The following is a 57,374-nucleotide window of genomic DNA, read 5'->3' as shown; positions in this document are numbered from 1 at the left end:
TCGAGGGTGCGTACCCCCTCCAGCAGCATGAGCGACCAGGCGCCGAAGGTCTCCCGGGGCGCGCGCAGCCAGCGCACCATCCGGATCTGCGGCAACGGCCGCGGGATCAGGCCCTGTTCGCGCAGTGCCGCCCGGCGGGTCTGCTTGAGGGCTCGGTCGAAGAGCACGGCCGCCGAGAGCGACATCCCCGCGAAGAACTGCGGGGCCCCGTCGTGGCCCATGCCGCGCGGGGCGTGCACCCAGTTGAACCAGGCGGCCGCGCCCGCGAAGAGCCAGACCAGCATGCGCGAACCGAGGGCCGCGTCGCCGTGGCTGGCCTCGCGGACGGCGAGCACCGAGCAGAACATGGCGGCGCCGTCGAGGCCGAAGGGGACCAGGTACTCCCAGCCCCCGGAGAGGTTGAGGTTCTGCCGGCCGAAGCCGACCAGTCCGTGGAAGGACAGCGCGGCGGCGACGGCCGCGCAGCAGAAGAGCAGGACGTAGGAGGCGGTCCCGTAGACGGCCTCCTTGCGCCGCCGCCGTTCCTCGCTGCGCTCCCAGCTGTCGTCGGCCGCGGCCTTCTCGCTCTCGCGCTTGCCACGGGCCAAGACCGCAACTGCCGCAAGTACGCCCAGGATCAGCAGGCTGCCGGGCAGCAGCCAGTCCAGCGATATGTCGGTCAGTCTCATGCGGATGTCCCTTGCCTCGCGTATGCGGCTATGCGGCTGTACGGCTTTCCGGGCGCCATAGTGGCGCAGGCGGTGAGCGGTACACGCGGGTTTCGGGGCAAGTGGACGCCATCGGGGGGTGGGGCCCGCCGGATAGGGTGTTGTGGCTCGAACTGACGCCCGTACAGGCGGAGTTGAGTTCGATTACGGCCACCCCTACGGGTGGGTTAGCGGCGGGATCACGCTCAGTAGTCGGCGGTGGCCGCCGTGAGTCGGGCGACGCGGTCCGCGTCGCAGGTCCGGGGGCAGGTGACGCAGGTGTCCTCGGGCCGGATCGTGTAGAAGAAGCAGCAGCTGGCCCGGTCCCGCGTGGGCAGCGCGCGGCCGTCGGGACCCGTGAGCGTACGGAATCCCGCGCCCCCGGTGTATGGGGCGGTCGAGCCGGGCAGCAGCGCCTCCAGCTCGGCCATGGCCCGGCGTTCCTCGCCGAACAGCTCGCCGACGTACCAGAGGCTTTCGACGACCTCGTCGGTCACCATGCCCCACAGGGCGCGGCGGCCGCGCCGCATGCGCGGGCCGAAACCTTCCAGCACGGACCCGAGGTGCTGGGCCACCGCAGCCCGCACCTCGTCGCGCAGCGCCTCCTCGTCGGGCACGGCACGGGCCCCCGGGAGAGCGGCCGCCGGGTCGTCCGGCAGGCAGGCGAAGCTCTCGACGCGCACGGACATCCGGCCGAGCGTCCGGTGGAAGGCCACCGCGCCGGCCGGGAGCCGGGGCACCCGCCGGTGCAGGAACCACGGCAGCGTGATCAGCAGGCAGGCCGGCCACGCGTACCGGTGCAGCCCGAAGCTCGCGATCACGTCGGGGCGGGCCTGGGTCCCGTAGTCCCGCAGGACCTGGGCCTCGTCCCAGGCGAGGAAGGCGTCCAGGGCCGGTCCGCCGGCCGCGAGCTCGTCCGCGCCGACCCATCCCACACCGCGAGGGACGGGGTCGTGCTCGGCCCGCTCGTCGACCCGCAGGCCGCTGTAGACCTCGGCCAGGCGCGCGTACGCATCCGCCACCGGAGAGCCGTCCGGGGCGGAGGGGGCGTGCAGGGCAGGGGTCACGACAGTGACGGCCATGGGGTGGACCACCGAATCGCACGATCGTTAACAGGTTAGCCTTACCTTACCCGATCTCGGCCAGGCCGTATCCTCAGGTCAGGTCGAGATCCGGAGGAGGACCGAGTGCACGACACGGCCCGAGCCCGGGTACCCGCACAAAAAACCCGGAAGGTGTTGCGCCATTCGGTGCGCGGCCAGATCCTCGACGCCCTGCGCGCGGCCCTGATCGAGGGCGAGCTGGTGCCCGGGGAGATCTACTCCGGCCCCGCCCTCGGGGAGCGCTTCGGGGTCTCCGCGACCCCCGTGCGCGAGGCGATGCAGCAGCTGGCCGTCGAGGGAGCGGTGGAATGCCTGCCGAACCGCGGCTTCCGCGTCCTGTCGCGCACCCCGCGGGAGCGGGCCGAGCTGGCCGAGGTCCGGGCGCTCCTCGAAGTCCCCGTCATGCTCCGGCTGGCCCGTACGGCGGCGGCGGACGCCTGGGAGGCCCTGCGCCCCGAGGCCGCCGCCACGGCGGAGGCGGCCGCGGCGGGCGACCTGCCGGGCTACGCGGAGGCGGACCGGGCCTTCCACCGGGCCGTGCTGCGGCTGGCGGGCAACGCGCAGCTGGTGCAGGTGGCCGAGGAGCTCCACCGGCGGGCGCAGTGGCCCCTGCCGGGCGCTCCGCGGGTTCGGCGGGCGGATCTCGTCGCCGACGCGGCGGAGCACTCGGCGCTGCTGGAAGCGCTGATCGCGCGGGACCTCCCGGTGGTCGAGTCCCTGGTCCGCGAACACTTCGCCGGCTCCTGACCGGGGCTCCGCGCTTTCAGCCCCTCCGGCGTTTGAGGAGCGGGCGCGGAGCGCCGTGTAGGTGGCGGGCTACGCCGCAGGCGAAGGGGCAGGCGAAGGGGCGGGGTGGAGCTGGTCCGCCAGCCAGGTGGGGATGCCGCCCAGGAGGTGGAACAGTCGGCGGGCCTCCGCGCGCAGCCTGGCGGCCTCCGGTTCCGGCTCGGCCTCGGCCAGCGCGGCCAGCGCGGGGGCCGTGCCGATCAGGAAGCCCAGGTCCTCCCGGATGCGGAGGGACTCCGCGAAGCCCTTGCGGGCCTCGGCCACCTCGCCGTCCCGCAGGGAGAGCGCGGCCAGGTGGCGCCACGTGAAGGACAGCAGCAGCGTGTCCCCGTGGGCCTCCGCGCCCGCGTGCGCCCGGTGGTACGCCGGCCGGGCCGACTGCGGGGCGTCCGCCAGGTGCTCGGCGACCAGGCCGCGGCGGAAGTCCAGCAGCGGGCGGGTCCGGGATTCCGGAGACAGCAGGGCCGCCGCCCGCCCCAGCGCGGAGCGGGCCTCGTCGGCCCGGTCGCGTACGCCGAGCACGGTGGCCGCGTAGGCCAGCTGGCCCCGTTCGCACGCGGCCGCGCCCCGGTCGTCGTCGTCCTGCGCCACCGCCTCGGCGACCCGCAGCGCGTCCTCGGCCTCGGCCCAGCCCTGGCCGGTGAACAGGCACCGCTCGACTAGCAGCGCGGTGCGCTGGACCGCGGCACCCGCATCCGCGAGGTGCGGCGTCAGCAGCGCCGCCGCGTCGGTCCAACAGCCGCGCGAGCGCAGCCGCCATATCGCCCGCTGGAGGGGGTCGTCCCCTCCGGTTGTTCCGGCACCCGACATGGCGGTATCCGCCACATTGCCCTCCCCAAAGCAACCAAGCAGCACATCGTTGAGCCCTGGGGCGAAATGAGAGCACGGATCGACGGCATCGGCCAAGGGGTCGGGTGAACTCTTTCACAAAGTCCGGACGGATCATCAGCCGTCCCACGGCCGGACCCCTCCGGCCGCAGGACGGATCTGCTCAGCTCATCCGCAGTGCGAGGAAGAAGTCGAGCTTGTCCTCCAGTCGGGACAGGTCCCGCCCCGTCAACTGCTCGATTCGCCCTACCCGGTAGCGCAACGTGTTGACGTGGAGGTGCAGCCGCGTCGCGCAGCGGGTCCACGAACCGTCGCAGTCCAGGAAGGCCTCCAGCGTCGGGATGAGCTCCGCGCGGTGGCGCCGGTCGTAGTCCCGCAGCGGGTCCAGCAGCCGGGCCGTGAACGCGCGCCGCACGTCGTCCGGCACGAACGGCAGCAGCAGCACGTGCGAGGCCAGCTCGTGGTGGCCGGCCGCGCAGACCCGGCCCGGGCGCGCCGCGGCCACCCGGCGGGCGTGCCGGGCCTCCTCCAGCGCCCCGCGCAGCCCCTCGGCGGAGTGCACGGCCGCGCTGACGCCCAGCGTGATCCGGCCGTCGTCGGCCAGGCCGGCCGCCAGGGGGTCCCGTACGGCCGCGAGGAGCTCGTCGGCGTGCAGGGCGGAGTCCGGGCCCTTGTCCTCGCCGGCGTCCCCGGACAGCGAGGGCAGCGGCACGAGGGCGATGGCCTCGTCACCCGCGTGGGCCACCGCGATCCGGTCCGAGGGCTCCGGCCCCGAGACCGACGGGTCGACGAGGATCTCCTCCAGCAGCGACTGGGCCACCGGACCGCCGGGGATGTCCCCGCCCTCCCAGTCCACCCGGGCCACGACGACCTGCCAGTGCGGGGCCGCGCCCAGTCCGGGCAGCAGCACCGGGGCCGCCACCCGCAGACGGGCGGCGATCTCGGCGGGCGCCGCACCCGTCTGGACCAGTTCCAGGACCTCCTGTGCGAGGCGGCGGCGCACGGTGCGGGCCGCGTCGCGCCGGTCCCGCTCCACGGCGATCAGCTGGGTGACTCCCTGGAGCAGGTCCAGCCGCTCGGCGGGCCAGTCGCCGGCGTCCGCCTCGACGGCCAGCAGCCAGTCCGACAGCACGGTCTCGCGCACGTCCCGGGCCGCCGGACCGGCCGCGCCGCGCCCGTGTCCCCTGATCGGGAAGAGCGAGTAGGTAATACCCTGGATGGAGATCCGGTGCGGTCCCCTGCGGCCCGTCCGGACCGCCGCGAGGTGCTCGCTCGCCAGTGCTGCGCACACGCCCGGCGCCAGCGGCTCGCCCGCTCCGGCGATCTGCCGGCCCGTGGGGGACAGCACCCAGGCCCGGAGATCGAGGTCGGTGGTGAGCAGATCCAGCACCACGTCGGGGCCGCCGCCGGCCGGCCCCGAGGTCATCAGACGGCGATGGCGGTCCACGACGGCCGCGAGATCACCGGCCCGCTCGCCCGAGACCTGCCGTACGACGTACTCGGTGATCGTGGCGAATGCAACGTCCTCGTTCACGGCGAACAGCGGCAGCCGGTTGCGCAGACAGGCCGAGACCAGATCATCCGGGATGTCGCCCAGCTCCGCCTCGCCCGCCGCGAGCCCGGCGACGCCGGCGCTCGCGAGGATTCGTACGAACGGCTCGGAGTCGGCTGAATTTCGTCTCCAGGCCAGGCCAGTGAGGACGAGTTCACCCCCCGAGAGGTACCGGCTGGGATCACGCAGGTCGGTCGTCATGACCCCGCGGACCGTCCGGTCGAGTTCTTCCTCGCCGCCGAGCAGCCGCAGCCCCAGCGCCTCGGTTTCCAGCAGTGCGCGCAGCCGCATGATGTCGCCGCCGATCTGTCTCGAATGTTGCCGTTGGAAATCGGGCAGGTCGTCGCATCCTGCCTTTCATACGAATCTACAAGACGAGGGAGGCCGTCAGCCAACTCCTTCATGGTTTCGGTGACTGCACCCGAAGGACGGGGGGCCGGTGTACTGAGTCCACACCGCGTTAACAGCACGTGAACGACCAGTCGAGGGCCGTAGGCCTCCTGGCTTGAAGTGAACGACACGATGAAGAAGAAGAGAGCCGCACATGGACTTCCTTCGCCCCGCCAGCTGGGAGGAGGCGCTCGCCGCTAAGGCCGAGTTCCCCACAGCTGTGCCGATTGCGGGTGGCACCGATGTGATGGTCGAGATCAACTTCGACCACCGTCGGCCGGAGTACCTCCTGGACCTGAACCGCATCGGTCTCCTGCGGGAGTGGGAGGTCGGCGAGGACGTGGTTCGTCTGGGCGCCTCCGTCCCGTACACGCAGATCATGGAGAACCTCCGGACGGAGCTTCCGGGTCTCGCGCTCGCCTCGCACACGGTCGCGTCCCCGCAGATCCGCAACCGCGGCGGTGTCGGCGGCAACCTCGGTTGCGCCTCGCCGGCAGGCGACTCCCACCCCGCGCTGCTCGCGGCGGGTGCCGAGGTCGAGGTGGAGTCCGTACGCGGCTCTCGCCTGATCCCGATCGACGAGTTCTACACCGGTGTGAAGCGCAACGCGCTCGCCGCCGACGAGCTCATCAAGACCGTCCACGTGAAGAAGGCGGACGGCCCCCAGCAGTACTCCAAGGTCGGCTCCCGCAACGCGATGGTCATCGCGGTCTGCGCGTTCGGTCTGGCGCTGCACCCGGAGACCCGTACGGTCCGCACCGGCATCGGTTCGGCCGCGCCGACCCCGATCCGGGCGAAGGCCGCCGAGGAGTTCCTGAACGCCGCCCTCGAAGAGGGCGGCTTCTGGGAGTCCGGCAAGGTCATCACCCCGTCGATCGCCAAGCAGTTCGGTGACCTCGCCTCCGGCGCGGCCAACCCGATCGACGACGTCCGCGGCACGGCGAAGTACCGCCGTCACGCGGTTGGCATCATGGCTCGCCGCCAGCTCGTCTGGACCTGGGAGCAGTACCGCGGAACCGGCAACGGCCGCTCGCTTGAAGGGGCTGCGTAATCATGCGCGTCAATTTCACTGTCAACGGCCGTCAGCAGGAAGCCGACGACGTGTGGGAGGGCGAGTCCCTTCTCTACGTCCTGCGCGAGCGCCTGGGCCTGCCCGGTTCGAAGAACGCCTGTGAGCAGGGCGAGTGCGGTTCCTGCACCGTCCGCCTCGACGGCGTGCCGGTCTGTTCCTGTCTCGTGGCCGCCGGCCAGGTCGAGGGTCGCGACGTCGTGACCGTCGAGGGCCTGGCGGAATTCTCCAAGCAGCGTGACGAGCACGGCCACGGCGGTGCCTGCGGCACCGGCGGCGGCTGCGGCAGCAAGGGCGTGTCCCTGGACTCGGCCAAGCAGTGGCAGGCCAAGCCGGGCGACTCGCAGACCGGCGAGGGCGTGGAGCTCTCGAACATCCAGCAGGCGTTCATCGACGCCGGCGCCGTGCAGTGCGGTTTCTGCACCCCGGGTCTGCTCATCCAGGCGGACGCGCTCCTGGAGGAGAACTCCTCCCCGTCCGACCAGGACATCCGTGAGGCCCTGTCCGGCAACCTCTGCCGCTGCACGGGCTACGAGAAGATCCTCGACGCGGTCCGCCTCGCGGCCGCCCGTCAGGGAGAGGCGGTCTGACCATGGCTCAGAACACCCGCACCGTGCCCGCCGGTACGCCGACGAACGTCACCCAGAAGCACAACAAGGGCGGCATCGGCGAATCGATTCTTCGCCCGGACGGCACCCTCAAGGTCACCGGTGAGTTCGCGTACTCCTCGGACATGTGGCACGAGGACATGCTCTGGGGCCAGACCCTGCGCAGCACCGTCGCCCACGCCGAGATCGTCTCCATCGACATCTCCGAGGCGCTCGCCATGCCCGGCGTCTACTCGGTGCTGACGTACGACGACCTGCCCGCCGAGATGAAGAACTACGGCCTGGAGATCCAGGACACCCCGGTTCTCGCCCACGGCCGGGTACGTCACCACGGTGAGCCGGTCGCCCTCGTGGCCGCCGACCACCCGGAGACCGCCCGCCGCGCGGCCGCCAAGATCAAGATCGACTACCGCGAGCTGCCGCTCGTCACCGACGAGGCCTCCGCCCTCGCCGAGGGCGCGCCGCTGATCCACGAGGGCCGCGACGACCACCACATCGGTCACGTCCCGCACCCGAACATCGTGCACCGCCAGCCGATCATCCGCGGCAACGTGGAAGAGGCCCGCAAGCGCGCCGACGTCATCGTCGAGGGCGAGTACACCTTCGGCATGCAGGACCAGGCCTTCCTCGGCCCGGAGTCCGGTCTGGCCGTGCCGTCCGAGGACGGCGGTGTCGAGCTGTACGTCGCCACCCAGTGGCTGCACTCGGACCTCCAGCAGATCGCCCCGGTCCTGGGCCTGCCGCCGGAGAAGGTCCGCATGACGCTCTCGGGCGTCGGCGGTGCCTTCGGCGGCCGCGAGGACATCTCGATGCAGATCCACGCCTGCCTCCTGGCCCTGGCCACGAACAAGCCGGTCAAGATCGTCTACAACCGCTTCGAGTCCTTCTTCGGTCACGTGCACCGTCACCCGGCGAAGCTCTACTACGAGCACGGCGCCACCAAGGACGGCAAGCTCACGCACATGAAGTGCAAGATCGTCCTGGACGGCGGCGCCTACGCGTCCGCCTCCCCGGCGGTCGTCGGCAACGCCTCCTCCCTCTCGGTGGGTCCCTACGTCCTGGAGGACGTGGACATCGAGGCGATCGCGCTCTACACGAACAACCCGCCCTGTGGCGCGATGCGCGGCTTCGGCGCCGTCCAGGCCTGCTTCGCGTACGAGGCCCAGATGGACAAGCTCGCGGCGAAGCTGGGCATGGACCCGGTGGAGTTCCGCCAGCTGAACGCCATGGAGATGGGCACGGTCATGCCGACCGGCCAGGTCGTGGACGCCCCGGCGCCCGTGGCCGAGCTGCTGCGCCGGGTCAAGGCCCGCCCGCTGCCGCCGGAGCGCCAGTGGGAGACGGCCGGCGAGAACGCGGACGTCCGCGCGCTGCCCGGTGGCCTCTCCAACACCACCCACGGTGAGGGCGTCGTCCGCGGCGTCGGCTACGCGGTCGGCATCAAGAACGTCGGCTTCTCCGAGGGCTTCGACGACTACTCCACCGCCCGCGTGCGCCTCGAGGTCATCAACGGCGAGCCCGTCGCGATGGTCCACACGGCCATGGCGGAGGTCGGCCAGGGCGGCATCACCGTCCACACGCAGATCGCCCGTACGGAGCTGGGTGTCACGCAGGTGACCATCCACCCGGCCGACACGCAGGTCGGCTCCGCCGGTTCCACGTCCGCCTCGCGGCAGACGTACATGACCGGTGGCGCCGTGAAGAACACCTGTGAGGCGGTCCGCGAGGCCCTGCTGGAGATCGGCCGCCGCAAGAACGGCTCGTACCACCCGGCGTGGGCCACCGCCGAGCTGCTGCTCGAAGGCGGCAAGGTCGTCACCGACGGCGGCGAGGTCCTCGCGGACATCGCCGACATCCTCGGGGACGAGGCGATCGACCTCGAGCTCGAGTTCCGGCACGCGGCCACCGAGCCCTTCGACCTGGTCACCGGCCAGGGCAACGGCCACGTCCAGTACACCTTCGCCGCGCACCGCGCGGTCGTCGAGGTGGACACCGAGCTCGGCCTCGTCAAGGTCGTCGAGCTGGCGACCGCGCAGGACGTCGGCAAGGCGCTCAACATGCTTTCCGTGGTGGGCCAGATCCAGGGTGGAACCACCCAGGGTCTCGGCGTGGCGATCATGGAAGAGATCATCGTGGACCCGAAGACCGCGAAGGTGCGCAACCCCTCCTTCACGGACTACCTGATCCCGACCATCCTCGACACCCCGACCATCCCGGTCGACGTCCTGGAGCTCGCCGACCCGAAGGCGCCGTACGGCCTCCGCGGTATGGGCGAGGCCCCGACCCTCTCGTCCACCCCGGCCGTCATCGCGGCGATCCGGCAGGCGACGGGTCTGGAGATCAACAAGACGCCGATCCGTCCGGAAGCCCTCACCGGGACCCTCTAGACCGGCGTGGTCCGGGGGCCGCGAGGCCCCCGGACCCCCCTCAGACTCTCCGGGCGGTGCGACTTGGGAACGTCACACTTCACAGCGCACCGTCCGGAGTACATACGAAGCACCGCACCGCTCGCGGTCCCTTCAGCCGGCAGTACCCCTGCAAAAACCCCCATGTAGTACCAGCGGTCACCCCCGCACTACCCGCAGTACACGCAGTGCACCTTCGCGTCGCCTCGGGCCGTCACCCCGGGTCGTGCAGCCAAACGCACCATCCCAAATCCCGCAATCTCCAATCCCCAAGCGGGTGCCCCTTTGAACCTTGGGAGTTAGGCACCATGACCCAATCGTCCGTAGAGACCAAGACCACGGCGGAGGATGCCGGAGACGGCTCCCGCAATCCCGCCGGGCGTTCTTGGCTCGACCGCTACTTTCACATCACCCACAGAGGTTCCAACGTCGGCAACGAGGTCCGTGGCGGTATCACGACCTTCATGGCCATGGCGTACATCCTGCTGCTGAACCCCCTGCTCCTCTCGGGCAAGGACGTCGCCGGCACCGTCATGGACGGATCGGCGATCATCACCGCCACCGCCTTCGCCGCGGCCGTCACCACGCTCCTCATGGGCTTCGTCGGCAAGGTGCCGCTCGCCCTCGCCGCCGGCCTCTCCGTGTCCGGCGTGCTCGCCTCGCAGGTCGCCCCGCAGATGACCTGGCCGCAGGCCATGGGCATGTGCGTGGTGTACGGCGTCGTGATCTGTCTCCTGGTCGTCACCGGCCTCCGCGAGATGATCATGAACGCGATCCCCCTCGCGCTCAAGCACGCCATCACCATGGGCATCGGCCTCTTCGTGGCCCTCATCGGCTTCTTCAAGGCCGGTTTCGTCGGCAAGGGTCCGGAGTTCGGTCCCCCCGTCCAGCTCGGTGCGGTCGGTGAGCTCTCCGGCTGGCCGGTCCTGCTCTTCTGCATCACCCTGATCGCGATCTTCATGCTCCAGGCCCGCAAGGTGCCGGGCGCCATCCTGATCGGCATCGTCGGTGGCACCGTCCTGGCCGCGATCCTCAATGCCGTCGTCGACATCGACCCGAAGGCCTGGAAGAACGGTCCGCCGGAGCTCGACGGCTCCGCGGTCTCGATGCCGAACTTCTCGCTCTTCGGTGACGTCTCCTTCGGCGGCTGGGGCGACGTCGGCTACATGACGGTCGGCATGATCGTCTTCACCCTGGTGCTCGCCGGCTTCTTCGACGCGATGGCCACCATCATCGGTGTCGGCACCGAGGCCAAGCTGGCCGACGACAAGGGCCGCATGCCGGGTCTGTCCAAGGCCCTCTTCATCGACGGCGCCGGTGGCGCCATCGGTGGCGTCGCGGGTGGCTCCGGCCAGACCGTGTTCGTCGAGTCCGCGACCGGCGTCGGCGAGGGAGCCCGTACGGGTCTCGCCTCCGTGGTGACCGGCCTGTTCTTCGCCGCCTGCCTCTTCTTCACTCCGATCACGCAGATCGTGCCGGGCGAGGTCGCCTCCGCGGCCCTGGTCGTCATCGGCGCGATGATGATGCAGAACGCCCGCCACGTGGACTGGTCCGACAGCGCGACCTCGATCCCGGTCTTCCTGACCGTCGTGATCATGCCGTTCACCTACTCGATCACCGCCGGTGTCGCCGCAGGCGTCATCTCCTACGTCGCCATCAAGATCGCTCAGGGCAAGGCCCGTGAGATCGGCGGCTTCATGTGGGCGCTGACCGGAATCTTCCTGGTCTTCTTCGCGCTCCACCCGATCGAGGGCTGGCTCGGGGTCGGCTGACCCGGACCGGTCCGAACCGTACGAGGTCCGAACCGTACGAAGTACCGCACGCTCCACGTATCCGATACTGGAACCTAACCTCTCCGAGGAGGCCCCCATGCTGGACATCGCCGAAGAACTGAACCGGTGGGTCGAGCAGGGACGTGACTTCGCCGTCGCCACGGTCGTGGCGGTCGGCGGGAGCGCACCCCGGCAGCCCGGGGCCGCGCTCGCCGTCGACAGCGAGGGCACGGCCATCGGTTCCGTCTCCGGCGGATGCGTGGAGGGTGCGGTGTACGAGCTGTGCCGGCAGGCGCTGGAGGACGGCGAGACCGTCCGAGAGACCTTCGGCTACAGCGACGACGATGCTTTCGCCGTGGGTCTGACCTGCGGCGGGATCATCGACATCCTCGTCACCCCGGTGCCCGTGGGCTCCGCCGTACGGGAGGTGTTCGCGGCCGGCCTGGCCGCCGCGGCCCGCGGTGAGGCCGCGGCCGTGGCCCGGATAGCCGAAGGCCCGGCCGAGCTCATGGGCCGCGCCGTCTTCGTCCGTACGGACGGCGCCCACGAGGGCGGCTTCGGGGGACACCCCGAGCTGGACCGCACCATCGCCGAAGAGGCCCGCGCCATGCTCGACGCCGGCCGGACCGGCGTGCTGGAGATCGGCGCCGACGGCAGGCTCTGCGGAGAGCCGCTGAAGGTGCTCGTCGAGTCCAGCGTCCCGCCCCCGCGGATGATCGTCTTCGGTGCCATCGACTTCGCCTCCGCCCTCGTGCGGATCGGCAAGTTCCTCGGCTACCGGGTGACGGTGTGCGACGCACGGCCCGTCTTCGCGACGAAGACCCGCTTCCCCGAGGCGGACGAGATCGTCGTCGACTGGCCGCACCGCTATCTGGAGAGCACGGAAGTGGACGGCCGGACCGTCCTGTGCGTGCTCACCCACGACGCCAAGTTCGACGTCCCGCTCCTCGAACTGGCCCTCAAGCTCCCCGTCGCCTACGTCGGCGCCATGGGCTCCCGGCGCACCCACGAGGACCGCAACAAGCGGCTCCGCGACGTCGGTGTCACCGAGCTCGAACTGGCCCGGCTGCGCTCCCCGATCGGCCTGGACCTCGGCGCCCGCTCCCCGGAGGAGACCGCGCTGTCCATCGCCGCCGAGATCGTCGCGAACCGCCGCGGCGGCAGCGGCGCGGCCCTCACCGGCGCGCACATCCCGATCCACCCGGACCTCGCGAACACCACCGTCAGCAGGATCGGTTCCGTCGCTTGAAGGGGTGAGTGACGGCCGAAGATGAGAAAAGGGCGCCACCCGTAGGGGTTGCGCCCTTGAGGCGTTCCCCCTATCTTACCGGCCGGTAATAGGGGGCGCCCGCACCGGCAGCGCCCTCTCCATCCCTTGTCCACACCGGAGTTGAGCGGATGTTGCGTACCGTGCGAACCCTGGGCGTGCTGGCGGCGGCCACCCTGCTGACCGCCTTCACACCTGCACCTGCACCGGCACCCGGCGCCGCCGCCCCCGCGGCACCCGCGGCGGGCCTGCGCGAGGTGCTCTTCGTCGGGAACAACTGGGAGGGGACCGCCGACGTCCTCGCCTCCACCGGCGACCTCGCCAAGGTCGGCCGGATCAACGTGATCCCCGACAAGGCGGAGCGGCTCCGGGAGATCCACCTCAACCCCGTGAAGCTCGCCTTCTTCCTCGGCATCCGGGAGAGCGCAGGCGAGGGACACGACCAGTTCGTCGACGACATGTTCACCACCCCGGACGGCTCCGCGGTCGTCGTCTCCCGCCCCAGCTTCGCCGACGTCGTGTCCATCGACGTGACCTCGGGGCGGATCAACTGGCGCTTCCCCGTCTCCGGCTACCGCTCCGACCACATGGCGGTCTCCCCGGACGGCACCCGCATCGCCGTCTCGGCCTCCACCTCCAACACCGTGCACGTCCTGGACATCGCCACCGGACGCCAGGTCGGCTCCTTCGGCACCGGGGACAAGCCGCACGAGAACACCTTCACCCGCGACGGCCGCTTCCTGTGGAACAGCTCCATCGGCGAGGTGAACACCGCACTCGACGCGCCCTGGCTGGACTGGACGAAGGGCGACCGGAAGATCACCGTGGTCGACGCGCAGACCTTCCGGACCGTCCGGGTGATCGACATGCGGGAGCGGCTGGACGCCTTCGGCCGCCGCGACCTGTCCGACGCCGTGCGCCCCGTGTCCTTCAGCCCCGACGAGTCGAAGCTCTACTTCCAGGTGTCGTTCTTCAACGGCTTCCTGGAGTACGACGTGGCCACCGACCGGATCACCCGCCTCAAGACCCTCCCCCAGAACCCCGCCACCAGCACCGACCGCACCACCTGGGTCAACGACTCCCGCCACCACGGCATGTCCATGAGCCCCGACGGGGCCAAGCTGTGCATCGCGGGCACCATGGACGACTACGCGACCGTCGTGGACCGCGCCACCCTCGCCGAGGGGCCGCTCGTGCCCGCCGCCAAGCCGTACTGGGCCACGGTCGACGGCGACGGGACGGCCTGCGTGATCTCCGAGAGCGGCGCCGACCGGGTCACGGCCATCGACTTCGCCACCGGCGCCAAACGAGTCTCCGTCCCCGTCGGCGACCACCCCCAGCGCGTCCGGATCGGCCACGTCCCGGCCGCCTGGACCGGCCCCGCCGGCCGCTAGGCCTGTCCGGGCGAGCTCCGGGCGCGGGGCAATGGGATGCCCCGGCCCGCCCGGAGGCTCAGCCCACCGTCACGGTCGGCTCGTGCCGGACGGGGAAGTTCACCGAGTTGGCGATGAAGCAGGCCCGGCGGGCCTCCTTGTGCAGTGCGATCGCCGCGGCCACCATCGACTCCTCGCCGACGGTGATCCGAGGACGCACCACGGCCTCCGTGAACTGCCCGCTGTCCCCGGCGGTGGCCATCGTCCCCGTCGCCTCGTCGACGTACGAGGTGACCACCACGCCGCCGACCGTACAGAAGTGCAGGTAGGACAGCATGTGGCACTGGGACAGTGCCGCCAGCAGCAGCTGCTCGGGGTTCCAGCGGGAGGCATCGCCGCGGAAGGTCGGGTCGGAGCTGCCGAGGATCACCGGCAGCTCTCCGGCGGCCACCTCGTGCGCCCGCGAGTAGGCACGGTAGTGGCTGGTGCCGGTACCGAGGTTCCCGGTCCAGGTGACGCGGGTGGTGTAGGAGTGCAGTCGGGCCATGGCGGCTACTCCGTCTCTCGGGTACGGGACTGGGCGGCGCGGGTGTCCGGGGCATGCAAGCGGCGGCGCCGGGCGGTGCCGGGCGGTGCCGGGCGTCGACGTGGATCGTACGTCCGTCGCGGCGGCCGGGCGGGGTCAGGCCCGCCACTCCTCCCGGAGCATCCCGAACAGCACCTCGTCGTACCGCTCACCCGCCAGCAGCACGGCGGCCCGCCGCCGCCCCTCCTCACGGAAGCCGAGCCGGGTGAACGCCCGGACCGCCCGCTCGTTCCCGCTCCAGGTGTCGAGCTGGAGCCGGGTGAGCGGGAAGGTGCCGAAGAGGTGGTCGACCAGCAGACGCATCGCCTCGGAGCCGTGCCCGCGGCCCCAGAACTCCCGCTCGCCGATGGTGATCCCGAGCGTGGCCGCTCCGGCCCAGGGGTCCAGATCGCGGTAGTCGGCCATGCCGATCACCCGGCGGTCCGGCAGGGTCTCCACCGTGAACACCGCCGACTCCCGGGGCGAGAGCATCAGCATCCGCTCGAAGAACACCGTCAGCGCCTCCCGTGTGACCGGGCCGAAGCACGGGTCCCCGGCGGTCGCCCAACGGACCACCTCGGGGTCGTTGCGCCAGCGCAGGTGGTGTTCCGCGTCCTCCGCGCGCAGTGCGCGCAGCGCGACGCGCTCTCCCTCGATCACGTCCTGATCCTCTCCCCGTGACGGCCGACGGCACACCGTACCCGCGGATGATCATGGCGGCCACGGATTTCCCGACCCTTATCCGACCCTTATGGGATGACCGGTCCTCGATGACCGATTAGTCTCGCGATCATGGTGGACATCCACGACGTGCCCGAGGCCGACATCGACCGCGCCCTGGAACTCGCGTACCTCGTCTTCCACGACCGGCCCGACAAGGAGGCCCGCGCCAGACACCACGCGCTGCTGGAGCGGTGCCTGCGGATCGGCGCCTACGACGGGGACGCCCTGGTCGGCTTCATGGCCGCGCACGACTTCCGGCTCTCGGTGCCCGGGGCGGACCTGCCCTGCCCCGGGCTCACCTTCGTCTGCGTCGCCCCCACCCACCGCCGCCGCGGCGTGCTCACCGGGCTGATGACCGAGATGCTGGAGCGCGCCGCCGCCACCGGCAGCCCGCTCGCCGCCCTGTGGGCCTCCGAAGCCGCCATCTACGGCCGCTTCGGCTACGGCGGCGCGACCACCGGCGTCACCATCGAGATCGACTCCACCCGGCCGCTGGCCCTGCGCATCGACCCGGACCGGCGCCCGCTGCGGCTCGTCGACCCGCAGGAGGCGCTCGCCGTGATCGGGCCCTTCCACGAGTCCGCCCGCGCCCGGCGGGCCGGCCGCCCCACCCGCAGCGCACCGCGCTGGCGCGACGAGTGGCTGACCGAACAGGACGAGCAGGACGAGGAACTGAGCCCGCCGCGGATCATCGTCCTCGGGGAGCCGGGCGAGCCGATCGCGGGCTACGTGCTCTACCGCACGAAGCCCGAGGCCGACGGCGGGCCCGCCCGCGCACCCCATGGCCTGGTCCGGGTCGAGGAACTGGAGGCCGACACCCCGGCCGTCGCCGCCGCCCTGTGGCAGTGCCTGGCCGCCCTCGACCTCACCGGCCGGGTCCGCGCCTGGGGCCGCCCGGCCGACGACCCGCTGCTGCACTTCGCCGTCGACCGGGACCAGGTGCGGGTCACCGCCCAGTACCCGGCGCTCTGGCTGCGCCTGGTCGACGTACGCGCGGCGCTGACGGCGCGGTCGTGGGCCGCGCCGGTGGACGTGGTGCTGGAGGTGCACGACGTACGGCTGCCCGCCAACACCGGGCGGTTCCGGCTCGACGCGGGGCCGGACGGGGCGGCGTACGAGCCCGCGGAATCCGCCGCCGACCTGGCCCTGGACGTACGCGAGCTGGCCGCCTGCTACCTGGGCGGGACGCGGGTCGCCGAGCTGGTCGCGGCCGGGCTGGTACGGGAGCACACCCCGGGCGCGGCCGCGGCGCTGGACGCGGCCCTGCGCACGCCCGTACTGCCGCACACGGGCGACGAGTTCTGAGGGCGGGCGGGGGGCGTACGGGCCGGAGCGCGGCGGGGGCGGGCGAGCGGACCGCCCCCGTGCCCGGCCCCGACCCCAGCCCCGCCGGGCCGGTCAGGCCGGCAGGGAGATCCGGGCCGCCGACATGCCGAAGGCGGAGCTCCGGACGCCGGTGGCCAGGCCCGAGTCGAGCCGGTGCAGATCCTCCTCGCGGTAACGGCGGCACTTCCGGTGCCAGTTGAGGATCCCGGCGAGCCAGTCCCTGAGCTCGCCGACGTACGCGTCGAGCCCGGCCCGGGCTTCGGCGCACAGCTTCCAGTCGTCGTAGAGCAGCGGCAGTTGGGTCGCAACGATGTGCTCGAACTCCTCCGTGCGCTGGGTCATCAGCGAGTGGCAGATGTGCAGGGCCTCCGGATAGCCGATGTCGAAGAAGTTCCGGGTGACCAGGACGTGATTGTGGACCTCGCCCTCGAACTCCACCTCCTTCTGGTAGGAGAAGATGTCGTTCAGCAGGCACGCGGTGTCGGCCGCCGCGTTCTCCAGGGACCGGATGGTCCCGGAGGCGTAGATCTCGTCGGGGATGCCGCGGCCCGCCTGGCCGAGCCGGCACAGGTACATGGTGAGGTTCGAGCCGAAGGTGTGCCGGCGCATCTCGGCGTAGTCCACCGGGTCCGGGATGCGGTTCCGGATCTGGTTGTCCATCTCCCACACCCAGCTCTCCAGCATGCTGACGAGGGTCGCCCGGAATTCGGCGCGGACGCCCCGGGTCATGCCCCGGCTCGTACGGACCCACAGGTCGGCGAGCGCGCGCTCCATCGCCGTGAGCGGCTGCGGCTGTTCGGCGTGGTCGACCGGGATCATCGCGATCAGCCGCGCGGTCGCCGCCTTGGCGGCCGGGAGGTTCTTGGACTGGCCGAAGGCCACCGGGTAGTAGTCGTCCCCGTACGTTCCCCAGGTCAGCCAGCAGGCGTTGAGGAGCAGTGCGTCGGGCGTGGCGTCCGGGTCGATGCCGGCCGAGCAGAGCGCGAAGTCGTAGCCGCGCAGCTTCTGTTCGGTCCAGATGGCGGAACCGGGGTCGCCGGGGTGGGCCTGGAGCAGGCCCATGCGCCGGGCCCAGTCGACCGATCCCTCGCGCGCGTGGTCCAGGTGCGGGCTGAGGGAAAGCGCGAACGGCATGTAGACCTCCGGGATCACGGACGGTCCGGTGCGCTCGAAGGGGACGTGGGTGAAGGAGCGGCGGCGCAGGTCCGCCGAGCGCTGCGTGAAGACGGACTTCAGGTCGAGCGCGGTGGTGCCGAGCCCGGAGGGCAGGAACGGCAGGGTGAGCGGGGCTGTGGCCTTGGCCCTGGCCTCCTTGTTCATGTAGCGGCTGGAGACCATGTGCCACTCGTGGCCGCCGGACTGCCAGTCCTGCAGGCCCTTGGCGTAGGCGAGGACGGCCGCGATCTCCGCCGGGTTCATCGCGTGGTCGGCGAAGAGCTGGGGGAGTTCGGCGAGGGCGGTCTGCTCGAACTGGTGCAGGCGGGAGGTGAGCAGGTCGTTGGAGACCTCGGCGGCCTCCTGGGTGGTGCAGCCGAGGAAGGTCTCCAACACCAGGACGGCGTTGGACAGTTCGCCTTCGTCGGTGACCTCGCGCTGATAGGAGAACAGGTCGTTGCGGATGTGCACGGCGTCGGAGAAGGCGTCGCGCAGGACACCGAGCGGGCGCGAGTGCGCGACGCGCGCCGGGACTTCGGCGGCAACGTATTCGACCAGGCCGGCCGACCAGGGGGCGCCGCCCACCTTGCGGCGCATCTCGATGTATTCGAGGGGGTTCGCCACCCGCCCGATGTCGATGTTGGCGAGCTCCCACATCGACTCGTCGAGGAGGTTCTTCGTGGACAAGGAGAACCGTTCCCGCCAGTCCGCGGACATCGCGGGCACGGTCCGCGCCCAGAGGTCCGCGAGGCCCGCCTCGACCGGGTTGGTCGGCGCGGGGAAGCCGGCGGCCAGGTCCATCGGCATGAAGGCGGCCAGCCTGTCGAGGTACTCCTTGGCGCCGGCCCGGTCCTGCGAGCGCTTGAACGTCTCCAGGAAGTGGTCGTCGAAGAAGAACACCCACACGTACCAGTCGGTGACCAGGGACAGCGCCTCGGCGCCGCAGTCGGGGTGGGTGTACGAGCAGAGCAGCGCGTAGTCGTGCGAGTCGAGGTCGCTCTCCTCCCAGACGCCGGAACCCTCCAGCATCCCGAGGTCGCGCGCCCACCGCTTGGTGTGGACCCGCGCGACCTCCAGATGGGGGTTCAGTCGCGCCGGATAAGGCACATAGAAATCCGGCAGTTGAAACGGCTGCGTCACGACGGGGTGGGCCTTTCGTCCAAGGGTGCGGGAGCCGGTCGTCCCGGGCCCCTGCACGAGATCAGCAGTGCCCTACCCGTGGCGCCCCTCGGACAAGTGACTTTTCACCGCTTCAGGTGACACCCCCACGGTTCCCCTCCGCGGCGCCCTGCCGGGGGCTACGCAAAGTCGTCTGCGTGGGTGGTGGGGGTGTCGGAGCTTGGGGGGAATGTCTGGTTCGGTTAGGTTTGTTGCGGTATTTGGTTTCGGCGTTCCGGGAGGGACACTCGTGGCTATTGATCTGGACAAGGTGCTCGACAAGGCGTGGGCCGACAAGCCGCTCGCCGAGGTGCTCGCGGCTCCCGTGGCCGCGCTCAAGGGCGTCAGCGACAAGGACGGCGAGCTGCTGCACGAGGCGTTCGGGGTCAAGACCGTCGCCGACTTCGGGCAGCTGAAGTACGTGCGGTGGGCGCAGGCGCTCGTCGCGCTGAACCAGACCGTCAAGGCCTAGGCGCGTAGTCGGGTAGTCGGGTAATGGAAGAGGCCGTCCTCTCCGCCCTGGAAGGGGGGAGAGGACGGCCTCTTTTGTGGTTCTACTCGGTTTCGCCTTCGAGGTTGCCCTCGGTGTCCAGGTAGACCTGGCGGAGGGCTTCGAGGATGCCGGCGTCCGGCTTCTCCCACATGCCGCGGGACTCGGCTTCGAGGAGGCGCTCCGCGATGCCGTGCAGGGCCCAGGGGTTGGCCTCCTCCAGGAAGGCCCGGTTGGTCGGGTCCAGGACGTACGTCTCGGTGAGCTTGTCGTACATCCAGTCCGCGACCACGCCCGTCGTCGCGTCGTAGCCGAAGAGGTAGTCGACCGTCGCCGCGAGCTCGAAGGCGCCCTTGTAGCCGTGGCGGCGCATCGCCTCGATCCACTTGGGGTTGACCACGCGGGCGCGGAAGACGCGCGACGTCTCCTCGACCAGGGTGCGGGTCTTCACGGTCTCGGGACGCGTGGAGTCGCCGATGTACGCCTCCGGGGCCGTGCCGCGCAGGGCGCGGACGGTGGCCACCATGCCGCCGTGGTACTGGAAGTAGTCGTCCGAGTCCGCGATGTCGTGCTCGCGCGTGTCCGTGTTCTTGGCGGCGACCGTGATGCGCTTGTAGGCCGTCTCCATCTCGTCGCGCGCCGGACGGCCCTCCAGGCCGCGGCCGTACGCGTAGCCGCCCCACACCGTGTAGACCTCCGCGAGGTCGGCGTCCGTACGCCAGTCGCGGGAGTCGATCAGCTGGAGGATGCCGGCTCCGTACGTACCCGGGCGCGAGCCGAAGATACGGGTCGTGGCCTTGCGCTCGTCGCCGTGGACGGCGAGGTCCGCCTGGGCGTGGGCGCGGATGAAGTTCGACTCCGCCGGCTCCTCCAGGGAGGCCGCGAGCCGGACCGCGTCGTCCAGCAGGCCGATGACGTGCGGGAACGCGTCGCGGAAGAAGCCCGAGATGCGCAGGGTCACGTCGATGCGGGGGCGGCCGAGCTCGTCGAGCGGGATCGGCTCCAGGCCCGTGACGCGGCGCGAGGCCTCGTCCCAGACCGGGCGGACGCCGAGGAGGGACAGGGCCTCCGCCACGTCGTCGCCCGAGGTGCGCATCGCGCTCGTGCCCCAGAGGGACAGGCCGACGGAGGCGGGCCACTCGCCGTTGTCCGTGCGGTAGCGGGTCAGGAGGGACTCGGCCAGGGCCTGGCCCGTCTCCCACGCGAGGCGCGACGGGACGGCCTTCGGGTCGACCGAGTAGAAGTTGCGGCCCGTCGGCAGGACGTTGACCAGGCCGCGGAGCGGGGAACCCGAGGGGCCCGCCGGGATGAAGCGGCCGTCGAGGGCCGCGACGACGTGCGCGATCTCGTCCGTGGTGCCGGCCAGCCGCGGGACCACCTCGCGGGCCGCGAAGGACAGGACCGCCGCGACCTCCGGCGCCTGGTCCGCCGCGACCGAGGACACCGCGTCGAGGGACCAGTCCGCGTCCTCCATCGCCTGGACCAGGGCGCGGGCCTGCGCCTCCACGGCGTCCGCCGAGGTACGGGTGGCCTTGGACTCGTCGAGGCCGAGCGCCTCGCGCAGGCCCGGGAGGGCCGTCGTACCGCCCCAGATCTGCCGGGCGCGCAGGATGGCGAGGACCAGGTTGACCCGGGCCTCACCGGTCGGGGCGCCGCCGAGCACGTGCAGGCCGTCGCGGATCTGGGCGTCCTTGACCTCGCACAGCCAGCCGTCGACGTGCAGCAGGAAGTCGTCGAAGCCCTCGTCGTCCGGGCGCTCTTCGAGGCCCAGGTCGTGGTGGAGCTTCGCGGCCTGGATCAGGGTCCAGATCTGGGCCCGGATCGCCGGCAGCTTCGCCGGGTCCATCGCGGAGATCTGGGCGTACTCGTCCAGGTGCTGTTCGAGGCGGGCGATGTCGCCGTAGGACTCGGCCCGGGCCATCGGCGGGACGAGGTGGTCGACCAGGGTCGCGTGCACGCGCCGCTTGGCCTGGGTGCCCTCGCCCGGGTCGTTGACCAGGAAGGGGTAGATGAGCGGGAGGTCACCGAGCGCGGCGTCCGGCGCGCAGGCCGCGGACAGGCCGGCGTTCTTGCCCGGCAGCCACTCCAGGTTGCCGTGCTTGCCCAGGTGGATCATCGCGTCGGCGCCGAAGCCGCCGTCCTCCGCGCGCGCCTGGATCCAGCGGTACGCGGCCAGGTAGTGGTGCGAGGGCGGCAGGTCCGGGTCGTGGTAGATCGCGATCGGGTTCTCGCCGAAGCCGCGCGGCGGCTGGATGAGAATGAGGAGGTTCCCGCGGCGCAGGGCCGCCAGGACGATGTCGCCCTCGGGGTTCGCCGAGCGGTCCACGAACATGTTGCCCGGGGCCTCGCCCCAGTGCTGCTCGACGCTCTCGCGGAGCTCGGCCGGCAGCTCGGCGAACCAGCGCCGGTAGTCGGCGGCCGGGATGCGGACCGGGTTGCGGGCCAGCTGCTCCTCGGTCAGCCAGTCCTGGTCGTGGCCGCCGGCCTCGATCAGGGCGCGGATCAGCTCGTCGCCGTCACCGGACACCAGACCCGGGATGTCCTGGGTGGGGCCGAAGTCGTAGCCGCCGGCGATCAGCGTGCGCAGCAGCTCGACGGCGCTGGCCGGGGTGTCGAGCCCGACCGCGTTGCCGATGCGGGAGTGCTTGGTGGGGTACGCGGACAGGACCAGAGCGACCTTCTTGTCGCGGCGGTCGATGTGGCGCAGACGGGCGTGGCGTACGGCGATCCCCGCGACCCGGGCGGCCCGCTCGGGGTCGGCCACGTAGGCGGGCAGGCCGTCCTCGTCGAGCTCCTTGAAGGAGAACGGGACGGTGATCAGGCGGCCGTCGAACTCCGGCACGGCGACCTGGGTGGCGGCGTCGAGGGGCGACAGGCCCTCGTCGCTCTCCTCCCAGGCGGAACGCGAACCGGTCAGGCACAGGGCCTGGAGGATCGGCACGCCGAGTGAGGCGAGGGCGCCGGCGTCCCAGGACTCGTCGTCACCGCCGGCGGAGGCGGTGGCGGGGCGGGTGCCGCCGGCCGCGAGGACGGTGGTGACGATCGCGTCCACGGACTCCAGGGCCCGGAGGAGCTCCGGCTCGGGCGTGCGCAGGGAGGAGACGTAGAGGGGGAGGGGCTGGGCGCCCTTCGCCTCGATGGCCTCGCAGAGGGTGTGGACGAAGGCGGTGTTGCCGCTCATCTGGTGGGCGCGGTAGTAGAGCACGGCGACCTTCGGGGCCGTCTCGGAGGCCGCCTTGCCTGTGTGCTGCGCGTCGCGCTCCAGGGGGCCCCAGGTGGGGGCGGCGGCGGGCGGCTCGAAGCCGTGGCCGGTGAGCAGGACCGTGTCGGAGAGGAACCGGGCCAGCTGGTCGAGGTTGGCGGGACCGCCGTGCGCGAGGTAGCCGTGGGCCTCGGCCGCGATGCCGATCGGGACCGTGGAGGCCTCCATCAGCTGGGCGTCCGGGGCCTGTTCGCCGGTCAGGACCACGACCGGGCGGGTCTGGCCGGGGGCGAGGAGCAGGTCGAGGCCGTCCTGCCAGGCGCGGAGGCCGCCGAGGAGGCGTACGACGACCAAGTCGACGCCGTCGAGGAGCCCGGGGAGGTCGTCGAGGGGAAGGCGGGAGGGGTTCGCGAACCGGTACGGGACGAGGCCGTCCGCCGTGTTCGCTGCGCGGGCGCTGAGCAGATCGGTGTCGGACGTCGACAGCAGCAGAATCATGCGGCGGCAGGCCTTCCTCGGGGTTTCCGCGCCCCGGGCAGTGAGGACAGCGGGAGTTCCTGACTTGCCCGGCGGTGTGGCGCTGCCGGGTTCACAGTGGCGGGACCGCGCCGGAATCGCACCGGGCTTCCTCCCATGTCGCCGTCCTCGGCGACGGCGGGCCGTGTGGTCCGCCGGAAGGTCATCTTAGGGGTGAGTGGGTCGCTGCGCTGGGGTGGGGGCTGGGTGGGTGCGGCGCGGTTGCGGGGGCTCTGCCGGGGCGCTGCGCTGCGCTGGGGCGGGTGCTGGTCGGTGCGGCGCCGTTGCGGGGGCTCTGCCCCCGGGCCCCCGCGCCTCAAACGCCGGCGGGGCTGGATGTGGCGGGGCCGGGATGGATTGGCCGGTGCGGCGCCGCTGCGGGGCTCTGCCCCCGGGCCCCCGCGCCTCAAACGCCGGCGGGGCTGGATGTGGCGGGGCCCGTGGATGGGGTGGGTCGGAGGGTGTCGGGGCTGGTGGGGGTGGTGACGGACACAGGTCGGGGGAGGGGAATCGTGGGTATGCTCGCCGCCATGCCCCAGCCACCTTCCGCCGCATCGCGGGACGAACCCGCCATACGGGACCGTGGTGACGCCTGCCCCGGTGCGCTGCGGCTGCACGCGGCGGACGACGGGTTCCTGGCGCGGGTGCGGATTCCCGGCGGGTTGCTCGGCGGCGCCGCGGCGCGGCTGCTGGCCGATGCCGCCGACCGGCTCGGCGACGGGCACGTCGACCTCACCTCGCGCGGCAACGTGCAGCTGCGCGGCCTCGGCGAGAGCTGCGGCGGGGAACTGGCCGAGCTGCTGGTGGCCGCCGGGCTGCTGCCCGCGCCCACGCACGAGCGGGTCCGCAACATCGTCTGCTCGCCGCTCACCGGCCTCGACCTGCTGGGCCTGCCCGATGTGTCCCCCTGGGTGGCGGAGCTGGACGCGCTGCTGTGCGCGAGCGAAGCGGCGGCCGGGCTGTCCGGGCGGTTCCTCTTCGCCCTCGACGACGGCCGGGGTGATGTGACCTCGCTCGACGCGGACGTGAATCTCGTCCCGTGCGGTGGGGGGAGCGCCCTGCTGTGGATGGGGGACCGGCTCGGAGCCGTGCGCGTCTCTTCGGGTGACGCGCCGCGGGCCGCGCTGGTGGCCGCCGAGTACTTCCTCGACGCCGTGCGCGAGGCCGGTACCCGGGTCTGGCGGGTCGCCGAGCTGGCCCCCGAACACGCCTTGTCCGGTGCCCGGTTGGTGGGGCGGCTGGCCGATGCCGGTGTAGGAGCCGTCGTGGCGACGCCGGACCTGTCCGTCCGGTCGGGCCCGCCGCCCGAGCCCGGCGTCGTGCCCGGGCCCGACGGCGCCGCCTCGCTCTCCGTTCTCGCGCCGCTCGGGCGGCTCGACACCGCGCAGTGGCGTCGGCTCGCCGACCTCACGGGCCGGGTCCGGCTGACCCCCTGGCGCGGGGTCGTCGTTCCGGGGCTCCCGGGTCCGCCCGACAGGGCGACGGCGACGGCCGCCACCGCGCTCGCCGGCCTCGCGGACGCGGGGCTGGTCACGGCCCCCGACAGTCCCTGGCGGTCCGTCACCGCCTGTACCGGCAGGCCCGGTTGCGCGAAATCGCTGGCCGACGTACGCGCCGACGCGCGGGCCGTCGTGGAACGCGCCCGGGGGCCGCTGCCCGTGCACTGGTCCGGCTGTGAGCGCCGCTGCGGGCATCCGCGCGGCGCCGCCTGGGTGGACCTGGTCGCCACCCCCGCCGGATACGACCTCCACCTCGAAGGCCGCGCACCGCGACGCGGCGTACCGCGGCGCGAGCTCGCCCCCGCCCTCGCGGACGCCCGCCACGCAGCTCCCGTACGTGACAACCTCCCCGACTCAGTGCAGAAATGAGCGAGTACACCGTGTTCGAGTACGAGAAGGACGGCGCCGCGATCTACCGCCAGTCCTTTGCCACGATCCGCGCCGAGGCGGACCTCGCCGGCCTGCCGGCCTCGGTCGCCCAGGTCGCGGTGCGCATGATTCACGCCTGCGGAATGACCGACCTCCCGCAGGACCTCGGGTACACCCCCGAGGTGGTGCTGCGCGCCCGCGCCGCACTGGAGGCCGGCGCGCCGATCCTGTGTGACGTCCAGATGGTCGCCAGCGGGGTCACCCGCAAGCGGCTGCCCGCCGACAATGAGGTGATCTGCACCCTCTCCGACCCGGCGGTGCCGGACCTCGCCGCGAAGATGGGCACCACGCGGAGCGCCGCCGCCCTCGAAGTCTGGCGCGACCGCGGCCTGTTGGGGGGCTCGGTGATCGCGGTCGGCAACGCCCCGACCGCGCTGTTCCGGCTGCTGGAGATGATCGAGGAGGGCGCCCCGCGCCCGGCCGCCGTCATCGGCGTTCCCGTCGGCTTCATCGGCGCCGCCGAGTCCAAGGACGCCCTCGCCGCCCATCCCTCGGGACTCGACCACCTGATCGTGCGCGGCCGGCGGGGCGGCAGCGCCATCGCCGCGGCCGCCGTCAACGCCATCGCGAGCGTGGCCGAATGAGCGCCGGCCAGGCCCTCCGGGGGCGCCTGTACGGGGTCGGGCTCGGGCCCGGCGATCCGAACCTGATGACGCTGCGGGCCGTCCAGGTGATCGGCGAGGCCGATGTCGTCGCCTATCACAGCGCCCGGCACGGGCGCTCCATCGCCCGCTCGATCGCCGCGGCGCACCTGCGCGACACGCACATCGAGGAGCCGCTGGTCTACCCGGTCACCACCGAGACCACCGACCACCCCGGCGGCTACCAGGGCGCGATGGAGGAGTTCTACGAGTCCGCCGCCGCCCGCCTCGCCGCGCACCTGGACGCCGGCCGGACCGTCGCCGTGCTCGCGGAAGGCGACCCGCTCTTCTACAGCTCGTACATGCACATGCACAAGCGGCTTGCGGACCGGTACGAGACCGAGGTCATCCCCGGTGTCACCTCGGTGAGCGCGGCCGCCGCCCGGCTCGGCACCCCGCTCGTGGAGGGCGAGGAGGTCCTGACCATCCTCCCCGGCACCCTGCCCGAGGAGGAGCTCACCGCCCGGCTCGCCGCCACCGACTCGGCGGTCGTGATGAAGCTCGGCCGCACCTTCCCCGCCGTGCGGAGCGCGATGGAGAACAGCGGCCGGCTCGCCGAGGCCCGCTACGTCGAGCGCGCCACCATGGACGGGGAGCGGACCGGCCGGCTCGCCGACACCGATCCGGCGAGCGTGCCGTACTTCGCCGTCGCCGTGGTGCCCAGCCGCATCGGCAACCCGGGCAGCGTGCCGTCCGGCCCCGGCGAGGTCGTGGTGGTCGGCACCGGCCCGGCGGGCCCGCTGTGGCTCACCCCGCAGACCCGGCGCGCGCTGGCCGACGCCGAGGTGCTGGTCGGCTACACGACGTACCTGGACCGGGTGCCCGTGAAGCCGGGGCAGATCCGGCACGGCTCCGACAACAAGGTGGAGTCGGAGCGCGCCGAGTTCGCCCTCGACCTGGCCCGGCGCGGGCAGCGGGTGGCGGTGGTCTCGGGCGGCGACCCCGGTGTCTTCGCCATGGCCACGGCGGTCCTGGAGGTGGCCGGGCAGCCGGAGTACGAGGACGTGCCCGTACGGGTCCTGCCGGGCGTGACCGCGGCCAACGCGGCGGCCGCCGCGGCCGGCGCCCCGCTCGGCCACGACTACGCCACCGTCTCCCTCTCGGACCGGCTCAAGCCGTGGGAGGTCATCGCGGAGCGGCTGCGCGCGGCCGCCGCGGCCGACCTGGTGCTCGCCCTCTACAACCCCGGTTCGCGCAGCCGCACATGGCAGGTGGCGCAGGCGCGCGAGCTGCTGCTGGAACTGCGCGCTCCCGGGACCCCGGTGGTCGTCGCCCGCGACGTGGGCGGGCCGGAGCAGTCGGTGCGGATCGTCACGCTCGCCGAACTGGAGCCGTCCGAGGTCGACATGCGCACGATCCTGCTGATCGGCTCCTCGCAGACGCAGATCACCGAGCGGCCCGACGGGTCGCGGATCACGTGGACCCCGCGCCGCTACCCGTGAGGGCGGCCCCGTACGCATGACCGGGCCCGGAGCGCGAACCGCCTCCGGGCCCGGGCTGTTTCAGTCCACCGACCCGATCCACCGCAGGGCCGCGGCCACCGAATCCGCCTCCGCCACGCCCTGCGGCACCGCGGGGCGGCGTACGACCAGGACCGGGATGTCCGCCTCGCGGGCGGCGGCCAGTTTGGGGGCGGTGGCCGAGCCGCCGCTGTCCTTGGTGACGAGTACGTCGATCCGGTGGCGGGCGAGCAGTTCCCGCTCGCCGGCCAGGGTGAACGGGCCCCGGTCCAGCAGCACTTCGAGGCGCGGCGGCACGGGACCGTCCGGCGGATCCACCGAACGCACCAGGAACCAGGTGTCGGTGAGGTGCGCGAAGGTGTGCAGGCCCATGCGGCCGGTGGTGAGGAAGGCGCGGGTGCCGAAGCCGGGCAGCAGCGCGGCCGCGTCGGCGAGGGAGTCCACGAAGGTCCAGTCGTCGGCGGGCTGCGGCGTCCAGCCGGGGCGCCGCAGGGCCAGCAGCGGGACGCCCGTGAGCGCCTCCGCCTCGGAGGCGTGGAAACTCATCTGCTCCGCGAACGGGTGGGTGGCGTCGACGACGCGCGTGACGTCGTTGACGATGATCCACGCCGCGAGGCCCGCGATGCCGCCGAAGCCGCCGATCCGGGTGTCGCCGGGCGGGAGCGCCGGCGCGGCGACCCGGCCCGCGAGCGAGGTGGTCACATGGACCGAGGGGTCGGATTCCAGCGCCTCCGCGAGCTGCCTGGCCTCCGTCGTACCGCCGAGGATCAGCACGTGGTGGGCCGGGAGGGAGTGCGGTTCAGCAGACATGGCGGTCGCGCTCGGGGGAGTACAGGTGGCTGTCCCGGAACTGCTCCGCCCCCAGGGTGCGGCCCACCATGATGACGGCGGTGCGGACCAGGCCCGCCTCCTTCACTTGGGCGGCGATGTCGGCCAGGGTCCCGCGCAGGATCAGTTCGTCGGGGCGGCTGGCCATCGCCACGACCGCCACCGGGCACGCGGCCCCGTAGTGCGGCAGCAGCTCGTCGACGACCCGGTCCACGTAGCGGGTGGCCAGGTGAAGGACCAGCAGGGCGCCGCTGCGGCCGAGGGTGGCCAGGTCCTCGCCGGGCGGCATCGGGGTGGCCTGCTGGGCGATGCGGGTCAGGATCACCGTCTGGCCGACGGTGGGCACCGTCAGTTCCCGCTTGAGGGCGGCGGCCGCCGCGGCGAAGGCCGGTACGCCAGGGACGACCTCGTAGGGGATGCCGGCCGCGTCGAGCCGGCGCATCTGCTCCGCGACGGCGCTGAAGATGGACGGGTCGCCGGAGTGCAGCCGCGCCACGTCCCGGCCCGCCGCGTGGGCCCGTACGCACTCGGCGATGATCTCGTCGAGGTTCAGCTGCGAGGTGTCGACGAGGCGGGCGTCCGCCGGGCACTCGGCGAGCAGCTCGCGCGGTACGAGGCTGCCCGCGTAGAGGCAGACCGGGGCGGCGGCCAGGGTCCGGGCACCGCGCACCGTGATCAGGTCGGCGGCGCCGGGGCCCGCACCGATGAAGTACACGGTCATGTTCGATCCTTCTCCTTGGATGCGGTGGCCGGCTCGGCAGGCTTCGTCACCGACCACTGGGTGACCGGCATCGCCTGCCGCCAGCCCGTGAACCCGCCGACCGGCACGGCGTGCGCGACCGCGAGCTTCACCAGTTCGCCGCCGTGGCGGCGGTAGCGGTCGGTGAGGACCGCCTCCGATTCGAGGGTGACGGTGTTGACGACGAGGCGGCCGCCCGGGGCCAGCGCCGCCCAGGCCGCGTCCAGCAGGCCCGGTGCGGTGAGCCCGCCGCCGATGAACACCGCGTCGGGGGCCGGGAGTCCGTCGAGGGCCTGCGGTGCGGCGCCGACGACCACGCGCAGGCCCGGTACGCCGAGCGCCGCCGCGTTACGGGTGATCCGTGCGGCCCGCTCCGGTACGCGCTCCACCGCCACCGCCCGGCACGAGGGGTGGGTGCGCATCCACTCGATGCCGATGGAGCCGGAGCCGCCGCCGATGTCCCACAGCAGCTCGCCGGGGGCCGGGGCCAGCGCGCACAGGGTCGCGGCCCGGACGTGGCGCTTGGTGAGCTGCCCGTCGTGTTCGTACGCGGCGTCCGGCAGGCCGGGGGTCGCGCCGAGGCGCGGTGCGGCGTGGGCCGGGTCGCGGCGGCAGTCGAGGGCCACGACGTTCAGGGGGTCGCCGGGCGCGTGGTCCCAGCTGTCGGCGCGGCCCTCGTACGCGTCCTCGCGCTCGGAACCGAGCTGCTCCAGCACCCGCATCCGGCTCGGGCCGAAGCCCCGCTCTCGAAGCAGAGCGGCGATCTCGTTCGGGGTCGCCGCTCCGGCGCTGAGCACCAGCACCCGGCGCCCGTCGTGCAGCGCGGCCGCGAGCCGGGCCACCGGGCGGCCGACGACCGTGATCACCTCGGTGTCCTCCACCGGCCAGCCCAGGCGGGCGCAGGCGTACGACACGGACGACGGGTGCGGGTGGATCCGCAGGGAGTCCGGCCCGAGCTCCTCGGCGAGGGCCCGGCCGATCCCGTAGAACATCGGATCGCCGCTGGCCAGCACCGCGATCCGGCGGCCCGCGTGCTCGGCCATCAGCTTCGGCACGGCCGGCCGCAGCGGGCTCGGCCAGGCCACCCGCTCACCGGCGCACTCCCCGGCCGGCAGCAGGTCCAGCTGGCGCGGCCCGCCGATCAGGACCTGCGCCGAGGACAGCGCGGACCGCGCGGCGGTGGTGAGCCCGGCCCAGCCGTCGGCGCCGAGGCCGACGACCGTCACGGTTCTGGGGGGCGGTGCGGAGCTCACTGCGCGGTACCTCGGGGACGGGAGGGGGAAAGACGGCGGACCCGCAGCCTACTGGCCTGCGGATCCGGGGCCCGCGCCCACCCTCGCGGCACGTCCGCGATGCCAGGAGCTACCCTCGGTAACCCACCGCGACACGAGGGAGCCGCCATGCCCGGCTGGAACACCGGCAAGATCCCCGACCAGAGCGGCCGGACCGCCGTCGTCACCGGGGCCAACAGCGGGATCGGCTACGTCACCGCCCGCGAGCTCGCGCGGCACGGCGCCTCGGTCGTGCTGGCCTGCCGCAGCGCGGCGCGCGGGCGGGCGGCACTGGTCCGGCTGCGCGCGGAAGTACCGGTAGCCGAGGCGGAGTTCATGGAGCTGGACCTCGCCGACCTGGCCTCCACGAGGGAGTTCGCCGCCGCCTACGGGCAGCGGCACGCCTCCCTGGACCTGCTGGTCAACAACGCCGGCGTGATGGCGCTCCCGTACGGGCGCACCGCCGACGGGTTCGAGACCCAGTTCGGGGTCAACCACCTCGGGCACTTCGCCCTCACCGGGCTGCTGCTGCCCAGGCTCCGGGCGGCCGCCCCCGGGGCCCGGATCGTCAACGTCTCCAGCGGCTTCCACGTCCTGGGAAGGATCGACACCGAGGGCGGCGGCCTGGACGCGCTCTCCGACGAGCACGGCTACCGCCGCTGGGTCGCCTACGGCCGCTCCAAGACCGCCAACCTGCTCTTCACGCACGAACTGTCCCGCCGCTTCACCGCCGCCGGCTCCACGATCACCGCCGCCGCGGCCCACCCCGGCTACGCCTCCAGCAACCTGCACTCCGGAGCCTCGAAGGTGGAGGGCCCGACCCTCAACTCGCGCGTGGCGGCCTTCGGCAACGCGGTCCTCGCCCAGCCCACCTCCTCGGGCGCCCTGCCCACCCTGTACGCGGCGACCGCGCCCGGGGTCCGCCAGGACGCGTTCATCGGGCCGCGGTTCGGCTGGCGCGGAGCGCCGGCGCCGTCCTGGCGGGCGAAGTGGACCCTCGACGACACGTCCGGCGAACTGCTCTGGGCCGCCTCCGAGAAGCTCACGGGAGTCTCGTACGCATCCCTGCCGCGCTGACCCCCGCGGGGCCGGCCTTCCCGAACAGGGGTGCCCGTACGAATTCCCGGCACGCTCCCGCGCGGGCGCCCGCTGTGAGTCCGTCCGCCCCCGGGACGCCTCCGGGCGCCCCGGCTCGGGCCTGACCCGGGCGCCCCCCGCGCTGGAGACTCGGCGGCATGAGCGACGACGATACGGACAACCACCCAGAAGCCCACGACCACGCGGTGGTCCTCGGGGACGGTCAGGGGACGGTCAGGCCGGTTCGGGGCGCAGGGAGCGCCAGATGTGCTCGGGGAGGTGGCGGGCGGCTTCGGTGAGGTCGATCTCGTAGGTGCTGGACAGCCAGCGGCGGGCGGCCTCGGCGAGCGGGCCCATGACCAGGACCTCGATCACGGGGGCCGGCAGCGGGGCGATCTCGCCGCGCTCCATGCGGACCCCCATCCACTGCATGATGGCCGCGAACTTCTCCGCCTTGGCCGCGCCGATCTCCTCGGCGTGGGCCACCAGGTAGCCGGAGTAGGCGGAGGCGTGCAGGAACAGCGCGACGTCCCGGTGCTCCTGGGTGAAGGCCAGATAGGCCGTGACCCAGGAGCGCACCCCGGTGCGGGCGGTGCGGCAGCGGGTGAGCGCGGCGACCATGTCGTCGCACAGCATGTCCATGCACCGGATGTAGAGCGCGGCGGCGAGGCCGTCGAAGCTGCCGAAGTGGTGGTAGAGGCTGCCGAGGCTGACTCCGCTGGCCGAGACGACGGCGTTCACCGTGAAGCCCTGCTGCCCGGATTCGGCGAACACCCGCAGCGCGGTGGTCAGGAGCAGGTCGACGGTGGCTTCGCCGCGTTGTTGCTTGGGAGTCATGCTGCGGTCCCGTCGGTGTGCGTGGTGCTGTCCGGAATCTGCGCCACCGAGCCTAGCAAGATCGCGGAACTGGAAGACCTTTCTAGAAAGATCCTTCGTGATTTCTCGCGGCGGCAGGGGTCACGGCCGGGTCGAGCGCTCGTACAGCGCCCGGGTGTCGTCACCGAAGTAGACGCTGTACGAGGTCTGGTCGTCGCCGCCCCCGTCCCGGCCGCCGATCACCCCGATCAGCGTGCGGCCGTCGGTCAGCACCGGGCCGCCGCTCGTTCCGTTGGGCACGCCCGCACAGTCCAGCCGCAGCTGCGTCGGGCCGGCGGCGCGGGCGGTGTTGCGGCACTCCAGCGGCTGCTCGGAGTCGTTGGGGTAGCCCACGAGGCGGGCGGGCGCGGGCAGTTCGGGCCCGAAGGCGATGGTCGCGGCCCCGGTGACGTCCTCCAGCCGCTGCCCCGGGTAGCCGGGCCGGCGCAGCCGCAGGAAGGCGATGTCGTGGTCGGGGTCCTGGTCCTCGGTCCAGCGTGGGTCCACGTCGATCCGGGTGGGCACCCAGACGCCGTACGGGGCCACGCCGTCGCGGTAGCCGGGGGCGAAGGCGAGGTTGGTGCGGAAGCCGCCGCCGTGCACGCAGTGCGCGGCGGTGGCGATGAGGTCGCCGCCGGGGGAGTGGACCACGACCGCCGAGCAGTGGTGGTCGGGGTCGCCGTCGGAGCCGGGGGAGAAGAGCGCGCCGATCGCCGGTTCGGCGGGGGCGGGCCGGGCCTCCAGCGGATCGGAGGGCTGCCAGCCGGTGGTCCGCCAGTTCGCCGGGGCGCTGCCCCCGGCGAAGACCTTGCCGTCCGCCGCGGCCTCCGGGGCCTCCCGGACGATCCCGTCCAGCACGGCGCCCGCGGTCTTGTCGGCGCGTTCGGGGTCCTGCTGGTAGGTGCCCCGGGCGGGATCCCCGTCGGCACGGGTGGCGGCGATGCCGCGCAGCTCCCAGGCGGCGTACCCGAGGCCCGCGAGGACCAGGGTGCAGAGCAGGCCGAGGAGCAGGGAGCCCCATGTGCTCCGCTGCCGTCCCCGCTCCCGCCCCCGTTCCCGTCTCCGCTTCCGCTCGTGAACCCTGCTGGCCATCTGCTGCTCCCACCCCGCCGACACGTCCGACGCCTCGTTCGATGGGGGGATGGCGGCGCGGGTTCCGCGAACCGGACGTGGCCGAGCTCACAGCCGACCGTACTGTCGTGCACGCGTCACGCATTTGTCTGCCGTCGGTCACCCGACCGCCCTGCGCTCCAGGCGACTTGGGCACCCCCACCTTGACCGGCAGGAGCCAGGGTATGAGATTGCGGAACCGGATGGCGGGCGCGGTGACCGCCGGACTGGCGGCCCGTGGCCCTCGTGCTCGGCACGGCGCCGGCCGATGCGGCGCGCGGCCGCTGAGCCCCCCGGGCCCCCGGAGCCCCGGGAGCCCGAACTCCCGGTTCCCCGCCCCTTGTCACCCGCGCGGCGCTATGGTGCGGGCGGGGGCGACTGTACGAGGGGGCGGGGCGGCGATGCGTTTTCTGTTTGTCCACGGCACGGGGGTACGGCGCGAGCGGCACGACCGGCTCTTCGCCCTGGTCCGGGAGCGGCTGACGGCGAGATTCCGCGACGCGGCCGTCGAATCCTGCTACTGGGGCGACCGCTTCGGCGCGACCCTCGGCGCAGGCGGCCGGTCCGTCCCCGGACTGCGCCGGCCGGGTCCGGACGCCGAGCCCGACCCCGTGGACGCCGAGACGGCCGAGTGGGCGCTCCTCCTCGCCGACCCGCTGTGCGAGCTGCGCGTCCTCGCCGAGGCCGGCTGGGAGAGCCGGGACGGCGACGACGCCGAGGGCGCCGAGGACGACGGCTTCGCGATGCCCGGCGTCCGGTCCGCCGGGGCCCGGGTGCTCGCACTGCTGACCGCGTTACCGCCCGCACCGCCCCGGGCCGGGGACGAACTCGGCGCGCTGCTGCACGGCACCGGGCTCGCCGCGGGCTTCGCCACCGCCCTGGAGACCACCGCCCGCTCCGCCGAGGCGGTCCGGGCCGGGGAACGCGCCGCCGACGAACCGCAGGCACGGGAGCTCGCCACCGCCCTCGCCCGGTCCGTGACCGCCGCCGCTCTGGCCCACGCCGGAGCCGAGGCCGACTGCACCGGCGCCGAACGGGACCGCCTCGTCGAACTGCTCACCACCCGCCTCGGCGGCGACGCCCGGGTGCCCGGCGCCCGCGCGGCCGCCGTCCTGGGCCGGCTCGCCCTGCGGGTCACCACCCAGCCCCTGCTCAATGCCTGGCGCGGCTCGCTCACCGTCGGCGCCACGCCCGCGCTCGGCGACATCCTGCGCTACCAGGCCCGCGGCCACGACCTGCGCACGTTCCTGCACGCCCGGATCGCCGCCGACCCGGCACCGACCGTACTCATCGGCCACAGCCTCGGCGGGATCGCCCTGGTGGACCTCCTCGCCCTCGCCGCCGCCCGCGGCGAGGCCGTTCCCGGGGCGGAACTGCTCGTCACCGTCGGCTCCCAGGCCCCCTTCCTCTACGAGCTCGGCGCGCTCACCGCGCTCGAACCCGGCGCGAAGCTCCCGTACGGCTTCCCGCGCTGGCTCAACGTCTACGACCGCCAGGACGTGCTCTCCTACCTCGCCGGCCCGGTCTTCCCCGGCGACCCGCGCGTCACCGACCACGAGGTCGGCAGCCGCCAGCCGTTCCCGGCCTGCCACAGCGCCTACTGGAAACAGGACTCCCTCTACGAGCGGATCGAACAGGCGGTGGCCGAGGCGGAGATCGGGTGACGCCCGCCGACTTCCTGCCCCCGGCCCTCGGGCCGCGGCGCACCTTCGCGCTCGTCGCCGGGGTCGAGCGCTACGAGGTCAGCCACCACTGGAACCTGCGCGGTCCGGCCCGCGACGCCCTGCGCTTCGCCCGCTGGCTGACCGGTCCCGCCGAAGTGCCGGCCGGCAACATCCGGCTGCTGTTGTCCCCGCTCGACGCGCCCGACGACCTCGACTGGACGGACACGCCGGCCATGGCCGCGCTGCGGACCGCGCACCGCCCGGCGACCGAGGAGAACGTGAAAGCGGTGCTGCTCGACGAACTCCCGCAGTGCGACGGCGACCTGCTGTGGATCTTCTGGGCCGGACACGGCTACCTCGGCCCGCGCCAGGAGCTGATGCTGCCCTGCGCCGACGCCAGCCGCGGCCAGATCAGACACCTCAACCTCGACTCGGCGCTGCGCTGGTGGCGGACCGACCTGGTCAAACCGCGCCGCTTCCCGCTCCAGGCCGCACTCGTGGACTCCTGCCGGGTCGACGCGCCCCGCGACGCCCGGTGGAACTTCGGCACCACCGACTACGGAGGCGGCAGTTCGGTGCCGGGCCGCCGCCAGTTCCGGCTCTACGCCTCCCGGGAGGGCGAGGCCGCCCAGAACGACGCCGAGCGCGGCGCCGGCCGCTTCACCGAGGCCCTGCTCGGCGAGATCGGACACCGGTCCTTACGGGACGGCGTCAACGGACTGCCCGGCGCCGCCCTCAGCATCCACCGCGCCTTCCAGGAGCTGCGCGAGCGCGGCGAGGGCTGGCAGCTGCCGCAGTTCGTGGTGGACCGGGACTGGGACGCCTGCTCCTTCCTCGACGACGAGCTGCCCGGGCCCCGGCTGCCCCGGGCCGCCCGGCTCGACCAGCGCGCCTGGGACGGGCTCGGCGAGCTCTTCGAGGGCCGCGAACTGCCGCGCGGCGCGCACGAGGCCTACGCCTGGGCGTTCAAGGTGGCCGGCTGCACCACCCCGGTGCGCGGCGGCCTGCCGGGGGACAGCCTCCTCGAAGTGGTCCAGGACCTGGACGAGCGCCAGGGCGGGCGCGGCGGGATGCCGCTGGCCGTGCCCTTCGTACGGTTCCTCGCGGACCGGGCCGCCAAGGCGGGCGACGCGGCCTGGGCGGCCCGGCTGACGGACTGGGTGCACGCCACCCGCGAGCGACTCGGCCTGCCCGCGGTGCCCATGCCCCCGCCCCCGCCGCGCACGACGGTCGTGCACGTCCGGCTGGAGGCGCCGCCGGGCGGCGGCCCCGGCCACCTCGCCCGGATGTGGCTGCACGGCGAACGGACCGAGCACATATGGGAGTCCGAGGAGGCGCCGGTCCGGCTGGACACCGTACGGGAGGAACTCGTACGGCAACTGGCCCTCATCGGGGCGACGTCGGGCGGCGGCGGGGAGGCCGGCCGGCGGACGTACGGCGCGGTGGACCGCATCGAGTTCCACGTGCCGTACGAGCTGCTGGACGCCGACTTCGACCAGTGGCCGGTGCCCCACGGCCCGGCCGGCCGGGCCCGCGCCCTCGGCCAGCTCCACCAGGTGGTGGTGCGCTGCCCGCAGGAGCGGGCGGACACCCGGGCCGCATGGCACACCTCCTGGCGGTGGCTGTGCGCCCAGGGCGGCCGGCACCGCGACGCCGTCCGGGTGGTGGCGGACACCGAGGTCACGGACGCGCTCGGGCTGGAACTGGCCGACGGGCCGGCGCCCGCCTGCGTCCTGGCGCACACGACGGCGGCGCCGCACACCGGCCTGCTGGAAGCCGTACTCGAAGGGGGCGTCCCGGTGGCCGTGTGGCGGCGCGGGGGCGGCGTACCGGCGCCCGCGCTCCTCGACCTGCTCGCGCCGGCCGGGCCGGACGGCCGGCCCGACCCCGGCGCGCTCGACGTACTGGACCTGCCCGCACGCGTGTGGGCCGTGCGCCGGGCGGCCGCGAAGGCCGCCGCGCGCGCCCCGGGCGCGGCCGCGGGAGCCGCGAGCGCCCGTCAACCACCGCCAGGGGGAGACCAGTTGGTGCTCCTGTGGGACGATCCCGACGACGTGCCGGGCCACCGGTCCCTGGCCTGACACCCGACCACCGACCACCGACAGACCGCGACACGGACGATGGAGGCAGAGGAAGTGGCGAAGGACTGGTGGCTGTACCACGGGAGCGGCCCCGGCGGGGACCGGCGCGCCCGGCTGGAGGCCGGATCCCCGCCACCCTGGCGGGACTTCACCGGCACCCCCGACCCGGGATACGAGCCGCCCGGCTGCGAGGGGCCGGCCTGGGAGCGGACCTGGCGGCGCGGCGCGGGCTACGTGCCCGGCGAGGCGGAGAAGGACGTGGTCAACACGGCCCTGTACCTGCGCCGGCCGCTGCTCATCACCGGGAAGCCGGGCGTCGGCAAGTCCACGCTCGCCTCCAGCATCGCCACGGACCTGGGCCTCGGCCCCGTACTGCACTGGCCGATCACCAGCCGGACCGTGCTGCGGGACGGGCTGTACCTGTACGACGCCATCGGGCGCCTCCAGGAGGCCGGGCTGGAGCAGCTGCGCACGCCGGGCGCGCACCCCGCGGCCGCCGCCTCCGCCGCCGACGTACCGCCGCCACCGGACCCGGCCCTCGCCCCGGCCGCCGTCCCCGCCGCCGCCCCGTCGATCTCCCGCTACCTGCGCCTCGGACCGCTCGGCACCGCACTGCTGCCGCAGGACCGGCCCCGCGTCCTGCTCGTCGACGAGATCGACAAGAGCGACATCGACCTGCCCGGCGACCTCCTCACCGTCTTCGAGGACGGCGGCTTCCTCATCCCCGAACTCGCCCGCCTGGCCCAGGAGGACCCCACCGTCGCCATCGGCACCGACGACGACCCCGAAGCCGCCGTGCGGATCACCCAGGGCCACGTCCAGTGCCGGTACTTCCCCGTCGTCGTCCTCACCAGCAACGGCGAACGCGATTTCCCGCCCGCCTTCCTGCGGCGCTGCGTCCGCCTCCACCTGGAGCCGCCCGGGCCGGAGAAGCTCGCCCGCATCGTGCGCCGCCGACTGGGCGTCGACATCGAGGAGGGCGAGGAGTACCAGGAGCTCGTCCAGAGCTTCCTCGACCGCGGCGAGGACGGGGACCTCGCCACCGACCAGCTCCTCAACGCCATCCAACTGCGCCTCGCCGGAGCCTGGTCCGCCCCCGGGGACCGCGACCGCTTCCTCGCCACCGTGATGCAGCACCTGACCGGGCCCACGGCGTGATCGAGAGGCTGCTCGCCGCCTTCGCCGAGGGAGCCGACGACGGCGGCCCGCGCACCGGCGTCGGCGTCGAGGAGATCGCCGACATCCTGTGGCTGGCGGCCCGGGTGGACCCCGCCGGGGCCCGCCCGCCCGGCGCGCCCGCCGCCGGCCCGACGGGCGAGCAGCCGCCGGTCCCCGAACCGGCCGCACCCGAGGCCGGCCCCGACGCCCTCGCGCCCCCCGAGCCCGACCGCCCGGACGAGGGCCCGCCCGCCGTCCGGCTCTTCCCGGCCTCCCCGCCCGACCCCGACGGAAAGCCGGCCGACACCGCGGGGGGCCGCCGGGGCTCGCCCGTACGGCTGCCCCGCGCCGCCTCCCTCGACGATCCGCTCGCCCTGATGCGCTCCCTGCGCCCCGTCGGCCGGCGCTCCATCGGGGGCCCCGGGGAGGAACTGGACGAGCAGCTCACCGTCGAGCGCAGCATCGAGCGGATGGTGCCGACCCCGGTCCTGCGGCCCGCCGAGAGCCGCTGGCTGGACCTGGCGCTGGTCGTCGACACGCACCACTCGATGCTGCTGTGGTCGGACCTCGTGGACGAACTCCGCGGCGTCCTGACCCGCAGCGGGGTCTTCCGCGACGTACGCACCTGGCAGCTGACCGGCACCGGACCCGGCGCCACCCCGATGCTCACGCGCGGCCGCGGCGGCCCGCCCCGCAACCCGCTGGAACTGGCCGACCCCGCGGGCCGCCGGCTGATCCTCGTACTCTCCGACACCGTGGCGGGCGGCTGGCGGGAGGCCCCCGTGCAGGGCGTGCTCCGGCACTGGTGCGCGCACAACGCCGTGGCCGTCCTGAACGTCCTGCCCGAACGGCTCTGGACGCGCGGCGCCGTCCGGCCCGTCCCCTTCGCCGTCCGCGCGGACCGGCCCGCGGCCGCCACCCGCTCCTGGCAGCAGGTCCCGGCCAGCCGGCGGTCCGGCGCCGGCCGCCGCCGCGCGGCCGCCGCCGCGGCCGTCGTACCGGTGGTCGGCATCGCCTCCGGCAGCCTGGCCCGGCTGGTGCGCGTGGTCTCCGGCGACGGCCGGTGGCGGCGGCTGGCCTGCCTGCGGCTGGATGCCGAGCCGGGGTCCACGGGCACCCCGGAGGATCCCGCCCCCGCCGCCGCGCGCAGCGCGCTGGAGGTGGTGGAACGGTTCCGGGCGAGCGCCTCCCCGACCGCGCAGCAGCTCGCCGCCCACCTGGCCGCCGTACCGCTGACCCTGCCGGTGATGACGCTGGTGCGGCGCTCCCTGCTGCGGAACTCGGAGCACGGTCACCTCGCGGAGGTCGCCCTCGGCGGGCTCTTCGCCCCCTGGGACACCGAACAGGCGACCGAACAGGCCGCCGATGAGGTGGAGTTCGAGTTCCTGCCCGGGGTGCGCGAGGCCCTGCTCGGCTCGCAGCTGCGCGGGGACGTGGCCGCCGTACGGGAGCTGGTGCGCCGCCGCGTCTGGGAGTTCATGTCCCGCAGCCGGCGGTTCGCACCGGACTTCACCGCCGTCCGGGTCACCCCGGGAGGCACGGGCCGCCGCGCGGTGGCGGACGAGGCCCTGCCCTTCGCGGCCGGGCCGCCGCAGCAGCCGGGCCTGCCGGACCGGGTCGTACGCGTCCGCTACGACGCCATGCCGGAGCCCCAGGAGGTCGGCACCCTGCTGACGCCGCGGCTGGTGCTCACGGTCGGCGACGTCCCGCTCTCCCGGGGCGCGGTCGCCTGGGTACGGGCTGGCGCCCGCGAGGTCTCCTGCCGCCCGGTGTGGTGGGACGACGCCCTGCCCCGGGTCTCGCTGCTGCTGGCCGACGAGGACCTGGCGGACCGGGCCGACCGGCCGGAGCCGCTGCCCTGGGCGGAGGCGGACACGGGGACCGCGCGGGTCCGCGTCGACGGCCGTACGGACCGGGGGGAGTCCGTCGCGCTGACGGGCGAGGTGGTCCCGAACGACGGCGCCCGCAACGGCGAGCTCGTCCGGCTCTCCGCAGAGCCCGAGAGCTGGACGCACTACCGCGGCGGCCCGGTCTCCCACGCCGGCGAGCTGGTCGGCGTCGTGCACGGGGTCTGGCCGGACCGCATGGTCTTCCTGTCGGGCCGCGCCCTGCGGGAACTGCCCGGCTTCCGGGAGGTCATGGCCGAGCACGGGCAGCCGCGCGCGGCGGAGGACTCCGCTGTGTGCGTCGCGGTGCTGCCCGGTGACGACGGCGTGTACCCGGTCGGAAGCTCGCCGGACGAGGAGGTGAGAGACCTCATGCTGCAGCTCATGGGGGACGCGGACGTCACCCTCCGGCTGGTCGGCTCCGGGGAGGGCACGCCGAGGCTCGTGCTGCTGGACGCGCCGGGAGCCCTCGGCAAGGCCGGCCGGCTGCTGTCCGAACTTCCCGGGGCCATGGCCCTGTTCGCGGGCCGCAGGACGGATGGCGGACCCTTCTCCCTCCGCGTGGCCGTGGCCGCGGGGCCCACGCAGGCCCTTCGGGCGGGGAGCCGCGTCAGCAGCTCGCCGACCGTGTCCGAGGCCGTCCGGGTCCTCCGGCAGGTGGACCGGACCGGGTCGACGGCGGGGCCCCTCGCCGTGGCCCTGTCCCACTCCGTGTACGAGGAACTCGCCGAGCTGGTCGGTCCCACCGCGCTGCGCACCCTCGTGCCGATCGGCGGCGGGGCGGAGGGCTGGCTGTGCACCGGCGACCCCGTCGAGCTGGGCCTCGCCCTGACGGAGGCCGGTGAGCTCCAGGGCGAGGGCATCGACTGGCCGGTCTGCGGCCGCCGCTCCGTGCGGTCCCTCCCCACGCCGTGCACGGGGATCCGGCTGCCCGGGTACGAGCGGTGCCTGGCCCATCTGGAGAGCGCGGAGCAGCGGGCCTACCTCGGGACGCTCGAACCGGGGTCGCCCCTGGACCTGCGGGGCACCACCTTCGAGGGCGGCCTGCTCCAGGAGGTCCTGGAGGCGTTGCGGCAGCCGAGTTCGCGGCGCGTGAGGCTCGGCCCGGCCGATTTCGACCGGGCGCACTTCGTGGACGACTGGAACACGGTGGACGCCGAGTTCTCGGGCCGCGCCTCCTTCTCCCGGGCGGTGTTCGCGGGCCGGGCCGTGTTCGTACGGACCGCGATCGCGGGGCGGGCCTCCTTCACCGGCGCGGCCTTCCACGGCGTCGCCGTCTTCGACCGGAGCCTCTTCCAGCGCGGGGGTACGTTCCGCCGTACGGTCTTCCGCGGCTCGGCGGAGTTCACGGACACCGAGTTCGTCGAAGGGGTCTCCTTCGGCCGGGCCGTGCTGGAGGCCCCGGCCGACCTGAACGGGATGCGGGTGACCGGGACGGCGGACTTCTCCCGCACCGTCTTCGCCGGTCCGGCCGGGCTGAGCGGTGCCGACTTCGCCGGACCGGTCTCCTTCTCGTCCGCCACGTGGGAACGCGGGCTGGTCTCCAGCGGCGTCGTGTTCCACGGACCGGTCGACTTCGCGGACGCCGCCTTCCGGGGCCGGGTCCGCTTCGATGGCGTGCGCTTCGAAGCGGACCCGGACGACGCCGCGCGCCCCTTCACCGACCAGCCCGAGCGGTGGGCGGTCCGCCGGCGTCCGGACGGCATGTGGGACATCCGTCTGCTCGACGTCGGGGAGAAGTGATCCCCGGCCGGTCAGGGGCCGCTGTGCGAGGCCTCCAGCTGCCGCGGCGGGCGGCCGTCCGCCGTGGTGAGGGTCGCCTCGATCTCGTCGAGGGCGCGGCGGGCCGTCGCGATGCGGTCCCGTACGTCCGCGTCGGTCGGCGGCGGCCCCGGCTGCTTCAGGTCGCGGTTGGCCGCGTCCTCGATCTCGCGCGCCTCGTCGAGGGAGTTGAGGACGACCCCGATGAGGACGTTCACCAGCACGAAGGAGGCGAGCAGCGCGTAGGAGGCGTAGTAGATGATGCTGAGCCGGGAGATCTGCAGCCCCGCCCGGACGGCGTCGGTCAGGCCGTCGAGGGTGGTCAGCAGGAACAGCGTGAGCATCGCGCGGCCCACCGAACCGTAGTGCTGCGGGTCGGAGTCGGCGAAGCAGACCCAGCCGACCATGGCGTACACGTACAGCACCAGCGCGCCGACGAACAGGAAGCTGGCGGTCCCCGGCAGGCTGCGGCCGACGGCGATCAGCAGGATGCGCAGGTGCGGCAGGAAGCGCGCCGTGCGCAGGACGCGGGCCAGCCGCAGCATCCGCAGCAGGGTGGTGTTCTCCCGTACGAGCGGGACGAAGGCGGAGGCCACGACCGCGAGGTCGAAGAGGTTCCACGGGTCGCGGAAGAATGCTTTCGGCCGGTCCGCGCACGCGCCGATGCGCAGCAGCATCTCCAGGCTGAACAGGGCGAGGCAGCAGTTCTCCGCGGCCTCCAGCACCTGCCGGTGGTCCGCGGCGAGCCCGCTGTACGTCTCCACGCCCATCAGAGCGGCGTTGAGCAGGATCACGCAGAAGACGACCAACCCGAAGGCGGGGGCCTCCGTGGCCACCCGGCATCGGGCTGCCAGCTTCATCCGGCCGCGTCCGGCCGGCTTCGGGTCTCTCATCGTGCTCCTCGTACTCTCGTCTGCACCGCGGACGAACGGCGGCCCACCTCTCTAACGCCCCACAGCCGATCGGGTTTCATCATTTTGCGTACGCCAACGCGCCGACTCGTGCGGGTTGTCCGCCGATCCGGTCCCGGAAGGGCTACACCAGCCCGCGCCGGAGCAGGGCGATCACCTCGGCGGCGTGCTCGTTGAGGTAGAAGTGGCCGCCGGGGAAGCGGTACAGCGAGAAGGGGCCGTCCGTGTGGTCGGCCCAGGCCGCGGCCTCCTCGGCGGTCACCTCGGGGTCGCTGTCCCCGGTGAGCACCGTGATCGGGGAGGTCAGGGCGGGGCCGGGGCGGTGGCGGTAGGTCTCGGCGGCCTTGTAGTCGCCGCGGAGCGCCGGGAGCACCGAGCGCAGCAGTTCGTGGTCGGCCAGGACCGCCGGGTCCGTGCCGTTCATCCCCTTGATCCTGGCGAGCAGCTCGGCGTCGGGGGCGAGGTGGACCAGCTGGTTCGCGCGCGGCCGCGAGGGGGCCCGGCGCCCCGAGGCGAACAGTGCCACCGGCGCGGGATCACCGGCCGCCTCCATCCGCCGCGCCACCTCGAAGGCCAGGGACGCGCCCAGGCTGTGCCCGAACAGCGCCACCGGGCGGTCGCACCACGGCCGCAGCTCCGCGACGACCCGGTCCGCGAGCTCGTGCAGATCGTCGACGCACCGCTCGTGGCGGCGGTCCTGGCGGCCCGGATACTGCACGGCCACCACGTCGGCGTCCGGGGACAGGGCCCGCGACACCGGGAACCAGTAGCTCGCCGAGCCGCCCGCGTGCGGGAAGCAGAACAGCCGTACGGGGGCGTCCTCGGAGGGGTGGAAACGGCGCAGCCAGGCGCTGGTCGCCGTCAGGGTCGAAGGGGTCAGGGTCGTACGGGTCATCGTGGGTCGGTGTCCTTTCGGGGGAGGTCTGGTCGGCTCACGGGACCGGCCGGTTCACGGGTCTGCCGGCTCACGGTCGGTCCCGTTCACGGTCGGTCCGGCGCTCGGCGCGGTCCGGCGCACGCGCGGTCCAGGCGCCCGGCGGACGCCAGCCGCGGGCGGGACCCCAGTCGGCCCGGGCCGGCGGGGGCGGGGCCTGTGCACCGCCGTCGCCCGGCTGCCGGGCTGCGGCGAGCAGCGCGAGGAGGACGGCGGCCAGTTCGGTGCCGTCCGGTGCGCCGCGCACGATCTTCACGTCTGGTTCGGCCCGCTCGCTCATCGGGCTCAGAACGGCGGGTTGCCGTGCTTGCGTTCGGGCAGCGGCACGTGCTTCGCCCGCAGGACCTCCAGCGCGTCCGCCAGCACCTGCCGGGTGGCGGCCGGGTCGATGACGTCGTCGACGAGACCGCGCTCGGCGGCGTAGTAGGGATGCATGAGTTCCTGCCGGTACTGCTTGACGCGCTGCGCGCGCGTCGCCTCCGGGTCGTCCGAGGCGGCGATCTCCCGGCGGAAGACGACATTGGCCGCGCCCTCGGCGCCCATGACGGCGATCTCGTTCGTCGGCCACGCGAAGGACAGGTCCGCGCCGATCGAGCGGGAGTCCATGACGATGTAGGCACCGCCGTACGCCTTGCGCAGGATCACCTGCACCCGGGGCACCGTGGCCGCGCAGTACGCGTACAGCAGTTTCGCGCCGTGCCGGATGACCCCGCCGTGCTCCTGGTCGCTGCCCGGCAGGAAGCCCGGCACGTCCACCAGCGTCACCAGCGGGATGCTGAAGGCGTCGCAGGTCTGCACGAATCGGGCGGCCTTCTCCGAGGCGTGGATGTCCAGCACCCCGGCGAGCGAGGCGGGCTGGTTGGCGACGATCCCCACCACGTGGCCGTCCAGCCGGGCCAGCCCGCAGACGATGTTGGTCGCCCAGTGGGCGTGGACCTCGAAGAGATCACCGTCGTCGACGATCTCCTCGATCACCGCGCGCATGTCGTACGAGCGCGCCGGGTCGGCCGGGACCAGCTCGGACAGCGCCCCGGTCCGGCGGTCGGCCGGGTCGCCGGCGGGCACGGCGGGCGGCATCTCACGGTTGTTGGAGGGCAGCAGCGACAGCAGGTGCCGTACCTCCTCCAGGCACTCCTCCTCGGTGTCGTAGAGGAAGCCGCTCGCGCCCGAGACGCAGGAGTGGACCTGCGCGCCGCCGAGATCGTCGTGGCTGATCCGCTCGCCGGTCACCGCCTGCACCACGTCGGGGCCGGTGATGTACATCTGCGCGATGTCGCGCACCATGAACACGTAGTCCGTCAGCGCGGGGGAGTACGCCGCCCCGCCCGCGCACGGCCCGAGCATCACGCTGATCTGCGGAATCACCCCGGACGCCGCCACGTTGCGGCGGAAGATGCCGCCGTACCCGGCGAGCGCGGTGACCCCCTCCTGGATCCGGGCCCCCGCGCCGTCGCTGAGCGACACCAGCGGGGCGCCGGCCGCCAGCGCGAGGTCCATCACCTTGTGGATCTTCTGCGCGTGGGCCTCGCCGAGCGAGCCGCCGAAGATCCGGAAGTCGTGCGCGTACACGAACACCCGGCGGCCCCCGACCTTGCCCCACCCGGTCACCACGCCGTCGGTGTGCGGCCTGCGGTCCTCCAGCCCGAAACCGGTGGCCCGGTGCCGGCGCAACTGCTCGATCTCGCGGAAGGTGCCCGGGTCGAAGAGCAGGTCCAGCCGCTCGCGCACGGTCAGCTTGCCGCGGGCGTGCTGCGCCTCGGAGGCGCTCGGGGACGGGCCCAGCTCGGCGGACTCCTTGATCGCTCCTAGTTCGGCCACTCGGACACCGACATCGGCAACTGTCATGCTCCACCCGTTTCCTCGGCCGTCGGGGCGCGCCGATGGCGGCCCTGGGCAGTGCCCGCCATTGAAGGCGGCCGGGGGGCGCGCGGAGAACAGCGACCACCCCCCTGACCGGGATAGGGGTGCCGTCCGCGCGTCCCGGAGCGGGCGGGCGGGCCGCCGCGGGCCGCGCGGGCGACGGGCGCAAGCGCCCCTTAAGGACGTGCGCGCAGGATCCGGGGGTATCGAGGTCCGCCATTCCACGGGCCCGCTGACCCGAGGGGATGCCGCGGATGTCACCGTCACGCTTCGCCACCTTCACCGAACTCCTCCGGGTTCGGGCGGCTGAACTCGCCGACGAGGACGTACACGTCTTCCTCCGCGACACGGCCGGCGGCGTGGAGGCCGAGCACCTCACCTACGGCGAACTGGACCGCGAGGGCAGACGGATCGGCGCCTGCCTGCGGGAACACGGGGCGACAGGGCAGCCGGTGCTGCTGGTCTACTCCTCCACCGTCGAGTTCCTCAAGGCGTTCACCGGCTGCCTCTACGCCGGCGCCATCGCGGTCCCCGTACCCATGCCGGGCGAAGCCGGCCGCGACAAGCGGCTCAACCGCACCACCGCCGTACTCAAGGACACCGCCGCGAAGGTGGTCCTCACCGAGACGGCCGCCGCCCCCGAGGTCGCGCTGTGGCTCGCCCGCAACGCCGGCCCCGACGCGGTGTGCGTGGTCAGCGACGTGCCCGGCATCGGCGACGCCGACGCCTTCCGGCCCGTCAACGCCCGCCCCGACGACCTGGTGTTCCTCCAGTACACCTCGGGCTCCGTCTCCGAACCGCGCGGCGTGACCGTCTCGCACCGCAACCTGCTGGCCAACCAGGCCGCCCTGCAGAAGGTGCTGCGGACCACCCGCGAGGACGTCTTCGGAAGCTGGCTGCCCTACTTCCACGACATGGGACTCGTCGCCCACCTCCTGCACCCGGTGTGGCTCGGCAGCCACAGCGTCCAGGTCACCCCGCTGTCCTTCGTCAAGCGCCCGCTGCGCTGGCTCCAGGCCATCGACGAGTACGGAGTCACCGTCGGCGGCGGCCCCAACTTCTCCTACGACCTGTGCGTACGCCGCGTGAAGGACGAGCAGATCGCGGCGCTCGACCTGTCCCGCTGGCGGCTGGCCCTCAACGGCGCCGAACCCGTACGCCCCGAGAGCCTCGACGAGTTCGCCGAGCGGTTCGCCCCGGCCGGCTTCCGCCCCGAGGCCCTCTACCCCTGCTACGGACTGGCCGAGGCGACCCTCGTCGTCTCCGGCGGGGTCCCCGGCACCCCGCACGTCCGCAGGGACTTCGACCGGACCGCCCTCCAGTGCGACCAGGTGCTCCGCGCCGGATCCGGACAGAACGTCAAGACCCTGATCGGCTGCGGCACCCCGGTCGACATGGAGGTCCGCATCGTCGACCCGCTGACCCACCGCGAACTGCCGGCCGGCGCCGTCGGCGAGATCTGGCTGCGCGGCTACAGCGTGGCCCGCGGCTACTGGCGGCGGCCCACCGAGACCGCCCACACCTTCCTCGCCAGCCTCAACGGCGAGGAGAGCAACTTCCTGCGCACCGGCGACCTGGGCATGCTCGAAGAGGGCGAACTGTTCGTCACCGGGCGGCTCAAGGAAGTCGTCATCATCAACGGCCGCAACGTGTACCCGCAGGACATCGAATGGGCCGCCCGGACCGTCAGCCCCGCGCTGACCTTCGGCGCCGGCGCCGCGTTCTCCGTGGACGCCGGCGGCGAACAGCTCGTCCTCGTCCAGGAGGTGCGCGGGGCCGGCAGCGCCGAACTGCGCACCGTCGCACAGCGCATGCAGGCCCTGATCGGCAAGGAGTTCGATATCCCGGCCGGCAACGTGCTCCTGGTGCGCCCCGGCACCGTACGCCGCACCAGCAGCGGCAAGGTCCAGCGCACCCTGATGCGCAAGCTGTTCCTCGACGGGGTCCTGCGCGGCGAGTACGAGGTGCTGACCCCGGACGTGCACGCGCTGGCCCGCGCCGAGGACGTGCTGTTCGGGGAGGACCTGCTGCGGCCGGAAGGAGCCGACGGAGGAAGACGGTGGTGACGTCGCTCCTCGGCGACCAGGCAGTGGCCCAGCAGCGCGAGAAGACCGTCCGGGCCCGGGTGGCCGAGCTGGAGTCGCTGTTCGGCGACCCCTCGGACCCGGCCAACCCGGTCGGCTACACCGCGCTGCTGGAGGCCGACCGGGCCGCGGTGCCCTTCGCCGCCGGCGAGGCGCTGCTCGACGGGTTCGGCATCACCGACGAGTACATACCGCGCGCCCTGGGCGGGCGGCTCGACGGGATGGACACCCTGGTCAGGATCATGCGCCCGGTCTTCCGCCGGGACGTGGGCCTGGCCATGGGCCACGGCATGACCACCTTCATGGCGGCCTCCGACGTCTGGACCGCCGGGAGCTCCCGGCAGCGGCACTGGCTCGCCGGGCTGCTGCGCGACGGCGGCAAGGCGGCCATCGCCCAGCACGAGACCGCCCACAGCAACGACTACGTACGCAGCCAGGTCACCGCCCGCCGCAGCGGCGACGGCTATCTGATCAGCGGCGGCAAGCCCATGGTCAACGACCTGGAGCGGGCCGGGGCGCTGGTGCTGTTCTGCCGTACCGACCCGGCCCCCGGCAGCCGCAGCCACTCGGTGCTCCTGCTGGAACCCGGACAGCTGACCGACGCACGGGCCGCGGTGACGGCCCGCCGGACCCCCGTCGGGCTGCGCGGCTGCCGGTTCGCCGGAGTCGAGTTCGACGACTGTCCGGTGCCCGGGTCCGCCCTGCTCGGCCCGGAGGGCAGCGGCATCACGACCGCCCTGCGGTCCTTCCAGATCAGCCGGACCGTGATCGCCGCGACGGCCGTCGCGGCCCTCGACACCAGCCTGCGCACCGCCGTCCGCTTCGACCGGGAGCGCTCCGGCGGCTGGCAGGCGGGCGGCCGCGGCGACGGCGGCCGCACCGGTGCGGCGCTCACCAACGCCTTCGTCAACCTGCTGCTGTACGACGCCCTCGCCGTCGTCGCCACCCGGGCCCTGCACCTGCTGCCCGCCGAGACCAGCGTCTACTCGGCGGCGCTCAAGTACCTGCTGCCCCGCGTGCTCACCGAGACCATGTACGACCTGTCCATCGTGCTCGGCTCCGGCTTCTACACCCGCGAGGGCACCCTCGGCATCTTCCAGAAGCACGTCCGTGACGTGCCGGTGCTCAGCCTCGGCCACGCCGGGACCGTCGCCTGCCAGGCCACCGTCATCCCGCAGATGCCGCGGCTCGCGCGGGCCTCCTGGTTCGTCGAGGACGAGGCGCCCGCCGGGCTGTTCCGGCTCCAGGGCGACCTGCCGCCACTGCGGACCGACCGGCTCAGCCTCGCCTGCGGCCGGGACTCCCTCAGCGCGACCATGCTCGCCGTCAGCGCGGGCATCGACGGCACCGGCCCCGTCGAGAGCGCCCTGCGCACGCTCGCCGGACAGCTCGTCGAGGAGTTCCGCGACGTACGCGCCCGGGTGCTGCGCCTGGACGCGGCCGGCGCGGCGGCCACCGCCCAGCCCGCGAGGTTCGCCCTCATGGACCGGTACGCGCTGCTGCTCGCCGCGGCCGCCGTGCTGGGGCTGTGGGACCAGGGCCGCTACGGCCCCGACCCGTTCCTCGCCGACCCGTCCTGGGCCGCCGCCGCACTCCACCGCATCGCCCGGCGGCTCGGCACGCGCGTCGCCGACCTGCCGGCGGAGTGCGAGACCCGGATCCGGCACGAGGTCCAGCTCCGCTTCAGCACCCAGATCAGCTACGACCTCTATTCCACGCCCATCCCCGGCTGACCGGTCACCCCCGGCCGGCCGGCGGACGCGCCGTACGCACTGAAGGAGTCCCACGATGACCGTTCCCACCGCTCGGCCCGACGCGGCCATCGACGGCGTGCTGCCGCACGAGTGGCTGTACGCCCGGCTCTCGCTCTACCTGCGGCGCGCACCCGAGACCATCGACCCGAGCGTGCCGCTCGCCGAGTACGGCATGGACTCGGTGGCGGCACTGAGCCTGTGCGGCGACCTGGAGGACGAGTTCGGCCTGGAGGTGGAGCCCACCCTGCTCTGGGACCACCCGACCGTGACCAGCCTGGTCGGCTACCTGTCGACGGTCCTCCCGGCCGGCTCGCCGGACGCGCAGGGCCGGCACTGATGGGGGACATCGCCGTCGTCGGCATCGACTGCGCGTTCCCCGGGGCGGCGGGCGTGCAGGCGTACTGGGACCTGCTGATGCGCGGCGGCGACGGCATCGGCCCCGTCCCCGCGCAGCGCTGGGAGGCCGGCGACTTTCCCGCCGTCGGCGGCAGCGGCGGTTTCATCGACGACGCCGATGTCTTCGACAGCGACTTCTTCTCCGTCACCCCGCGCGAGGCCGCCGCGATGGACCCGCACCACCGGCTGCTGCTGCCCTGCGCCTGGCGGGCGCTGGAGGACTCGGGCCGCGCCCCCGGCGACCTCGCGGGCACCGAGACCGGGGTGTTCGTCGGCGTGATGGGCGGCGAATGGGGCCGCCTCACCATGAGCGACCTCGCCCGCGTCACCCCGCTGCTCGGCGCCGGCAGCAGCGCCGGCATGGCCGCCAACCGGATCTCCTACCACTTCAACTTCACCGGACCGAGCCTCGCCGTCGACACGGCCTGCTCGTCCTCGCTCGTCGCCGTCCACCTTGCCGCGGGCTCCCTGCTGACCGGGGAGTGCGACACCGCGCTGGCCGGCGGGGTCAACATCGTGCTCTCGCCCTCCCTGGGCATGGTCTACGGCCAGCTGGGCCTGGCCGCCGCCGACGGACGCTGCAAGCCCTTCAGCGCCGACGCCGACGGGATCGGACGCAGCGACGGCGTGGGCCTGGTGGTGCTGCGCCGCCTCGACGACGCCCTCGCCGACGGACAGCGGATCTACGCCGTCCTGCGCGGCAGCGCCGTCAACCAGGACGGCCGCAGCAACGGGGTGATCGCCCCCAACCGCTGGTCCCAGCAGCGGGTGCTGGACTCCGCGTACCGGCGCGCCGGGGTCACCCCCGACAGGGTCGCCTTCGTGGAGGCGCACGGCACCGGGACCGTACTCGGCGACGCCATCGAGTGCGCGGCGCTCGGCGCGGTCCACGGGGTCCCGCGCGAGACCCCCTGCGCGATCGGCTCCGTCAAGGGCAACCTGGGCCACACCGAAGGCGCGGCCGGCATCGCCGGGCTCATCAAGACCGTGCTGGCCCTGCACCACCGGATCGTCCCCGCCAGCCTGTTCGCCGACCGCGAGAACCCGCGGCTGCGCCTCGGCGAACGCGGCATGCGGCTGCTGAAGTCCCCGATGCGGCTGCCGCGCGGGGAGAGCCTCGCCGGCGTCAGCAGCTTCGGCATGGGCGGCACCAACGCCCACGCCGTGCTCGGCTCGGCGCCCCGGACCCCGGTCGCCGCAGGAGCCCGTACGGGCGCGGCACGCGACGCCGTCGGCGTCTTCACCGTCAGCGGCGACACCCCCGAGGCGCTGCGCCGCAACCTCGCCGCGCAGGCCGAGGCGGTGGCCGGGCGGCCCCGCGGCGGCGCGGCGGCCCTGTGCTGGAGCAGCAACCGGATCAAGACCGGCCTGCCGCACCGGTTCGCGGTCCCCGTGCGCGACACCGACGAGCTCGTGGCCGCACTGCGCCGCGCGGCGGGCCCGCAGGACGCGGCCGGGAGCGGCGGACGCCCCTGGGGCAGGCCGGTCGTGGCCTTCCTCTTCACCGGCCAGGGCAGCGAGTTCCCCGGCATGACGGCCGGGCTCCACCGCGACTCCCCGGCCTACCGGCGCCACCTCGCCGAGGCCGACGAGGCGCTCGCCCCGCACCTCGGCACGTCGGTGCGCGAGCTGATCCTCGGCGGCGACGAACGGGTGCACCGGCCCGAGTTCGCGCAGCCGGCGCTGTTCGCCGTCGGCTACGCGCTGGCCCGTACCCTCACCTCGCTCGGGATCACCCCGGCCGCCGTCCTCGGCCACAGCCTGGGCGAGTACGCCGCGGCCGTGATCGCCGGGGCCCTCTCCCTCGACGAGGCCGCCCGCCTGGTGGTCCGGCGCGGCGCGCTGATGGGCGAACTGCCCGCGGGCGGCGGCATGCTGGCCGCCGCCACCGGCCCCGAAGAACTCGCCGAGCTGCTGGCGGGGGAGCCGGGGACGGTCCTGGCGGCGCTCAACGGCCCCGCGGACACCGTGGTCTCCGGACCGCTGGAGGCGCTGGAGCGGATCGGGCGGGCGCTCGCGGACCGCGGCGTACGGGTCAGGCAGCTGCCCGTCTCCCACGCGTTCCACTCGCCCCTGATGGCCCCCGCCGCCGCCGGGCTGCGCACCGAGCCGGTGCGCTGCGAGCCGCCCGCCGTACCGGTGGCCTCGACCCGGCACGGCCGGATGCTGCGCCACGAGCTCATGGACGCCGGCTACTGGGCCGACCAGATCGAGGAGCCCGTGCTCATGGACACCGCGCTCGGCGCGCTCGTCGCCGACGTCGCCCCCACCCACCTGATCGAGATCGGCCCGCGCGGCACGCTCCTGCAGATCGCCGCCCGCGGCGGGCGTGCGGCCGCGGCGGAGCTCCTGCACCCCGCGCCGGGTGCCGGGGCCACGGCGAGGGAGCTCGCGGAGACCGTCGCCGCCCTGTACCGGGGCGGGCTGGACCCGCTCTGGGAGGAGCTGTACGCACCGGGGCACCGGGTCGTCGAAGCGCTGAGCCCGTACGTCTTCTCGTCGGCGCAGCGCCACTGGGACCGCCAGGCACTCGTACACACCACGCAGCCCCAGCCCGCACCGCCCCAGCCCGCCGGGCCCGTCGCCGTCCCGCCGGTCGCCGAGCCGCCGGGGGCCGGGGCCCACGCCGACGATCCGGTGCTGCTCGCGGTCGTCCAGGCCGTCACCGAGGTCGGCGGCTACCCCCCGGAACGCGTCGTGCGCGAGGCCCGCTTCTACGAGGACCTCGGCTTCGACTCGGTGATGATCATGCAGCTGAAGAACCAGGTGGAGGCCAGGCTGCCACGGGTCGGCGAGGTCTCCGTCCAGCAGATGCTGCCCGCGCTGCGCTCGGTCGGCTCGCTGGCCGCCTTCCTCGACGACATGCTCCTGGCGAGGTCGGCATGACAGGGCAGACGAACGCGGCGGACGCTACGGACGCGGCGCACTGTCGCACGGTCTACCTCGCGGCGACCGGCACGGCGCTGCCCGGCGACCCCGTGGACAACACCGCGCTCGGTGCACTGCTGGGCGTGAGCGAGGAGTGGATCGACCTCTTCGTCGGCACCCGCACCCGGCACTTCGGCTGGGACCCGGTCACCGGAGAGGTCCGCGGCTCGCTCGCCGACCTGTGCGCCGAGGCCGGCGCCCAGGCCATGAGCGCCGCGGGACTGGGCCCCGCCGACATCGAGTTCGTGGTGCTCGCGACCGCGACCCCCGACCTGCTCCTGCCCACGACCGCGACCGAGGTCGCCGACCGGCTGGGCCTCGACCACCTGCCGGTCTACCAGCTCCAGGCGGGCTGCTCCGGCGCCGTCCAGGCCCTCGACCTGGGCCGCACCCTGATCCTCGGCGGCCGCCGGGCCGGCCTGGTCCTCGGCGGGGACGTCACGCACCGCTTCCTGTCGCCGCGGCGGGACACCGCCCGGATGCCCACCGAGGAACTGGTCAACTACGTCCTCTTCGGGGACGGGGCCGGCGCCGCCGTCCTCACGGACGAGCCCGAGGGCGAGCGGGTCGCCGTACGGGCCGTGCTGAACTCCTGGACCGGGCGGGGCCGTCCGCCCGGCCAGCTCCTGGACTGGTACGGCACCACCGACCGCGACTCGGAGCGGCGGATGCTGGCCGAGGACTACAAGGCGATCGAGGAGCACGTGCCGAAGATCTCCGTGGAGATCCTCTGGGAGCTCCTCGGGCAGCTTGGATGGAACCTCGACGACGTCGGCTTCCTGCTGCCGCCCCAGCTGTCCGAGCGGATGACCGCGCGCATCGTCGAGCGGCTGCCGGCCGGCCCCGCCCGGGAGGTCTCCTGCGTGTCCGAGACCGGCAACACGGGCAACGCCCTGCCCTTCCTGCAACTCGAGCGGCTGCTCCCGCAGTTCGACGTCGGGGACCGGGCGCTGGCCCTGTGCGTGGAGTCCAGCAGGTGGATCCGGGCCGGGTTCGCCCTGGAGAAGGTGTGAGGCGTCGATGACGACAGGAATGGACCGGCTGCGCGAACTGCGCGCGCAGGGTGTGCTGGAGAAGGCGTACGACCAGGTACCCGGGCTGCTCGCGCAGGAGAGCGGGCCGGGCGCCCCCGGGGCCGGGTCCGGGACGACCGGAGGGGCGGTGTCCGCGGCGGCGGCCGGCCGGCTGCTCGGCGGACTCGACGCCGACGCCGTGCTGGCCCACCACCCGAGGACCCCCGTCGTGACCGTGGCGGTCACCGGCCAGTCCACCGTCGGCCACGTCATCGACCCGCTCCGGGGCGAACTGGCCCGCCACGGACTGCTGCTGAAGCCGGTGCTCGGCGAGCACGGCACGTACCTGCGCGACCTGACCGACCCCGGCAGCGAGCTGTGGACGGCCCGGCCGGACCTCACCGTGTGCCTGCTGGACGCCGAGACCGTCTTCGCGCAGGTCCCCGCGGTGTGGCGGCCCGAGGACGTGGAACGCGCCGCCGAGGAGGTGCTGGACCGGTGCGCCGCGCTGGCCGAAGGGGCCCCCGGGACCCTGGTGCTCAACACGGTCCCGCTGCCGCGCGACCACAGCCACCAGCTGATCGACCACCGCTCGCGGGCCCTCCTGGGCGCGGTGTGGCGGGAGTTCAACGCCCGGCTGCTGCGGCTCACCGAGTCCGATCCCGACGGCCGGCTCGTGGTGATCGACCTGGACCCGCTGATCGGCGAGGGCGGGCCGGTCACCGACCCGCGGCTGGCCGGCCATGCCAAGGTCCGGCTCGGTGCGGAACTCCTCGCCGCCTACGCCCGCGAGGTCGGGCACCTCGCCCGCGCGTTGGCCGGCCGGGTCCGCAAGTGCCTGGTGCTCGACCTCGACAACACCCTGTGGGACGGGGTGCTCGGCGAGGAGGGGCCCGAGGGCATCGCGGCGGCCGGCACCCTGCGCGGGGAGGCCTTCGGGGCCTTCCAGAAGTGCGTCAAACAGCTCGGCTCCCAAGGTGTGCTCCTCGCGGTCAGCAGCAAGAACGACGAGGGCCCGGTCCTGCGGGCGCTGAGCACCCACCCCGATCTGGTGCTGCGCGAGGGCGACTTCGTACGGATCAACGCCAATTGGGAGCCCAAGGACGCCAATCTGGCCGACATCGCCCGGGAACTGGACCTCGGCACCGACGCCCTCGTCTTCGCCGACGACTCACCGGCCGAGCGCGCCCAGGTACGGCAGGGGGCGCCCGGGGTGGCCGTCGTGGCGCTCGACGAGGAACCCGCGCTGCACATGACCCGGCTGCTGGCCGACGGCTGGTTCGACACCCTGCGGCTGACCGACGAGGACCGGGCCCGGACCGGCGAGTACCACCGGCAGCGCGAACGCCGGGCGCTGCACGCCGGTTCGGGCTCGCACGAGGAGTTCCTGCGGGCGCTGGAGGTCCGGGTCGGTCTCGGCCCGCCCCGCCCCCACGAGTTCGCCCGGATGTCCCAGCTGACCCTGCGCACCAACCAGTTCAACCTGGCCGGCGGGGGCCACCCGGAGTCCGAGCTGGCCGCCTTGGCCGCCGACCCGGCGCGGCTGCTGCTCGCGGCCCGCAGTGCGGACCGGTTCGGCGACAACGGCCTGGTCGGAGCGGTGCTCGGGACCGTCACGGAGGGGGTGCTGCAGCTGGACAACATGTGGCTCAGCTGCCGGGTGCTCGCCCGCGGGGTCGAACAGGCCTGCCTCGCCGTGGTGTTGGACCGGGCCCGCGCGCTCGGACTGTCCGGGGTGACCGCCCGGTACGTCCCCACCGCGCGCAACCACCGCGCCCGCGACTTCTACCCGTCCTGCGGTTTCACACGGGCGGGGACCGGCGGGCCGGCGGACGCCGCGGTCGCGTTCCACCACGACCTGGAGCGGGTACCGGACGTACCCGCGCACGTGCGCATCACCGAAACCCCGCGGGGAAGGCGGACCGATGAGCCTCGATAGCCTCGACGAGTTCCTGCGGACGGTCCGTGACGACCTCGGCCTGGACATCGCGATTCCCGAGGGCGCGGACACCGCACTGGTGGACCTGCCCGGCTGGGACTCACTGAACCTGCTTCGCCTGGTGGCGCTCCTGGAGGAGTCCGGCCACCGGGTACCCGTACACCGTCTGCTGGAGGCGCACCGCCTCCGGGAGATCCACACCCTCGTGAAGGAGTACGCATGACTGCCCCGGGCAGCCCCTCCCTCGGCCCCCCGCTCGGTGAGCCCGTCGCCGTGGTGCCGGGCGGCGACTCGTGGGACCGGGTACGGGAGGACCTCGCCACCCACGGGACGGCGCTGGTCTACGCGTGGCTGAGGGACCTGGAGCCCGGCGTGCCGTCCGGCGACGGGCTGCGCGAGCTGCTCGGCCGGGACTGGACGCGCTACCTCGACCTGACGCACGCCGACGTCCGCGGCCGCTACACCGCCTCCCGGATGCTCCTGAAGTACGCGGCGGGCGCGGTGCTCGACAGCGATCCCGCAGACCTGGAACTGGCCTACGGGCCGACCGGACGCCCGTACCTGCGCGGCTGCGACCAGATCGACATCAGCCTCAGCCACACCGAGGACCTGCTGCTCGTCGGTCTGACCACCACCGGCCTCATCGGGGTGGACGCGGAGCGGGCCGACCGCGAGATGCACGCCGGCGGGCTGGGCCGGCACATCTGCACGCCGTACGAGTCGGTGCTGCTGTCCGGGATGCCGGAGGCCGAGCGCAACGACGCGCTCGTGCGCCTGTGGACCCTCAAGGAGGCCTACAGCAAGGCCATCGGCCAGGGCATGCAGTTCCGGTTCACGGAGTTCGGATTCGGTCCGGACGGCAGGGCCGTGCGGGTCCAGCGGCCGGACGGGACCGCGGGGACCGGGGACGAGTGGATCTTCCGTACGTTCCCGGTCGCCGACGGCTACGTCGTCAGTGCCGCGGTGTACGACGCGGGCTTCGGCCGGCTCCAGGACGCCCACGTCACCACCATGCTCGACCAGGACTGCGTGGACGCGATCACGGAGGCGCTCGACGAGACGGAGCACGAGGAGGGGGCGTACGGCGAGGTCGGCGGCCGCTGAGACCACGTCGCCGGGATCACGACAGGGAGGGGACCGACCCTCCGGAGAGCATCTCCTGGCGGGCCGCGTTGTAGCCCGCCTGGAAACGGCTGGTGGCCTCCAGCTCCTCGGTGATCTCGGCGATGTGGCGGCGGCAGGTGCGCACGGACATGCCGAGCCGGCGCGCCACCATCTCGTCCTTGTACCCCTTGGTCATCAGCCGGATGATCGACCACTTGAGCTCGTCCGAGGAGGCCGGGGAGCGTTGGGAGTCGACGACGTAGGGGGACGCGCCGTCCCACAGGTACTCGAAGACGGAACACAGGAAGGCCACGAGCGTGGGCTCGCGGACGATGGCCGCCCCGGGCGCGCTGTTGCCATGGGTGCGTTCCGGCAGGAAGACGACCTCCCGGTCGTAGATGATCAGCCGGTCGATGACTTCGTCCGCGGTGCGGATCTCCGCGCCCTGTTCGCTGACCTCGCGGACGTAGGAGCGGGTGGGCAGGTCATTGCGGGCGGTGTGCTGGTAGATGGTGCGGATCCGGACACCGCGGGAGAGGGTGGACAGGGCCGAGTCCCTGGCCTGCGCGAGCAGATCCGCCGGGCGTGCGCCGCCGGGCTGGACGGTGAGCAGCTCGCTCTTGCAGTTCTGACTCAGGTGGTCGAGCATCGCCTGGATCCGGGAGACGTCGGTGATGACGTCGAAGGCCTCCAGCCGGTTGCGCAGGCGGCGCCCCTCGAAGTACAGGGGTGTCAGGGACAGCAGCTTGGCCCGGACGTCGGTGACCGCCTGCTGCAGGTCGCGTATGTGCCGTTCGGCGGGCCCCACCAGGGAGGCGGCCGCGACATCGGGTGTGACGGGGGTGAGTTCGTTGGTGTTCCCCGGCATGGACTGCAACAGGCGCACCCCGGTCAGCACCTGTTCCACCCGCACGACCTCTTCGGGCATCAGTGACAGCTGCTGGGCGATCTGATCAGGTACGAAGCGGCCGCGCTCGACCGCGAGACCGTACGCGGCGGCGCTGATGTCGTCCAGCTC

General features: G+C 73.5%; 43 protein-coding genes and 1 riboswitch (2 of these 44 only partly in view). Of the genes, 25 read left to right on the top strand and 18 right to left on the bottom strand.

What is annotated here, in order from left to right; all coding sequences use genetic code 11:
* Window positions 1-668, bottom strand: the 5' portion of a protein-coding gene (locus ACFYZ4_RS35060) for a DUF2637 domain-containing protein (RefSeq protein ID WP_351300607.1). Its footprint begins 394 nt before the window's first position; only the first 668 of its 1,062 coding nucleotides appear in the window; the start codon lies at window positions 666-668; the stop codon falls past the left edge of the window.
* Between the two features lie 224 nt (window positions 669-892).
* Entirely contained in the window at window positions 893-1,768 is an 876-nt protein-coding gene (locus ACFYZ4_RS35055; protein WP_390785841.1) for a (2Fe-2S)-binding protein, read from the bottom strand.
* Between the two features lie 105 nt (window positions 1,769-1,873).
* Between ACFYZ4_RS35055 and ACFYZ4_RS35050 the strand changes: the two genes are divergently transcribed.
* Complete coding sequence (locus ACFYZ4_RS35050; RefSeq protein WP_351300601.1) at window positions 1,874-2,536, top strand: GntR family transcriptional regulator; 663 nt, start codon at window positions 1,874-1,876, stop codon at window positions 2,534-2,536.
* A 69-nt stretch (window positions 2,537-2,605) separates the two neighbouring features.
* Here the strand turns inward: ACFYZ4_RS35050 and ACFYZ4_RS35045 are convergent, their stop codons facing one another.
* Together ACFYZ4_RS35045 and ACFYZ4_RS35040 are read right to left on the bottom strand one after the other, a co-directional pair.
* Window positions 2,606-3,400 (bottom strand): hypothetical protein, encoded by a 795-nt coding sequence (locus ACFYZ4_RS35045; RefSeq protein WP_351300599.1) that lies wholly within the window; start codon window positions 3,398-3,400, stop codon window positions 2,606-2,608.
* Between the two features lie 166 nt (window positions 3,401-3,566).
* Window positions 3,567-5,246: a PucR family transcriptional regulator ligand-binding domain-containing protein gene (locus ACFYZ4_RS35040; RefSeq protein WP_351300597.1), complete on the bottom strand. Its 1,680-nt coding sequence runs from the start codon at window positions 5,244-5,246 to the stop codon at window positions 3,567-3,569.
* Window positions 5,247-5,499: 253 nt separating this feature from the next.
* Between ACFYZ4_RS35040 and ACFYZ4_RS35035 the strand changes: the two genes are divergently transcribed.
* From ACFYZ4_RS35035 to ACFYZ4_RS35010, 6 genes are all read left to right on the top strand, one after another.
* Entirely contained in the window at window positions 5,500-6,396 is an 897-nt protein-coding gene (locus ACFYZ4_RS35035) for a xanthine dehydrogenase family protein subunit M (protein WP_326587260.1), read from the top strand.
* 2 nt (window positions 6,397-6,398) lie between these two features.
* The gene (locus ACFYZ4_RS35030) at window positions 6,399-7,004 is read left to right on the top strand and encodes a (2Fe-2S)-binding protein (protein WP_351300594.1); all 606 of its coding nucleotides are present in this window, start codon (window positions 6,399-6,401) and stop codon (window positions 7,002-7,004) included.
* Between the two features lie 2 nt (window positions 7,005-7,006).
* Window positions 7,007-9,409: a molybdopterin cofactor-binding domain-containing protein gene (locus ACFYZ4_RS35025; RefSeq protein ID WP_351300591.1), complete on the top strand. Its 2,403-nt coding sequence runs from the start codon at window positions 7,007-7,009 to the stop codon at window positions 9,407-9,409.
* A gap of 326 nt (window positions 9,410-9,735) precedes the next feature.
* Window positions 9,736-11,199: an NCS2 family permease gene (locus ACFYZ4_RS35020; RefSeq protein WP_351297131.1), complete on the top strand. Its 1,464-nt coding sequence runs from the start codon at window positions 9,736-9,738 to the stop codon at window positions 11,197-11,199.
* A gap of 97 nt (window positions 11,200-11,296) precedes the next feature.
* Entirely contained in the window at window positions 11,297-12,448 is a 1,152-nt protein-coding gene (locus ACFYZ4_RS35015) for an XdhC/CoxI family protein (RefSeq protein WP_351297134.1), read from the top strand.
* A 149-nt stretch (window positions 12,449-12,597) separates the two neighbouring features.
* Complete coding sequence (locus ACFYZ4_RS35010; protein WP_390785840.1) at window positions 12,598-13,860, top strand: YncE family protein; 1,263 nt, start codon at window positions 12,598-12,600, stop codon at window positions 13,858-13,860.
* A 58-nt stretch (window positions 13,861-13,918) separates the two neighbouring features.
* Here the strand turns inward: ACFYZ4_RS35010 and ACFYZ4_RS35005 are convergent, their stop codons facing one another.
* Complete coding sequence (locus tag ACFYZ4_RS35005; RefSeq protein ID WP_384341223.1) at window positions 13,919-14,386, bottom strand: OsmC family protein; 468 nt, start codon at window positions 14,384-14,386, stop codon at window positions 13,919-13,921.
* A 135-nt stretch (window positions 14,387-14,521) separates the two neighbouring features.
* On the bottom strand, window positions 14,522-15,064 hold the full coding sequence (locus ACFYZ4_RS35000; RefSeq protein WP_384341221.1) for a GNAT family N-acetyltransferase: 543 nt from the start codon (window positions 15,062-15,064) through the stop codon (window positions 14,522-14,524).
* Window positions 15,065-15,196: 132 nt separating this feature from the next.
* On the opposite strand from ACFYZ4_RS35000, the gene ACFYZ4_RS34995 reads away from it, so the two are divergent.
* Window positions 15,197-16,432, top strand: coding sequence for a GNAT family N-acetyltransferase (locus ACFYZ4_RS34995; RefSeq protein ID WP_390785839.1), 1,236 nt, complete (start codon window positions 15,197-15,199; stop codon window positions 16,430-16,432).
* A 93-nt stretch (window positions 16,433-16,525) separates the two neighbouring features.
* Here the strand turns inward: ACFYZ4_RS34995 and ACFYZ4_RS34990 are convergent, their stop codons facing one another.
* Window positions 16,526-18,748: a germacradienol/geosmin synthase gene (locus ACFYZ4_RS34990; protein ID WP_390785838.1), complete on the bottom strand. Its 2,223-nt coding sequence runs from the start codon at window positions 18,746-18,748 to the stop codon at window positions 16,526-16,528.
* A gap of 208 nt (window positions 18,749-18,956) precedes the next feature.
* On the opposite strand from ACFYZ4_RS34990, the gene ACFYZ4_RS34985 reads away from it, so the two are divergent.
* A complete protein-coding gene (locus tag ACFYZ4_RS34985; protein ID WP_351297169.1) occupies window positions 18,957-19,238 on the top strand; it encodes a hypothetical protein in 282 nt (93 codons plus the stop codon).
* An 82-nt stretch (window positions 19,239-19,320) separates the two neighbouring features.
* On the opposite strand, the gene cobN is transcribed toward ACFYZ4_RS34985, so the two are convergent.
* Window positions 19,321-22,956, bottom strand: coding sequence for a cobaltochelatase subunit CobN (gene cobN, locus ACFYZ4_RS34980; protein WP_390785837.1), 3,636 nt, complete (start codon window positions 22,954-22,956; stop codon window positions 19,321-19,323).
* A 53-nt stretch (window positions 22,957-23,009) separates the two neighbouring features.
* A riboswitch (cobalamin riboswitch) is annotated at window positions 23,010-23,089 on the bottom strand.
* A gap of 403 nt (window positions 23,090-23,492) precedes the next feature.
* Between cobN and cobG the strand changes: the two genes are divergently transcribed.
* The 3 genes from cobG to ACFYZ4_RS34965 are packed head-to-tail and all read left to right on the top strand — an operon-like array spanning window position 23,493 to window position 26,985.
* Window positions 23,493-24,842, top strand: coding sequence for a precorrin-3B synthase (gene cobG / locus ACFYZ4_RS34975; protein WP_390785848.1), 1,350 nt, complete (start codon window positions 23,493-23,495; stop codon window positions 24,840-24,842).
* Window positions 24,839-25,486, top strand: coding sequence for a precorrin-8X methylmutase (locus ACFYZ4_RS34970; RefSeq protein WP_390785836.1), 648 nt, complete (start codon window positions 24,839-24,841; stop codon window positions 25,484-25,486). The genes cobG and ACFYZ4_RS34970 overlap by 4 nt, the downstream gene beginning before the upstream one ends.
* A complete protein-coding gene (locus ACFYZ4_RS34965; protein WP_390785835.1) occupies window positions 25,483-26,985 on the top strand; it encodes a precorrin-2 C(20)-methyltransferase in 1,503 nt (500 codons plus the stop codon). Before ACFYZ4_RS34970 ends, ACFYZ4_RS34965 begins: the two co-directional genes overlap by 4 nt.
* Window positions 26,986-27,045: 60 nt before the next feature.
* Here the strand turns inward: ACFYZ4_RS34965 and ACFYZ4_RS34960 are convergent, their stop codons facing one another.
* The 3 genes from ACFYZ4_RS34960 to cbiE are packed head-to-tail and all read right to left on the bottom strand — an operon-like array spanning window position 27,046 to window position 29,823.
* Window positions 27,046-27,813 carry a cobalt-precorrin-6A reductase gene (locus ACFYZ4_RS34960; protein ID WP_351299641.1) on the bottom strand — a complete coding sequence of 256 codons (768 nt, stop codon included), beginning with the start codon at window positions 27,811-27,813 and terminating at the stop codon, window positions 27,046-27,048.
* A complete protein-coding gene (gene cobM, locus ACFYZ4_RS34955) occupies window positions 27,803-28,552 on the bottom strand; it encodes a precorrin-4 C(11)-methyltransferase (RefSeq protein ID WP_390785834.1) in 750 nt (249 codons plus the stop codon). The genes ACFYZ4_RS34960 and cobM overlap by 11 nt, the downstream gene beginning before the upstream one ends.
* A complete protein-coding gene (cbiE, locus tag ACFYZ4_RS34950; protein ID WP_351299647.1) occupies window positions 28,549-29,823 on the bottom strand; it encodes a precorrin-6y C5,15-methyltransferase (decarboxylating) subunit CbiE in 1,275 nt (424 codons plus the stop codon). The genes cobM and cbiE overlap by 4 nt, the downstream gene beginning before the upstream one ends.
* Before the next feature lie 147 nt (window positions 29,824-29,970).
* On the opposite strand from cbiE, the gene ACFYZ4_RS34945 reads away from it, so the two are divergent.
* Window positions 29,971-30,918 (top strand): oxidoreductase, encoded by a 948-nt coding sequence (locus tag ACFYZ4_RS34945; protein ID WP_351299650.1) that lies wholly within the window; start codon window positions 29,971-29,973, stop codon window positions 30,916-30,918.
* A 234-nt stretch (window positions 30,919-31,152) separates the two neighbouring features.
* Here the strand turns inward: ACFYZ4_RS34945 and ACFYZ4_RS34940 are convergent, their stop codons facing one another.
* Window positions 31,153-31,755 carry a TetR/AcrR family transcriptional regulator gene (locus ACFYZ4_RS34940; protein WP_351299653.1) on the bottom strand — a complete coding sequence of 201 codons (603 nt, stop codon included), beginning with the start codon at window positions 31,753-31,755 and terminating at the stop codon, window positions 31,153-31,155.
* Between the two features lie 120 nt (window positions 31,756-31,875).
* Window positions 31,876-32,865 carry a trypsin-like serine peptidase gene (locus tag ACFYZ4_RS34935; protein ID WP_390785833.1) on the bottom strand — a complete coding sequence of 330 codons (990 nt, stop codon included), beginning with the start codon at window positions 32,863-32,865 and terminating at the stop codon, window positions 31,876-31,878.
* Window positions 32,866-33,284: 419 nt separating this feature from the next.
* On the opposite strand from ACFYZ4_RS34935, the gene ACFYZ4_RS34930 reads away from it, so the two are divergent.
* From ACFYZ4_RS34930 to ACFYZ4_RS34915, 4 genes are read left to right on the top strand one after another with little or no spacing between them, the layout of a single operon-like run.
* Entirely contained in the window at window positions 33,285-34,547 is a 1,263-nt protein-coding gene (locus ACFYZ4_RS34930) for a hypothetical protein (RefSeq protein ID WP_390785832.1), read from the top strand.
* Complete coding sequence (locus tag ACFYZ4_RS34925; protein ID WP_390785831.1) at window positions 34,544-36,628, top strand: hypothetical protein; 2,085 nt, start codon at window positions 34,544-34,546, stop codon at window positions 36,626-36,628. Before ACFYZ4_RS34930 ends, ACFYZ4_RS34925 begins: the two co-directional genes overlap by 4 nt.
* A 39-nt stretch (window positions 36,629-36,667) precedes the next feature.
* On the top strand, window positions 36,668-37,786 hold the full coding sequence (locus ACFYZ4_RS34920; RefSeq protein WP_384341185.1) for an AAA family ATPase: 1,119 nt from the start codon (window positions 36,668-36,670) through the stop codon (window positions 37,784-37,786).
* Window positions 37,783-41,415 carry an SAV_2336 N-terminal domain-related protein gene (locus ACFYZ4_RS34915; protein ID WP_390785830.1) on the top strand — a complete coding sequence of 1,211 codons (3,633 nt, stop codon included), beginning with the start codon at window positions 37,783-37,785 and terminating at the stop codon, window positions 41,413-41,415. Before ACFYZ4_RS34920 ends, ACFYZ4_RS34915 begins: the two co-directional genes overlap by 4 nt.
* Window positions 41,416-41,426: 11 nt before the next feature.
* Here the strand turns inward: ACFYZ4_RS34915 and ACFYZ4_RS34910 are convergent, their stop codons facing one another.
* The 4 genes from ACFYZ4_RS34910 to ACFYZ4_RS34895 all read right to left on the bottom strand — a co-directional run bounded on the left by ACFYZ4_RS34910 (window position 41,427) and on the right by ACFYZ4_RS34895 (window position 45,123).
* Window positions 41,427-42,326, bottom strand: a complete 900-nt coding sequence (locus tag ACFYZ4_RS34910) for an ion transporter (protein WP_351299669.1) — start codon at window positions 42,324-42,326, stop codon at window positions 41,427-41,429.
* 142 nt (window positions 42,327-42,468) lie between these two features.
* Window positions 42,469-43,239: a thioesterase II family protein gene (locus ACFYZ4_RS34905; RefSeq protein WP_390785829.1), complete on the bottom strand. Its 771-nt coding sequence runs from the start codon at window positions 43,237-43,239 to the stop codon at window positions 42,469-42,471.
* 70 nt (window positions 43,240-43,309) lie between these two features.
* A complete protein-coding gene (locus ACFYZ4_RS34900; protein WP_390785828.1) occupies window positions 43,310-43,558 on the bottom strand; it encodes an acyl-CoA carboxylase subunit epsilon in 249 nt (82 codons plus the stop codon).
* 5 nt (window positions 43,559-43,563) lie between these two features.
* Window positions 43,564-45,123 (bottom strand): acyl-CoA carboxylase subunit beta, encoded by a 1,560-nt coding sequence (locus tag ACFYZ4_RS34895; protein WP_390785827.1) that lies wholly within the window; start codon window positions 45,121-45,123, stop codon window positions 43,564-43,566.
* A gap of 269 nt (window positions 45,124-45,392) precedes the next feature.
* Here ACFYZ4_RS34895 and ACFYZ4_RS34890 point away from each other — a divergent pair, with 269 nt between their 5' ends.
* The 8 genes from ACFYZ4_RS34890 to ACFYZ4_RS34855 are packed head-to-tail and all read left to right on the top strand — an operon-like array spanning window position 45,393 to window position 56,356.
* On the top strand, window positions 45,393-47,204 hold the full coding sequence (locus tag ACFYZ4_RS34890) for a fatty acyl-AMP ligase (RefSeq protein WP_390785826.1): 1,812 nt from the start codon (window positions 45,393-45,395) through the stop codon (window positions 47,202-47,204).
* Window positions 47,201-48,955: an acyl-CoA dehydrogenase gene (locus ACFYZ4_RS34885; protein WP_390785825.1), complete on the top strand. Its 1,755-nt coding sequence runs from the start codon at window positions 47,201-47,203 to the stop codon at window positions 48,953-48,955. The genes ACFYZ4_RS34890 and ACFYZ4_RS34885 overlap by 4 nt, the downstream gene beginning before the upstream one ends.
* Window positions 48,956-49,010: 55 nt before the next feature.
* Window positions 49,011-49,313 (top strand): acyl carrier protein, encoded by a 303-nt coding sequence (locus tag ACFYZ4_RS34880; protein WP_390785824.1) that lies wholly within the window; start codon window positions 49,011-49,013, stop codon window positions 49,311-49,313.
* Complete coding sequence (locus ACFYZ4_RS34875) at window positions 49,313-52,258, top strand: type I polyketide synthase (RefSeq protein WP_390785823.1); 2,946 nt, start codon at window positions 49,313-49,315, stop codon at window positions 52,256-52,258. Before ACFYZ4_RS34880 ends, ACFYZ4_RS34875 begins: the two co-directional genes overlap by 1 nt.
* Window positions 52,255-53,313 carry a 3-oxoacyl-ACP synthase III family protein gene (locus tag ACFYZ4_RS34870; protein ID WP_390785822.1) on the top strand — a complete coding sequence of 353 codons (1,059 nt, stop codon included), beginning with the start codon at window positions 52,255-52,257 and terminating at the stop codon, window positions 53,311-53,313. The genes ACFYZ4_RS34875 and ACFYZ4_RS34870 overlap by 4 nt, the downstream gene beginning before the upstream one ends.
* A gap of 7 nt (window positions 53,314-53,320) precedes the next feature.
* Complete coding sequence (locus ACFYZ4_RS34865) at window positions 53,321-55,252, top strand: HAD-IIIC family phosphatase (protein WP_390785821.1); 1,932 nt, start codon at window positions 53,321-53,323, stop codon at window positions 55,250-55,252.
* The gene (locus tag ACFYZ4_RS34860) at window positions 55,239-55,475 is read left to right on the top strand and encodes a phosphopantetheine-binding protein (RefSeq protein WP_384341166.1); all 237 of its coding nucleotides are present in this window, start codon (window positions 55,239-55,241) and stop codon (window positions 55,473-55,475) included. Before ACFYZ4_RS34865 ends, ACFYZ4_RS34860 begins: the two co-directional genes overlap by 14 nt.
* On the top strand, window positions 55,472-56,356 hold the full coding sequence (locus ACFYZ4_RS34855) for a 4'-phosphopantetheinyl transferase superfamily protein (protein ID WP_351286983.1): 885 nt from the start codon (window positions 55,472-55,474) through the stop codon (window positions 56,354-56,356). The genes ACFYZ4_RS34860 and ACFYZ4_RS34855 overlap by 4 nt, the downstream gene beginning before the upstream one ends.
* A 16-nt stretch (window positions 56,357-56,372) precedes the next feature.
* On the opposite strand, the gene ACFYZ4_RS34850 is transcribed toward ACFYZ4_RS34855, so the two are convergent.
* Window positions 56,373-57,374, bottom strand: the 3' portion of a protein-coding gene (locus ACFYZ4_RS34850; protein WP_390785820.1) for a LuxR C-terminal-related transcriptional regulator. 36 nt of this gene lie beyond the right edge of the window; 1,002 of the gene's 1,038 nt are visible here — the last part of the coding sequence; its start codon lies beyond the right edge, outside the window — the gene reads right to left on this strand; it ends in the stop codon at window positions 56,373-56,375.

Source organism: Streptomyces sp. NPDC001513, from assembly GCF_042894695.1.
Taxonomy (GTDB): domain Bacteria; phylum Actinomycetota; class Actinomycetes; order Streptomycetales; family Streptomycetaceae; genus Streptomyces.
The sequence above is the reverse complement of the archived record's forward strand: the minus strand, read 5'-3'. Positions and strand labels throughout refer to the sequence as shown.

Excerpts from the sequence above, each read along its gene's own strand:
- ACFYZ4_RS34900 (WP_390785828.1), bottom strand. The coding sequence starts at position 43,558 with ATGAGCGAGCGGGCCGAACCAGACGTGAAGATCGTGCGCGGCGCACCG.
- cobN (WP_390785837.1), bottom strand. The coding sequence starts at position 22,956 with ATGATTCTGCTGCTGTCGACGTCCGACACCGATCTGCTCAGCGCCCGC.
- ACFYZ4_RS34855 (WP_351286983.1), top strand. The coding sequence starts at position 55,472 with ATGACTGCCCCGGGCAGCCCCTCCCTCGGCCCCCCGCTCGGTGAGCCC.
- ACFYZ4_RS34935 (WP_390785833.1), bottom strand. The coding sequence starts at position 32,865 with ATGGCCAGCAGGGTTCACGAGCGGAAGCGGAGACGGGAACGGGGGCGG.
- ACFYZ4_RS34945 (WP_351299650.1), top strand. The coding sequence starts at position 29,971 with ATGCCCGGCTGGAACACCGGCAAGATCCCCGACCAGAGCGGCCGGACC.
- ACFYZ4_RS35005 (WP_384341223.1), bottom strand. The coding sequence starts at position 14,386 with ATGGCCCGACTGCACTCCTACACCACCCGCGTCACCTGGACCGGGAAC.
- ACFYZ4_RS35040 (WP_351300597.1), bottom strand. The coding sequence starts at position 5,246 with ATGCGGCTGCGCGCACTGCTGGAAACCGAGGCGCTGGGGCTGCGGCTG.
- ACFYZ4_RS34860 (WP_384341166.1), top strand. The coding sequence starts at position 55,239 with ATGAGCCTCGATAGCCTCGACGAGTTCCTGCGGACGGTCCGTGACGAC.
- ACFYZ4_RS34875 (WP_390785823.1), top strand. The coding sequence starts at position 49,313 with ATGGGGGACATCGCCGTCGTCGGCATCGACTGCGCGTTCCCCGGGGCG.
- ACFYZ4_RS34970 (WP_390785836.1), top strand. The coding sequence starts at position 24,839 with ATGAGCGAGTACACCGTGTTCGAGTACGAGAAGGACGGCGCCGCGATC.
- ACFYZ4_RS34905 (WP_390785829.1), bottom strand. The coding sequence starts at position 43,239 with ATGACCCGTACGACCCTGACCCCTTCGACCCTGACGGCGACCAGCGCC.
- ACFYZ4_RS34870 (WP_390785822.1), top strand. The coding sequence starts at position 52,255 with ATGACAGGGCAGACGAACGCGGCGGACGCTACGGACGCGGCGCACTGT.
- ACFYZ4_RS35015 (WP_351297134.1), top strand. The coding sequence starts at position 11,297 with ATGCTGGACATCGCCGAAGAACTGAACCGGTGGGTCGAGCAGGGACGT.
- ACFYZ4_RS34865 (WP_390785821.1), top strand. The coding sequence starts at position 53,321 with ATGACGACAGGAATGGACCGGCTGCGCGAACTGCGCGCGCAGGGTGTG.
- ACFYZ4_RS34930 (WP_390785832.1), top strand. The coding sequence starts at position 33,285 with ATGCGTTTTCTGTTTGTCCACGGCACGGGGGTACGGCGCGAGCGGCAC.
- cobG (WP_390785848.1), top strand. The coding sequence starts at position 23,493 with ATGCTCGCCGCCATGCCCCAGCCACCTTCCGCCGCATCGCGGGACGAA.
- ACFYZ4_RS34985 (WP_351297169.1), top strand. The coding sequence starts at position 18,957 with ATGTCTGGTTCGGTTAGGTTTGTTGCGGTATTTGGTTTCGGCGTTCCG.
- ACFYZ4_RS34920 (WP_384341185.1), top strand. The coding sequence starts at position 36,668 with ATGGAGGCAGAGGAAGTGGCGAAGGACTGGTGGCTGTACCACGGGAGC.
- ACFYZ4_RS35025 (WP_351300591.1), top strand. The coding sequence starts at position 7,007 with ATGGCTCAGAACACCCGCACCGTGCCCGCCGGTACGCCGACGAACGTC.
- ACFYZ4_RS34890 (WP_390785826.1), top strand. The coding sequence starts at position 45,393 with ATGTCACCGTCACGCTTCGCCACCTTCACCGAACTCCTCCGGGTTCGG.
- ACFYZ4_RS35010 (WP_390785840.1), top strand. The coding sequence starts at position 12,598 with ATGTTGCGTACCGTGCGAACCCTGGGCGTGCTGGCGGCGGCCACCCTG.
- ACFYZ4_RS34995 (WP_390785839.1), top strand. The coding sequence starts at position 15,197 with ATGGTGGACATCCACGACGTGCCCGAGGCCGACATCGACCGCGCCCTG.
- ACFYZ4_RS35020 (WP_351297131.1), top strand. The coding sequence starts at position 9,736 with ATGACCCAATCGTCCGTAGAGACCAAGACCACGGCGGAGGATGCCGGA.
- ACFYZ4_RS34895 (WP_390785827.1), bottom strand. The coding sequence starts at position 45,123 with ATGACAGTTGCCGATGTCGGTGTCCGAGTGGCCGAACTAGGAGCGATC.
- ACFYZ4_RS34910 (WP_351299669.1), bottom strand. The coding sequence starts at position 42,326 with ATGAGAGACCCGAAGCCGGCCGGACGCGGCCGGATGAAGCTGGCAGCC.
- ACFYZ4_RS34880 (WP_390785824.1), top strand. The coding sequence starts at position 49,011 with ATGACCGTTCCCACCGCTCGGCCCGACGCGGCCATCGACGGCGTGCTG.
- ACFYZ4_RS35035 (WP_326587260.1), top strand. The coding sequence starts at position 5,500 with ATGGACTTCCTTCGCCCCGCCAGCTGGGAGGAGGCGCTCGCCGCTAAG.
- ACFYZ4_RS34965 (WP_390785835.1), top strand. The coding sequence starts at position 25,483 with ATGAGCGCCGGCCAGGCCCTCCGGGGGCGCCTGTACGGGGTCGGGCTC.
- ACFYZ4_RS34960 (WP_351299641.1), bottom strand. The coding sequence starts at position 27,813 with ATGTCTGCTGAACCGCACTCCCTCCCGGCCCACCACGTGCTGATCCTC.
- cobM (WP_390785834.1), bottom strand. The coding sequence starts at position 28,552 with ATGACCGTGTACTTCATCGGTGCGGGCCCCGGCGCCGCCGACCTGATC.
- ACFYZ4_RS34940 (WP_351299653.1), bottom strand. The coding sequence starts at position 31,755 with ATGACTCCCAAGCAACAACGCGGCGAAGCCACCGTCGACCTGCTCCTG.
- ACFYZ4_RS35030 (WP_351300594.1), top strand. The coding sequence starts at position 6,399 with ATGCGCGTCAATTTCACTGTCAACGGCCGTCAGCAGGAAGCCGACGAC.
- ACFYZ4_RS35055 (WP_390785841.1), bottom strand. The coding sequence starts at position 1,768 with ATGGCCGTCACTGTCGTGACCCCTGCCCTGCACGCCCCCTCCGCCCCG.